Genomic DNA, 57,671 nt, shown 5'->3' with positions numbered 1-57,671 from the left:
CGTTCAACGAGGATGTCCTGATGCGCGGCGGCCAGGTGCTGACCAGGGGTCTCGTCGAGATCGACGACGACGGCATCGACGACGTGTCCCGCGGTCTCGGCGCCCTCGTCGGCGGCGCGTCGCAGCGGTTGCGGCAGGTGCAGACCGGCTTCGCGCGCTCGTATGCGTTGTCCATGCTCGGTGGCGCCGCCCTGGTGGTCGCCGCGATTCTGGCGGTGAGGGTCTGGTGAACGGCATGCCGTGGCTGACGATGCTGTGGGCAGTGCCGATGGTCGGTGCCGCCGTGGTGATCCTGTTGCCCGCTGCCGCACGGCATCTCGCGAAGTATCTGGCGCTGGTGCTGTCGCTGGTCGTCTTGGCGATCACGGTGCTGCTGGCCGTCACGTTCGACCCCGCGGGTGCCCAATATCAATTCGTCGAGGACCACGCCTGGATCCCGTCGTTCGGGACGGGGTACATCCTCGGTCTCGACGGCATCGCACTGGCACTGGTCGTGCTCACCGCCGTCCTGGTGCCGCTGCTCATCGTCGCCGGTTGGAACGACGCCGGTGACCACGGCAGGTCAGCGCACGCGTATCTGGCGCTGATCCTGGCCGTCGAAGGCATGGTCCTGATCTCGCTGACGGCGCTGGACGTGCTTCTGTTCTACGTGTTCTTCGAGGCGATGCTGATCCCGATGTACTTCCTCATCGGTGGCTTCGGGGGTGCGCACCGGTCGGCCGCGGCCGTGAAGTTCCTGCTGTACAACCTCTTCGGCGGTCTCATCATGCTCGCCGCGGTCATCGGGCTGTACGTGGTGACCGCCAAGAGCGACGCCTTCCCCACGGGCACGTTCGACTTCCGGGCGATCGTGGCGGCGGTGGCGAACGGGTCGCTGAACGTCGACCCTGCGGTGCTCAACGCCCTGTTCCTCGGGTTCATGTTCGCCTTCGCGGTCAAGGCGCCGCTGTGGCCGTTCCACCGGTGGCTACCCGATGCGGCCGTGGAGTCCACACCCGCGACGGCGGTCTTGATGATGGCCGTGGTCGACAAGGTCGGCACCTTCGGCATGCTTCGGTACTGCCTGCAACTGTTTCCCGACGCGTCGACGACGTTCCGGCCGTTCGTCATCACGCTCGCGGTGATCGGCATCGTCTACGGCGCCATCGTGGCGATCGGGCAGACCGACGTGATGCGGCTGATCTCCTACACGTCGATTTCGCACTTCGGTTTCATCATCCTTGGCATCTTCGTGATGACGACCCAGGGGCAAACCGGGTCGACGCTCTACATGGTCAACCACGGCATCTCGACGGCCGCGCTGTTCCTGATCGCCGGATTCCTGGTCTCCCGCAGGGGAAGTCGGGCCATCGCCGCCTTCGGAGGGGTGCAGAAGGTGGCACCCGTGCTGGCCGGCACGTTCCTCGTCGCCGGTTTGGCGACGCTGTCGCTGCCCGGGCTCGCACCGTTCATCAGTGAATTCCTGGTCCTGCTTGGCACGTTCACCACCTATCCCGCCCTAGCGGTCCTGGCGTCGTCGGCGCTGGTGCTGTCCGCGATCTACATCCTCTGGATGTATCAGCGCATGATGACCGGACCCGTCGCGGTGGACAACGAGACGCTGCGGGATCTGGTGCCGCGCGAGCTGCTGGTGGTGGCGCCGCTGATCGCTCTGCTGTTGGTGCTGGGCATCTACCCGAAGCCGGTCCTAGACGTCGTCGACCCCGCCGTCGGTCACACGCTGACGACCATCGGCCAGCAGGACCCGGCGCCCCGCGTCGCCGAAGGGAGACCCGACCAGTGACGATCACCCCACCCACCGTCGAGTACGGACTGGTCTCACCGATGCTGATCGTCCTGGGCGTCGCCGTGCTCGGCGTCCTGGCCGAGGCGTTCCTTCCCCGCGCCGCGCGGTATCCGGTACAGCTGGCGTTGGCGATCGGCGGTCAGGTCGCCGCATTGGTCGCCGTGGTCGTGCAGTGGATCGGGCTCGGGTCGTCGGTGGGCCGGACAGCGGTGATGGGTGCGGTCGCCGTGGACCAGCCCGCGCTCTTCCTCCAGGGGACGCTGCTGACGGTCGGCATTCTCGGCACGCTGCTGATCGCCGAGCGCCGCATCACCTCCGAGGTGGGCGTCGACGACGGGGCAGGCGGCCTGGACGCGTTCACCCCGATGGCGTCGACCGTGCCGGGCAGCGTCGCCGAGAAGCTCGCCAGCAAGGCCGGTGTGGCGCAGACCGAGATCTTTCCGCTGACGATGTTCGCCCTCGGCGGCATGATGCTGTTCGGCTCCTCCGACGATCTGTTGACCCTCTTCGTCGCGCTCGAGGTGTTCTCGTTGCCGCTCTACCTGATGTGCGGGCTGGCCCGGCGACGGCGTCTGCTATCCCAGGAGGCGGCGCTCAAGTACTTCCTGTTGGGTGCGTTCTCGTCGGCGTTCTTCCTGTACGGAATCGCGCTGTTGTACGGCTATTCCGGCTCTTTGAGCCTCAGCGGCATCCGGGAACAATCCTCCGCCGACACGAGCATGGCTTTGGTCGGTATCGGTCTGCTGTCGGTCGGCGTGCTGTTCAAAGTCGGTGCGGTGCCCTTTCATTCGTGGATTCCGGACGTCTACCAGGGTGCGCCGACACCCGTCACCGCCTTCATGGCAGCGGCCACCAAGATCGCCGCCTTCGGGGCCATGCTGCGCATCTTCTACGTCGCCTTGCCCGACTTCCGGGCCGACTGGCGCCCGTTGATGTGGGGTGTCGCGATCCTCACGATGGTGGTCGGCACGGTCACCGCGGTGTCCCAGAACGACGTCAAACGCATGCTGGCCTACTCGTCGGTCGCCCATGCGGGCTTCATTCTCACCGGCGTGATTGCGCTGACCGACAGTGGCGTCTCTGCGACGCTGTTCTATCTGTTCGCCTACGGCTTCAGCACTCTCGGCGCGTTCGCGGTGGTGAGCGTCGTCCGCAACGCCGCCGGAGAAGAGGAGACCAACATGCTCCGCTGGGCGGGGCTGGGCCGGTCCCATCCCCTTGTGGGCGTGGTGTTCTCACTGTTCCTGCTTGCCTTTGCGGGCATTCCGCTGACCAGTGGCTTCGTCAGCAAGTTCGCGGTGTTCAAGGCGGCCGCCGAGGGTGGCGCGACACCGCTGGTGATCGTCGGCGTCTGCGCGAGCGCCGTCGCGGCGTACTTCTACGTCCGCGTGATCGTACTGCTGTTCTTCACCGACCCACCCGAGGACGGCCCCACCGTGGTGGTGCCAAGTGCGCTCAGCATGGCCACCGTGACGCTCAGTGCCGCGATCACCCTGGCGCTGGGTGCGCTGCCTCAGCCGATCCTCGACCTGGTGAACTCCGCCCACCAATTCGTCGGCTAATTGAACCGGCCAGCCCGCCGGATCGTGTCAAGATCAATCGACCATCGAACAAGGACGTTCCCATGCCCGCCTTTCCCGCCCTGACCCACGTCGCCCTGACGGTGCGCGACCTCGGGGTCAGCGCACCCTGGCACCAAAAGCTGATCGGCACCGAACCACTGATCGAGGAGGACACCGACGCCGGCTTCCGGCACGTCGTGTGGGCGCTGCCGAACGACACCCTGCTCGGGATCCACCAACACACCACGGCCGCCCCGGACGAGCGGTTCAGCGAATTCCGGGTGGGCCTGGACCACGTGGCGTTCCTATGCGGCTCGCGAACCGAACTGCAGGAATGGGAGACGCGCCTCGACGAACTCGGCGTCGAGCACGGCGGCATCGTCGACGCACCGTACGGCTCGGGCTTGAGCTTCCGGGATCCCGACGGGTCCGCCCTGGAGTTCTTCGCTCCGCCCGCGGAGGCCTAGGGGCCCGCCGGCGAGTCGTCGTCGGACCCGGCCATCAACACGTTCCACGCCTCGCGCCGTTTGCGGTCCTGAACTTCCTTGCGCCACTGCGTGCCGCGCTGACTGAAGTGGCCCTCGGCCGCACGCTCGGCGATCTCGGTGATTCGGCGACCCAACACCAGCGCCTCGCCGATCGTCATCGTCAGCAGGACCCCGGCGCGGTCACCGTCCGGCCGACCCACGGGGTCGACCACTACCCGGGCCGTCTCCGCCCGACCGTCGGCGTCGTCGGTCCACGGCGGCGTGGAGTACACCTCAGGCACTCCGTCCTCGTCGTTCAGGGTCAGCTGCACGTACATGGGGTCAACGGTACTGCTTCGAGCTGACGGTCGACGGGCGTCGACTCACGGGGTCCGGGTCACCGCGACGAGTTCGACGGCGGCCGCGGTCACGGTGTCGCGAAGCCACCTGTGCCTCGCGTCGTCCTGCACGAGCGGATGCCAGGCCATCGAATAGTTCAGCGTCTCGACTTCGGTCGGCGCGTTCAGCACTCGCATGACGGCCCGGTCGACGCACGGGTCGACGAGCAAGGCGGGCACGGTCATCACGAGATCCGTGCCCGCGACCGCCTGCAGCCCGGCCGCATGGAACGGCACGACCAGGTCTGCTCGCCGGGCCAATCCGAGCGCGCCGAGCGCCAAGTCGACAGCGGGTTGGGTGCCGTCGACGATGTCGACGACCACGTGATGGCACTGCAGATAGGCGTCGAGGTCGAGGCCTGGTTCGTCGGCGAGCGGGTGCCCACGGTCGACCACGCACACGAACCGCTCGGTGAACAGCCGCGCCACGTCGACGCCGGGCGGCTCCGGCCCGCCGAAGAAGACCAGGTCGAGGTCCCCACTGCCAAGCTCCTCCAACACTCGCCGGTGCCAGGGACTGAACCGCAGCGTCGACTGCGCCGACGCGGCGCGCACCCGCCGGTACAGGAGCGGGGTCAGCACGCTGACGATGTAGTCACTTCCCGCCAGCCGTAGGTCGAGTGCCGCGTCACGGGGGTCGAAGCCGTCGGGGCTGAAGACGGCGTCGAGCTGCGGCACCACCGACGCCAGTTGAGCTCGCAGCCGGCGGGCTCGCGGTGTCAGCCGGTACTCCCCGTCGGTACGGACGAGGAGTTCGTCGTCGAGGACCCGGCGGAGCCGCTGCAGCGCCCGGCTCATGGCCGGCTGACTGAGACCGACCCGGCTGGCAGCGCGGGAGATCTGCTTCTCCTCGAGCAGTGCGACGAGGGGCGACAGGAGGTTGAGATCCACCCGGGCGAAGTTCTGCGAATGCACTCGGACAGCCTAGGCGTCATGCGTGTCGCGCATTCAAACCATGCGAAGTATGCACGTGACAACGTGGCTGGCAAGTCCGCACGATGGACGCAACCACGACGTGAGGAGTCTGCCGATGAAGATCAGCGGTAACACCATCTTCATTCCCGGGTCGACGAGCGGCATCGGCCTGGCGCTCGCGCTGGCCCTGCGCGACAAGGGAAACACCGTCATCGTCGGCGGCCGACGAGCCGAGCTGCTGGACCAGATCGCCGCCGAGCATCCAGACCTCGCGACAGTGCAGATCGACGTCTCCGATCCGGCGTCCATCTCGGCCGCCGCCGAGAAGGTCATCCGCTCGCACCCCGATCTCAACGTCCTGGGACCGATCCGGAAGCTTGCGGCATTCGTCGAACACCTGCAGACCCAACCCTCGGCCACCGTCATCACGGTCTCGTCGGGCCTTGCCTTCGCACCGCTGAAGGCCACGCCAAGCTACAACGCCTCCAAGGCGGCCGTGCACATGCTGACCGAATCACTGCGGCTTCAATATGCCGACACCGCAGTCGAATTCAAGGAGCTGGTGCCGCCGTCGGTGGCCACCGACCTCATTCCCGGTCAACGCGACAGTTCCTTCGCCATGCCACTGGACGAGTTCGTCGCCGAGGTCGTCGACGTCCTCGAACAGCACCCCGAGGCCGACGAAATCCTGGTCGAACGGGTGAAGTTCCTCCGCTACGGCGAGGCACGGGGCGACTACACCGACGTGGTCGCCACCTTGAACGCCTCCGACCCCGCGTCCTCGGGCGCCTAGGACTTCACGCCGTGTACGACGATCGCGGCGGTCTGTTCCACCCAGGAGTCGTCCAACGACCCGGCAGGATCCAGCAGTAGCCGCAAGAGGGTTGCGCCGCCGATGATTTCGATCAGTCGATCGGGGTCGACGTCCGCGTTCACCTCGCCGCGGTCGACGGCGTGCACCAGACGTTCGCGGACGACCCCGAAGAGTCCGACGAATCGACCCATCACGCGCGCGTTCAGCCCGGGATCGTCGGCCATGTCGGCGATGAGCCCCGGCAGCGCGGCCCGCACCGCCGGACTGGTGAACACGTCGCGTGCGGCGGCGACCATCGCGCGCACGTCGGCACTGATGTCACCCTCGGGTGCACCCAATGCCGTCGGCGCCACGGGAAAGGCTGCCTCGTGCACCAATTCGGCCTTGCTCGACCACCGCCGGTACAGAGCGGTCTTGGTGGTGCCGGCCCGCTCGGCCACCCCGGCCATCGTCAGGTTCGCGTAGCCGACGTCGACGAGCAGGCTCGCAGCCGCTTCCAGGATGGCGGCGTCGATGCGTGGGTCGCGCGGACGTCCCGCGTTGGGGGTCTCGACAACGCCACCGGGATCTGCTTTCATAACGCTACTTACCGTAGCGTAATTGCTCGAAGGGGTAAACCGTGGCCAACGAACCGGCTGTCAAAGACGTCAGCCGCCTCCAACACAGCTCGCGCGACAACAGCACCCTGCCCTCGGTGATGTCGCAGTGGCTCGCCACCGCCCTCCCCGGCGTGGCCGCCCCCGACATCACCGTCGAGAGCGGGATCGACGCGAACGGAATGTCCTCGGAGACAATCGTCTTGACGGGTCGATGGCAGCAGGACGGTCGGCCTACCGAGCAGAAGTGGGTCGCCCGCGTGGCACCCAGCGCCGCCGACGTGCCCGTCTTCCCGACCTATCGGCTCGACCATCAATTCGACGTCATGCGGTTGGTCGGCGAGCTGACCGACGTCCCCGTACCCCGCGTCCGGTGGATGGAACACACCGGCGAAGTGCTCGGCACGCCGTTCTTCCTGATGGACCACGTCGACGGCGTCGTGCCGCCCGACGTCATGCCGTACACCTTCGGCGGCAACTGGTTCGCCGACGCGCCCGTCGACCGGCAGCGCGAATTGCAAGATGCCACCGTCGGGGTGTTGGCCGCGCTGCACGGCATTCCGAACGCCGCAAGCACCTTCGGCTTCCTCGCCGACGTCGACCCGCCCGGCGACACCCCGCTGAGGCGCCACTTCGGCTGGTTGAAGGACTGGTACGCCTTTGCGGTCCCCGACATCGGACCCTCTCCCCTCGTCGAACGAGCCCTGGCCTGGTTGGAACGGAACTTCCCCGACGACGTCGCCGCAACCACACCGGTGTTGGCGTGGGGCGACTCCCGCATCGGCAACGTGCTCTACGAGGACTTCCGACCCGTCGCCGTCCTGGATTGGGAGATGGCCACCGTCGGCCCGCGAGAACTGGACGTCGCGTGGATCGTGTTCGCGCACATGGTCTTCCAAGAGCTAGCCGGACTTGCCGGCCTGCCCGGGCTACCCGGGGTGTTGCGTGAGGACGACGTGCGCGCGACGTACGAGGGCCTTACGGGGGTGACGCTGGGCTCGCTGGACTGGTTCTACGTGTACTCCGGCGTGATCTGGTGCTGCGTGTTCATGCGAACGAGTGCCCGCCGCGTGCACTTCGGCGAGATGGAGAAGCCCGAGGACGTCGAGTCGCAGTTCTATCATGCGTCGCTGCTGCGGCGGCTCATCGGAGAGGGCGAATGATGTTGGGCCCCCTGGATGAATTCCCCGTCCATCAGGTTCCCAAGCCGATTGCCTGGCCGGGACCGTCGGACCGCAACTTCTACGACCGATCCTATTTCAACGCCCATGACCGCACCGGCGAGATCTTCCTGATCACCGGCATCGGGTACTACCCGAACCTGGGGGTCAAGGACGCCTTCGTGCTGGTCGCCCGGGGCGGGAAGCAGACCGCGGTGCACCTCTCCGATGCAATCGACCAGGATCGGCTCAACCAGCGCGTGCTGGGATATCGGGTCGAGGTGCTCGAACCCCTGCGCCAACTGCGCATCGTCGTGGACGAGACCGAGGGGATGGCCCTCGACCTCACCTGGAATGGCCTGTTCGACGTCGTCCAAGAGCAACCGCACGTGATGCGCACGGGTAACCGCGTCACGCTCGACGCACAGCGCTTCGCCCAGTTGGGCTCGTGGAGTGGTCATCTCGTCGTCGACGGGGAGGAGATCACCGTCGACCCGTCGGCGTGGATCGGGTCCCGCGACCGGTCCTGGGGCATCCGTCCCATCGGTGAGGCCGAACCTGCTGGGCGACCGGCAGATCCGCCGTTCGAAGGCATGTGGTGGCTCTATGTTCCCATGGCCTTCGACGACTTCTCGGTCGTCCTCATCATCCAGGAGGACCCCAGCGGATTCCGCTCGCTCAACGACTGCACGCGCATCTGGAAGGACGGTCGCGTGGAGCAATTGGGCTGGCCGCGCGTCAAGGTCCACTACACCTCGGGGACCCGCATCCCGACGGGCGCCAGCATCGACGCCACCGCGCTCGACGGATCGCCCGTGCACCTCGAGGTCGAATCGAAACTGCCCGTGCCGATCCATGTCGGCGGCGGCTATGGCGGGGACTCCGATTGGATTCACGGTGTCTGGAAGGGCGAGAAGTTCACCGAGCGGTTGACCTACGACATGACCGATCCGGCGATCATCGGGCGGGCGGGGTTTGGAGTCATCGACCACGTGGGCCGGGCGCTGTGCACCGAGGGCGACGGCGCACCGGTGGAGGGATGGGGTCTGTTCGAGCACGGCGCCTTGGGCCGGCACGACCCGTCGGGCTTCACGGACTGGCTGACCGTGGCGGACTAGTCATTGGGCCTGCCGCGCTAGCACGCGGGTCTGACGTTTTTGGCCGCTTGGGCAGGGTTGTCCACAGACCGGCGTTCATCCACAGAACGCCTGTAGCAGAACGACTTTCGTCATACCGTCGCCGTAAACTGGGTTCATGTTCGACGATCTGGTGGACGCGACGACCGGCACCCGGGGTGCCGGGGCCCTGTCGTCGTGGGCACGGGTGGAGAACGCGGCCTGCGCCCACCGGGTCGCGACGATGGCCGCCATGCTCGACGAGGCACATGCCGCCTCCGGATCAGCCGATCGCGACCAATGGTGCCTGGACAACCTCGACGCCGTCGCCGCCCACATCGGCGCGGCCCAAAACATCACCCCCGGCACCGCCACCCATCAGCTGTTGGTCGCGGTCGCTCTGCACGACCGGTTCCCGAAGGTGGCCGCGGTGTTCGCCGAGGGACTCGTGACTTACGCCTTGGTGAAGACCGTGGTGCACCGCGGTGCGCTGCTCATCGACCCCGACGCCCTACGTGCGTTGGATGCTCTACTGGCGCAGGCGTTCGGGGAGTGGGAGCCGAGGTCGGTCGACAAGACCGAGAAGGCCATCGACTTCCTGGTGGCCCAGGTGGACCCGCACGCGCTGCGACGAAGCGAGACCAAGGCCCGAGGTCGGTCGGTTGAGGTGCGCATCGAGGAGGACGGCAGCGGCCTGGCCACGGTGTTGGCCACCCTGTTCGCCCACGACGCGAAGGCATTCGAGGCACGACTGAAGAACCTGGCCGCCACCGTCTGCCCAGCCGACCCCCGGACCGCCGACCAACTCCGCGCCGACGCCATCGGCGCCATCGGGACCGACCGGCTGGCGTGCCTGTGCGGCAACGACGACTGCGCCGCCGCCCAAGACCCACCCGCGACGGACGTGGTGGTCTACGTCATCGCCAGCGAAGAGACGCTGGCCGAACCGAAGGATGCGCCCGAGTCCGAGCCGCCTGCGCCCAAGCCCGAGACACCCGCACCGCCATCGGACACCCCGGTGGAAACCGACGAGTCCATCGCGGCGGCCGAGCGCGCTGCCATCGACGGGGAAGAGCCACGCCTGTTCGACAAGCTGCTACGCGACCTCACCCTCACCGAGGCCATGACACCCACCCCTGGCCGGCTGGCCAAGCTGCGGCCCGCGGCATTGATGGGTGGCCTATTCCTCCCCGGCGCGATTGCCTGCCGCGCCGCCATCGGGGCGACCATCACCCGCATCGTGCACCCAGGCCAAGCGCCACCGGAGAACCGGTACCGACCGTCGAAGAAGCTGGCCGACTTCATCCGCTGCCGCGACATGACCTGCCGCTTCCCTGGCTGCCGCAGGCCCGCCACCCAGACCGACATCGATCACACGATTCCGTGGCCACACGGCCCGACTACGGCATCCAACCTCAAATGCGTCTGCCGTCGACACCACCTGCTCAAGACGTTCTGGGGTGGTGAGAACGGTTGGCGCGACACGCAACTCAACGACGGCACCGTCATCTGGACCGCACCCGACGGCCGAGAGTTCGTCACCACCCCGGGCAGTCGACTGCTGTTCCCCGAACTGTCCAGACCCACCGCGACGGTCACGACGACCGGGAGGCCGCCACCGCACACCGCCGGGCTCACCATGCCACGACGCAAGACCACTCGCGCCCAAGACCGCGCCGCAAGGATCGCCGCCGAGCGCTCATTGAACGAGGATGACGGTCCGGGTCCGTAAGTGACGCTATGAGCCGTCGTGTTGGCGATTCAGCCCGAGGGCGGCGATGCTGCGCAGCAAACCTTGTCGGGTCCTGACGTCCCATCCGGTCAACTGCTGCCACCGCTCGACGCGATGGCGAACGGTGTTGGGGTGCAGGTGAAGAGCTCGACCGGTGGCACTGAACGAGAACCCGTTGTCGAGCAAGCCGCCGACGGCCACGGCGGCGTCGCCGTGCAAGCTGGAGGCACCTCGTTCGGGCCGCAACAGTGGCTCGAGCCGGGCTTCGCGCTGGAACAGCGTGATCGACAGCCAGTCGCGTTCGAACCGCACCACGCGATCACCGCCCCGCCACCGCCCGTAGGCCAGTGACTCCTCGGCGTCGGTCGCGCTGGCGGCCGCACCCGGCAGACCCATGCGCCAAAGCCCGACACCGATCGCGACGTCGAGGCAGTGCGCGTGAAGCACCGCTGCACGGACCGGCTGGTGTTCATCGAGGCGATCACCCACATGGACGACGTGCCCGATCTGCTGCGTCGTCTGGCCGAGGGCGTAAGCGTCCGCAACTCGCAGGCGTTGACCAACTTGAGAGCATCACGAAAGGAACGAGACATGACGGTCCACGGCAGTTACGACCCGCGATTCGCCGACCTGGTCAAGGCCCTCGACGACGAGCTGGTCAACGGTGACGAAGTGGGCGCCGCTTTGGCGGTCGACGTCGACGGCGTCAGCGTGCTCGACGTCTGGGGCGGGCACACCGACGCCACCAAGACCGTCGAGTGGTCACAGGACACCATCGTCAACGTGTGGTCCTGCACCAAGGCGTTGTGCGTCCTGGCGGCGCTGATCCTCGTCGACCGGGGATTGCTCGACCTCGACGCACCCGTGGCCCGCTACTGGCCGGAGTTCGCCGCCAACGGCAAGCAGGGGGTCTTGGTGCGCCACGTCCTGTCGCACACCTCCGGTGTCGCCGGCTGGGACGAACCCTTCACCCAGGAGGAGATGTACGACCGCGACGCCGCGGTCGAACGCCTTGCGCGCCAAGCCCCCTGGTGGACACCCGGCAACCAGGCGGGCTATCACGCTCAGAACTACGGACATCTGGTGGGAGAGATCGTCCGCCGCATCACCGGAACGAGCCTGACCGACTTCATCCGTCGCCAGATCGCCGAACCGCTGAACGCCGACGTCCAGATCGGCGCCAGGGCCGAGGACGACGCCCGAGTGGCCCCCTTGATCACGACCCCGCCGCCGGCGTTCCCGCCGCTGCCGCAGGACAGTCCCATGCGCAAGGTGTTCGCCGCTCCCCCGGCGTCGGCCGAGCCCGCCAACACCACGGCCTGGCGACGCGCCGAGGTGGGCGCGTGCAACGGGCACGCCAACGCGCGCGGCCTGGTGCGGGCACTGTCGTCGATCTCGTTGCGGGGCAGGGCCAACGGCGTCCGGTTGCTCGAACCGCAGACAGTCGAGCGCATCTTCGACGTCCACGCCTCGGGACCCGATCTCGTGCTGGGGTCACTGGTGACCTGGGGGCTGGGTCTTGCGCTGCCCACCGCGGACTTCCTGCCCTACCTCAAGACCGAACGCACCTGCTTCTGGGGCGGATGGGGTGGCTCGCTGGTCGTGATGGACCTACACCGCCGTCTGACCATCGCGTACACCATGAATCGCATGGCGCCCGACCTGGTCGGCTCCGACCGCACGCGCCGCTACGTCGAACTCGTCTACGACGCACTCGCCGCATGACGAAGGGGCACCCGGATCGCGGGTGCCCCTTCGTTGTCTAGCGGAGTGTCAGCGGCCGTTGCCGACGGTCGACGTGACCGAACCCACGGTGGCGCGCTGCTGAATGTCGTTGATCCACTGGTGATGATCGATGTCGGCGCTCGCGGGCGCGGCGAGCCCGAACAGGGCTGCGGCGAAACCGGAGGCGACGATGCTGGCGATGCTGAACTTCTTCATGCTGGTGTCAACGAGGCGCACCCGCGATTTCATTCCGCGGGGGCTTCGGCGCGGACTGCGCGGGCGCGCGCCCGAACACCATGGACTCTTCGATGCGGTCGAATCTGTGGTCGACGAGGTCCAGCACGTAGTTGTGCCGCACGTTCCACGGCCGGCGCACACCTGACTTGGGCAACGCGTGCGGGGCGCGCTTGACGTAGCCGGCCTCGAGGTCGAACGTCGGCTTCTCCTGCATCGGAACCGCACCCAGGTGCGGGTAGGCATGCGTGTATCCCCGAGAGTTCATGTACGCCAACAACTTCGCGACGGCCCGGGCGGTCATGTCGGCTCGCAACGTCCACGACGCGTTGGTGTACCCGATGCACCAGGCCATGTTGGGCACGTCCTCGAGCAGGTACTCCTTGTAGACGAATCGGTCGGTCGGCGCGATCTCCTCCCCGTCGACCGCGAGTGTGACCCCGCCAAGGGCCTGCAGCTGAAGCCCGGTTGCGGTCACGATCAGGTCGGCGTCCAGACGCGTGCCGGACCGCAGCACGATGCCGGTGGCGTCGACGTGGTCCACGTGGTCGGTGACCACCTCGGCACGGCCGTCGCCGATGAGGTCGAACAGGTCGTGGTCCAACACCAGGCACATCCGCTGGTCCCACGGGTCGTAGCGCGGCTTGAAGTGCACGTCGACGTCGTAGCCCTTGGGCAGCGCGGCGATGGTGCGGTTGCGCACCAGCCACCGGCCGAACTTGGGCGCCTTGCGGAACATGAAGTACGACAGCACCGAGAAGGCGGCGTTGCGGGCCCGCACCACGTTGTGAGCCAGTCTGCGCGGCAACACCTTTCGGATCGCCTGCACCATCGGGTCGACTCGCGCCATCGACATCATGTAGGTCGGCGAGCGCTGCAACATCGTGACGTGGGCGGCGGTCTTGGCCAGCGCTGGGACCAGGCTGATGGCCGTCGCCCCGCTGCCGATCACGACGACGCGCTTGCCTGCGTGATCCAGCGACTCCGGCCAGAACTGCGGATGGACCACCTCGCCCCCGAAGTCCTCCAGACCAGGAATCTCGGGTCGGTAGGGCTGGTCGTAGTCGTAGTAGCCGGTGCCGAAGAACACGAAGCGCCCGCGGTACAGCTTGGCCGAACCGTCGGATGTCTGCGTGCGCAGCGTCCAGGTGTCTGTGCCGGAATCCCATTCCGCCGACGTGACGTGGGTGCCGAACCGGATGTGGCGGTCCATGCCGTGATGGCGGGCGGCGTCGGTGAGGTAGTCCCGGATGTCACCGCCGTCGGCCACGTTCTCCGGCCTCGTCCACGGTTCGAAGGGCAGGCTGAGGGTGAAGATGTCGCTGTCGGAGCGGATGCCCGGGTACCGGAACAGGTCCCACGTGCCCCCGATGCGCTCGCGCCGCTCGAGAATCGTGTACTCGAGATGGGGATTGCGCTCGTGGATCCGATACGCGGCGCCCAGCCCCGAGATGCCTGCGCCGATGATCAGCACGTCCGAGTATTCCGCCTGGTCGTCCATCGAGAGCCTCCTTGGTCCTGCGCCGTACCAGCCCCCCACGATAGGGCGTCGGTCGCGACGAGCGTCGGCGATCCGGGTTTACGGCGCCGTCACCGTGAGAGTCTGGGCACGTGAGCACATCACCAGGTCTCGACGTCGTCGTCGTGGGTGCCGGGTTCGCCGGACTTATCGCGGCCCGCCGCCTCACCGCCGCGGGTCACCGGGTACGGGTGCTGGAGGGTCGGGACCGCGTCGGCGGGCGCTCGCACACCACGACAGTCGCCGGCGTTCCCGTCGACTTGGGCGCCACATTCGTCGGGCCGACGCAGACCGCGGTGCTCGAGCTGGCCGCCGAACTGGGCTGCGCGACGACGCCCACCTACGGCGCCGGCAAGAACCTCATCCGCTGGCGCGGTCGTGTCCGGTCCTACCGCAGCACCATTCCCAGGCTGTCGATCCTCGAACTCCTCGACGTCTCACGCATCCAGTGGCGCTTCGAGCGGCTCGGCAAGCAGGTGCCACGTGGTGCGCCGTGGACGGCCCCGACGGCCTACCGGCTCGACGACCTCACCGTCGAACGGTGGCTGCGATCGATGCACGCGGGCAAGAGCACCAGGGACCTGATGGCGATCATGTCGCGGGTGACGTGGGGGTGCGAGCTCGACGAGGTGTCGATGTTGCATGCCGTGCACTACATCAAGGCGGCCGGCGGCATCGGGCCGATGCTCGACGTCGAGGGTGGCGCACAGCAGGACCGCTTCCCAGGGGGCACCCAGCAGATCGCCATTCGCATGGCCGAGGAACTGGACGACCGCGTGAGCCTCGGCAGCGTGGTCGAGCGCATCGAACACACCACGTCCGGTGTCACCGTGCACACCTCCACCGAAGCGGTGTCGGCGCGCGCCGTCGTCGTCGCGATACCCCCGGCACACCGCGCCGGCATCACGTTCGACCCGCCCCTTCCCCCGGACGGCGCCGAGTTGGCCACGCACTGGCCGATGGGCAACCTCAGCAAGGCGTACGCCGCCTATGAGACGCCGTTCTGGCGCACCGCAGGCCAGTCGGGTGAGGCCCTGTCCGACGACGGCCCGGTGTTCATCACCTTCGACGTCAGCCCCGGTGACTCACCGTCCGGGCAAGGACCGGGGATCCTGCTCGGCTTCGCCGACGCTCGCACCTTCGACCCGCTGGAGCCCGACGCGCGCCGCGCCAGGGCGTTGCAGTGCTTCGTCGACCTGTTCGGCGAGCAGGCGAGGCATCCGGTCGACTACACCGACCACCGATGGAGCGCCGAGCCGTTCGCACCCGGCGGTCCGACCGCCGCCGTGCCGCCCGGGTCGTGGACGACGTACGGACACCGATTGCGCGAGCCGGTCGGCTCGATCTTTTGGGCGGGCACCGAGACCGCCGACCGGTGGACGGGCTTCCTCGACGGGGCGGTGCGATCGGGCGCGCGGGCTGCGACCGAGGTCGCCGCGCATCTCGCTAGGAGCTGATGCGGCGCTCCTGCGTAGTCGACTCGAGCAGGTGACGTAGCAGGCGGTTGACCTCGTCGGGCTGTTCCAGGGGGCCGCAGTGACCGCCGTCGAGCTCCACGATCGACGCGAGGTTGGGAGCGTCGGCAGCGATGCGGCGCGAGGATCCGATGGGCAGAAGGCGGTCGCCCTTACTGCCGATGACGAGGGTGGGGACGGTCAGGCTCTGCAGCGAGAGGTGCCGGGAACCGACGGAGTCGACGAGCACGCGGGCCCAGCCGCCGCGGCCGGCGGGCGGCGTCTGGGCGAACAGCTCGAAGACGAAGTCCGCGATCGCCGGATCGGCGTCACGGCCCACCGCGAGGGCGGCGACGAACCGGCGGTTCTGCGCGATCGTGCCGGGCAGTAGCGGCGTGGCGCCCAGCCTCTTGAGCAGCAGCCCGGCCGCACGTACCCGACCACCCGCGAAAGCCGGTGCGACGGGCAGGAAGTCGACGTTGCGTAGCAAATCGCCGGTGGACGTGTTGATCAGCGCGACGGCGTCGGCGCACTGCCGCACCCGGTGCGGGTAGCGCCGCGACCACGACGAGATGGCGATGCCCCCCATCGAATGCCCGGCGATCACCGCGCGCTCACCGGGGGCCAGGGTGGCGGCCAACACGGCGTCGAGGTCGGCGGCGAGGAAGTCGAGGCCGTAGTTGCTACGGCGTCCACGCAGCGGCGGCACATCGCTGCGGCCGTGGCCGCGGTGGTCGTAGGCGATGACCTTGTAGTCCGCGCTGAGGTCGACGATCTGGTTGGCCCACACCCGAATCGCACACGTGATGCCATGCGCCAAGACGATGGGACGACCGTCCCGTGGGCCGAAGACCTCGGTGTGAATCCTGGTGCCGTCCGCCGAGTGGACCTCCACGACCTGGCCAGGCGGCATCTGGTCGAGTATCGCCAGTCGCCTCGAGCTCGTCTTCACGTGCGCTCCGATCTCCGCGGCACCTTTGCCGACGGCGGCTCGAAGTGTAGCGATGCCACGTCAGCGCGGCATGGTGAGCACCGGTTTGATCGCCGTGCCCGCGACTGCAGCCGCCCAGGCGTCGCCAAAGTGCTCGAAGTCGAACCGCGTCACCAGCTTCTCCAGGGGCAACTCACCTCGGCGGGTGAGTTCGGCAAGGCGCGGGATGAACACGTGCGGGTCACTGTCGCCCTCGACGACGCCGCGGATCCGCAGTCCCTTGGCCATGATGAGCCCCACCGGCAGCTCGGCGGTCAAGGCACCGAGGCCGACGAGCGCCAGTGTGCCGCAGGTACGCAACGCGCCCAGCGCGGTGGCGATGACCGCGGGTAGGGCGGTGGTGTCGACGGCCACGGTGGGTCCGCCGCCGGTGAGGTCGACGAGGTGCGACGTGACGTCGCCCTCGGTCGGATCGAGCACCGCCGTGGCACCCAGTTCGGTTGCGACAGTTCGGCGTTCCGGGTTGGGGTCGACTGCGACGACGGCGCGGCAACCGGCGATGCGGGCGCCCATGACCGCGGAGAGGCCCACACCGCCGGCGCCGAACACGACGACCGTGTCGTCGGGCCCGGCGGCGACGGCGTTGAGGATCGTGCCGACACCGGTCTGCACGCTGCAGGCCAGCGGTGCTGCCAGCGCCGGGTCGAGCGGGTCGTCGAGGGCGACGGTGTTGGACGGCCCGGCCAGGAGGTGCGTGGCGAAGCTCGACTGCCCGAAGAAGCCGCCCCGCACCGGGATGCCTCCGAGTCGTAGCGCACTCGAGTCGTCGGCTCGGTCGCCCCGCAGGTTCAGCGTCGTCGAGTGATCGCAGTAGGCGGGTCTGGCGGCGGCACAACTCGGGCACCGACCGCAGCTGGCGAAGGTGAGAACCACCTGACGCCCCGGCTCGACGCGGGCCGACGGCCCCGCCTCGACGACGGTGCCCACGCCCTCGTGCCCGAAGACCATCGGCAGCTTGCGCGCGGGCCACCGTGCGGCGACGCTGACGTCGGTGTGACAGATGCCGACGGCGTCGACGCGCACCAGCACCTCGTCGGTGACCGGAGCCCGGACCTCGACGTCGACCAGCTGGGGTTGGGAATCCTCGGTGAGCAGTACCGCCGCTCGTGCGTTCGTCACCGGGCGATGTTAAATGGTGACGATGCGCGCCATTCAGATCCCGCGGCTCGACGGACCCCACGCTGCAGAACTGGTCGAACTCGACGAACCCGACGCCGGCGACGGCGTCCTCGTCGACGTGTACGCCGCGGGCGTCGCGTTTCCCGACGCCCTGCAGACCCGCGGGCTCTACCAGCACCGCCCCGAATTGCCCTACGTGCCGGGTGCCGAACTCGCCGGAGTCGTGCGCAGCGCACCCGCGGGAGCCCACGTCACCGCGGGCGATCGCGTGGCCGCGCTGACGATGCTCACCGGCGCGATGGCGGAAGTCGTTGCGGTGCCGGCAGATCAGGTCTTCAAGCTCCCCGACGCGGTGTCGTTCGAGGCGGGCGCCGGACTGCTCTTCAACGATCTGACGGTGCACTGTGCGCTGCGCACCCGCGGTCGGCTGGTGCCCGGTGAGTCGGTGCTGGTGCACGGCGCCGCGGGCGGCATCGGCACCTCGACGCTGCGGCTGGCCTCGGCGTGGGGTGCGTCGCGCACGATTGCCGTCGTCAGCACCGCCGACAAGGCCGACGTCGCGCGCGCGGCGGGCGCCACCGACGTCGTGCTCGCCGACGGTTTCAAGGACGCGGTCAAGGAACTCACCGACGGCCGTGGCGTCGACGTCGTCGTCGACCCCGTCGGCGGCGACCGCTTCACCGATTCGCTTCGGTCTCTGGCGGCCGGTGGACGACTGCTGGTGATCGGCTTCACCGGCGGTGACATTCCGACGGTGAAGGTGAACCGCCTGCTGCTCAACAACGTCGACGCCGTCGGGGTCGGATGGGGCGCCTGGGCTGCCACCCACCCCGGTTACCTCGCCGAGCAGTGGGCCGAATTGGAGCCGCTGCTGGCCTCCGGCGCCGTGACGGCACCCGAACCCGTGGTGTATCCGCTGGAGCGCGCCGCCGAGGCCATCGCGTCGCTTGAGGACCGCACCGCTCGGGGCAAGGTGGTGGTCACGCTTCGGCGGTGACGACGCCCGCGGGGCGCGCCGGTGATGAACGCGATGATCGTAATGTTGGCGCGCACTGGCCCGGTGCGCGATGATGCCGCCCATGCGCAATGTGTCGAGTGTGGTGTCCGTGCTGGCCCTGGTCGGTCTGGCGGCAGCCACCGCCTGTGCCCCCGCCGACGAGTCAGCGTCGGGCAGCTCGACTGCGGCCGCGTCGCCGGCGCAGTGCACCAAGGATGAACTGCCCACCCTGAAGAAGGGGACGATCACCTTCGGCACCGATCAACCGGCGTACCCGCCGTGGTTCGTCGACGACGACCCGGCCAACGGCAAGGGCTTCGAGTCCGCCGTCGCCTACGCCGTCGCAGGCAAGCTGGGGTACGCCCCGGCCGACGTGACGTGGGTGCGGGTGCCGTTCAACGCGGCCATCGCCCCGGGACCAAAGACGTTCGACGCGAACCTCAACGAGTTCTCCATCACCGACGAACGCAAGCAGGCCGTCGACTTTTCCTCGCCGTACTTCAACGTGACGCAGGCAGTGGTCGCGCTGAAGTCCTCCCCCGCCGCGGGGGTGAAGGACGTCGCCGGGCTCAAGGGGCTCAAGCTGGGCGCCCAGGTCGGCACGACCAGCTACACCGCCGCCAAGGCCGTTGACCCAAACGTCGCGGTGTTCAACAACAATGACGACGCCAAGGCGGCGTTGTCCAACGGTCAGATCGACGCACTGGTGCTCGACTTGCCGACGGCCTTCCAGGTCCAGGCCGAGATGACCGACGGCGTCATCGTCGGCCAGCTGCCCTCCGGTGAGGAGAAGGCCGAGCAGTTCGGCATCGTGCTCGACAAGGGCAGCCCGCTGACGGCCTGCGTGTCGAAGGCGGTCGACGACCTGGGCAGCGACGGCGAGCTGTTCAAACTGCAGAAGGTCTGGCTCACCAGCGCGGGCAACGCTCCGGTCCTGTCGTGACCACGGCCGCCCTGGATCGGGTGGCCTACCGGCAGTCCCGAGCCCGGCGGTCCACCGTGATCGCCCTGGTGTCCACCGTCGTGTTCGCGGCGGTTCTGCTGCTGGCGGTGACGTCCTCGCCGGGCTGGCCCCGCGTGCGGGAGTCGTTCTTCAACCTGCGGATCGGGTGGGAGAGCCTGCCCGCGCTGCTGGAGGGCCTCTGGCTCAACGTACGCGTGTTGATCGTCTGCCAGGCGCTGATCCTGATCTTCGGTCTCGGGCTGGCCGCGGTGCGCACTCTGCGCGGACCGGTCTGGTTTCCGTTGCGCGCGTTGGCAACCGGTTACGTCGACCTCTTCCGGGGCCTGCCGTTGCTGATCTGTCTCTACCTGGTGGGGTTCGGCCTGCCCGGGCTGCGGCTCTCGGGGCTGCCGAGCGATCCCGTGCTCCTTGGCGGCCTGGCCTTGGTGCTGATCTACTCCGCCTACGTGGCCGAGGTATTCCGGGCGGGCATCGAGTCGGTGCACCCGTCACAGCTGGCGGCCGCCAAGTCCCTGGGGCTCAACCACCGTCGCACCATGCAGCTCGTGGTGTTGCCGCAGGCGACGCGCCGCGTGACGCCCGCGCTGCTCAACGACTTCGTGGCATTGCAGAAGGACTGCGGCCTGATCTCCGTCCTCGGTGCGGTCGACGCCGTTCGGGCGGCGCAGATCCAGGCGGCCACCACCTACAACTTCACGCCGTATGTGGTGGCCGGTCTGTTGTTCGTCGCGTTGGCGATCCCGTCGGCGCGGTTGGCGGACTGGGCGGCCCGGCGCGTGGCGACACGGCAGGGCGCGTTGTGAGCGCCCCCCAGCCGGTGTTGTCGGTCCGCGGGGTGACCAAGGCCTATCACGACCGTCCGGTGCTCGAAGGCGTCGACCTCGACGTCGCCGAACATCAGGTCGTCGTGCTGATCGGCGCCTCCGGATCCGGTAAGTCGACGCTGCTGAGGTGCGTCGACCTGCTCGAGGACGTCGACGAGGGTCAGATCCTGCTCGACGGGCGCGACATCAGCGATCCGCGGATCGACGCCGACGAGGCACGCCAGGCCATGGGCATGGTGTTCCAGTCGTTCAACCTCTTTCCCCACATGACCGCACTGGCCAACGTGGCGCTGGCGCCGCGGGTGGTGCACGGGTCCAGCCGCCGCGACGCCGAGGACCGGGGCCGAGAACTGTTGAGCCGGGTCGCATTGTCGTCGCACGCCGACTCCTATCCCGACAAGCTGTCCGGCGGCCAGCAGCAGCGCGTCGCGATTGCCAGAGCGCTGGCCTACGAGCCTCGACTGCTGCTGCTCGACGAGATCACCAGCGCGCTCGACCCCGAATTGGTGGGCGAGGTCTTGACGCTCGTCGGCGAGCTGGCCGCCGCCGGCCGCACCATCGTGATGGCTACGCACGAGATGGCCTTCGCCCGTGAGGTGGCCGACACCGTGTGCTTCCTCGACGGAGGACGCATCGTCGAGTCCGGGCCGGCCGCGGAAGTGCTGACCACGCCCAGGGAGGATCGGACGCGGCAATTCCTGCAGCGTTTCACGGCTGGCCGCTGAGCCGAACGCGCACGTTCGCACACGCCTCGTGCATCGATCGGTTAGATTACGTTCGTCGTTGTGCGATTCCGTTCGAGAAAGGTGGGCGTCCTCGATGCTGGCCGCTGAACGGCAGGACGCGATCCTGCGGGCCGTGCAGGCGAGGGGCTCCGTGCGGGTGGCCGACCTCGCCCACGAACTCGACGTGTCGGAGATGACGGTGCGCCGCGACCTCGACACCCTCGACGCCCGGCAATCGCTGCGCAAGGTCCACGGCGGCGCGGTCTCGCGACACCATCGCGGGGAGGAGCCGCGCTCGGCGCAGAAGGCCGGTCAGCAGCGCGAGCAGAAGGCGGCCATCGCCGCCGCGGCCGCCACCACCATCGCCGACGGCATGACGATCGCGATCGGTGCCGGCACCACCACCACCGAATTGGCTCGTCACCTACGGGCCCGCCCGTCGATCACCGTGGTCACGAACTCCGTCAACGTGTTTCGCGAGCTCACCGACCCCCTGACCGAGGGAGCCGACGGCTCCGACACTCCCCTGGTCTACCTCAGCGGCGGGGTGCGCACACCGTCGGACGCACTGGTGGGACCGGTCGCCGACACTGCCATCGCGTCCTTTCGGGTGGACGCCACCTACCTCGGCGTGCACGGCGTGGACCCCGACGCCGGACTGACCTCACCGAATGTGGCCGAGGCGCAGACCAATCGGACGCTCATCGAAATCGGTGGACGTCTCGTGGTGCTCGCCGACCACACCAAGTACCGCGAGGTCGGCGCCTGCGTGTTCGCCCGGCTCACCGACGTCGACGCGCTGATCTCCGACGACGGCCTCACCGCCGAGGACAGGGAGCTGCTCGACGCCCGAGTGGGCGACCTGATGATCGCACCGGTGGCCCGGCGATGACCGGCGCCGTTCCCCATCGCCTGCCGTGGCCGCTGGCCGACGGCCGGGAGATCCTGTTCTTCTCCCTGCCCGGTCACCGGCCGGCTCCGGTCACCGACCGGCGACCGCTGCCCGCGCGCGGCGACGACCGTTCCCAGGTCCGATTCGACCGCCAGACCGGGCAGTGGGTCGCCATCGCCGCCCTGCGCCAAGATCGCACGTACCTGCCCAGCGCCGACCAGTGCCCGCTGTGCCCGAGCCCGTCGGGGGCCACCAGCGAGGTGCCCGCATCCGATTACGACGTCGTCGTCTTCGAGAATCGCTTCCCCAGCCTGTCGGGCGCCGACGGCCGGGCGTTCACCCTGCCCGACGGCGGCGTCGACGACTTCGTCGACGCGGTGGGACACGGTCGCTGCGAGGTGATTTCGTTCTCCAGCAGTCACCACACGTCCTTCGCCGAGCTCACGGTACCGCACGCACGCCTGGTCGTGGACGCGTGGCGTCACCGCACCGCCGATCTGATGAGCCGGCCCGGAATCGAGCAGGTGTTCTGCTTCGAGAACCGTGGTGAGGAGATCGGCGTGACGCTCAACCATCCCCACGGTCAGATCTACGGCTACCCCTACCTCACGCCGCGTACCGCCCACATGCTCGCCGAAGCGCGCGCGCACCGAGTGCGTCACGGCACCAACCTGTTCGCCGACATCCTGGCTCGCGAAATCGCCGCCGGGGTAAGGGTGGTGGCGCGAAACGACCTCTTCACCGCATTCGTGCCGTTCGCCGCACGCTGGCCGGTGGAGGTCCACCTGTATCCGAATCGCAAGGTGGGCAATCTCTGCGAGCTCTCAGATGCCGAGCTGGACGCGTTCGCCGCCATCTACCGCGACGTGCTGACACGTTTCGACCGAATGTATTCGGCTCCCCTGCCCTACATCTCAGCCTTGCATCAGTACCGCGACACCGAGAGCCAACGCGAGGGCTACTTCCACGTCGAGCTGATGTCGTTGCGGCGCAGCGCCACCAAGCTCAAATACCTCGCCGGCTCCGAATCCGCCATGGACGCCTTCATCGGCGACGTGCTGCCCGAGACCGTGGCCCGACGACTTCGGGAGCTCGCCCCGTGACCGATCACATCCGCTTCTCCGCACCCGGGCGCGTCAACCTGATCGGCGAACACACCGACTACAACCAGGGTTTCGCACTCCCGATCGCCCTACCCGACCGCACCACGGTGACGTTGCGGCCCGACGACGGTGACACGCTGGTCGTCACCAGCGACCGCGAAGAGGGCGAGGTCGCCGTCGCGCTGCACACCGCACCGGGTGACGTCACGGGCTGGGCGGCCTACGTCGCCGGAGTGGTGTGGGCGCTGCGCAGCTCCGGTCACCGCGTGCGTGGCGGCACGATGCACGTCACCAGCAGGGTCGACGTGGGGTCGGGCCTGTCGTCGTCGGCGGCGCTGGAGTGCGCGGTCCTCGGCGCCTTGGCCACCGCGGCCGACCTGCACGTCGACCGCACCGATCTGGCCCGCATCGCCCAGCGCGCCGAGAACGACTACGTCGGCGCCCCAACGGGTTTGATGGACCAGCTCGCATCGCTGTGCGGCGAGCCGTCGCACGCGCTGCTCATCGACTTCCACGACGACGGCGTCGAGCTGGTGCCGTTCGACCCCGCCGCGGCGGGCGTGGCACTGCTGCTGATCAATTCGCACGCGCCGCACCGGCACGCAGGCGGCGAGTACGCCGCGCGCCGAGCCTCGTGCGAGCGGGCGGCCGCGGCGCTGGGCGTGGGATCTCTGCGCCAGGTGCAGGAGCACGGGGTGACGGTGCTCGACGGCGTCCCCGATCCGGTCGACGCCCGCCGCGCCAAGCACATTCTGACCGAGAACGACCGCGTCGCCGACGCGGTCTCGGCGCTCGGCCGCGGCGACTTCGTAGCCGTCGGCAGGCTATTCGACGCATCGCACGCGTCGATGCGCGACGACTTCGAGATCACCACCGACCACATCGACCTCATCGCCGACACCGCGGTCGCCGCGGGCGCGCTGGGGGCACGGATGACCGGTGGCGGCTTCGGCGGGTGCGTCATCGCCCTGGTCGAGGTCGACCGGTGCGACGCCGTCGCCGACACCGTCCGGCAGACGGTGCTGCGGGCGGGATACCACCCCGCCACCGTCACGCTCACCCACGCCGGAGCGGGTGCGCGTCTGGAGCAACCGCTTCGCTAGGAGCCCTGACCGCGGGCACCGACGGGCACATCGGTGCCCGGCATCACGAGCCCGTCGACTGCCTGACGGACCTGGGGGTCCACGTCGGGCGCGAGCCACACACTCCAGGTCTCGCAGGGAGTCGTCTCGCTGAGTCGCTCGAGGACCAGACCCTGCCGCTGCGCGCTGCGGTAGATCTCGCTCACCATCTCCGACCACCGCTCGGTGAACTTGGTGACTCCGCGCTGACGCTCAGGCGTGCAGTCGGCGAGGCTCACCGGATCAGGCGGTAGTCCGTGCAGGGCAAGCACATTGGGCCGGAATTCGTCGAGCCGGCTGGCGAGCGCCGAACCCTGCGTTGCCGCGATGGCGCGGTCGTTGTGACCGTAGGTGTCCAGTGCCGCACCGCTGACCGCCAACGGAATGAGCCCGGCCTCGGTCGTGGCGATGCGCACCCGCGAGGTGTCGACTGCACCGAGGGCGGCGGACACCGACGTCTGGAAGGGGCTCTCGAAGTAACTGCCCGCGGGAAGATGGAAGGGCACGACACCGATGCATGCGAGTGCGGCCAGCACCATCTTCGGCACGGCGCGTCCGCGGACGGGATGCTCGGCCGTCACCCGTGGGGTGCGGGCCCAGGCGTCGACGACGTGGCTCGCGGCGAGCGCAGCCAACACCGGGACCAGCGGCCACTGCATGCGTCCCCACCAATTCAAGGTGGTGCCGATGACGATCCACGACGTCGAGAACAACACCAGCGCAACGGGAAACAGCCACGAGCGGTCTCGTCGACCCACGACGGCCAGCGCCACCACCACGGGGACGAACACGACCACCGTCGCGACATTGGCGATCGTGGGCGCGACGCTCACACCGATCTTGTCCCAAAAGTAGTCGGGCAAGGCGGCATTCACCCACAGCAGCGGTGTCGCCAGCACCACGCCAGCCACCCACCAGTTGCGATCGCGGCCGCGGCCCAAGGCCACGGCGATCAGGGCGCCAATCACCGGAAGCAGCAGCGAGCCGTAGAACTGCAACGAGAACAGGATGTTCTCCGGGTGCAGCGACCCCGACTTCATCACCGCCGACGTCGGCAACAGCTGCCCGAAGTACCCGATCCGAAAGCCAATCCATCCCGCGACGAAGGCGGCGAACGGCACCACGACGCAGCCCACCAGCGGCAGGGTGAACACACGCCGACGGGCGCCCGCGGTGAGCAGCATGCCGAAGATCACCACCAGCGGTCCGAACGCGAACGCCTCGGGGCGCCACCATCCGGCGAGCCCCGCCACTGCGCCGGCCGCCACGAGCCCGACGGTGGCACCACGGGCAGTGGCTGCCAAGGGCGCGAGGGCGGCCAGCGTGAACGCCCCGAGCAAGAGCAGACCCAGCACGGGCGGGGAGAAGCCGCTGAGGACGTATCGGTCCACCGGCCCGCCGCCGACCAGGGCGGCGAGCGCGATCGGCAGCGCTCGCGAGCGCCGCCACAACCGGGCGTTGAGCACGCCGAACGTGGCTCCGATGCCGAAGACGGCGGCGAGGTTCACCACGACCGCCGCGGCCGCCGTTGACAAGCCAAGCAGGGTGAGCGGTGCGAGCAGCAGCACGAACCCGAGGTCGGTCGCCCCGTCGGTGACACCAGGAGCCTGCCCGGCGTTCCACGCGATGCCCCATCCGGCGGCGAGGTTGTCGGCGTACCGGAACAGCATCGCGGCATCCTCGAACGGGGCAGGGATGCCGAGCCGCGTGCTCTCGAGCACGGTCCAGACCAGGCAGGTCACCAGCGCAGCCGCCCCCGGCCAAAGGACCGCTGCCCAATGGCCGCGCCGACCGCGAGGCGTCTCCGCGCTCGGGGCGGCGCTCAGATCCAGGCCGCCGTCGGCATCGGTTGCCGTCACACCGGTTGAGGTCACGCAGGCGATCTTCGCACATCGTCGTCGTTTTGCTGAAACGAGCGTGGCAATGTGGCGAAATCGACAGTGTGCACATCAACACTCTTTTCCGAGCTGCGCCGCTACTTTCGTTGACTTTGACACCGCGTCGCCGAACAGAATGTCGGAACGCCTATCATCATTGCCATGAGCGACGCCGGATCTCCTGGGCCCTACCCACCGGGATGGGTCCCGAGCGGACCGTCGACGCCGGCACCCAACACTCGGGCACGGTGGATCGCGACGATCGTCGCGACGGTCGTGGTGGTCGTCGTCGGCGCCGCGGTCGTCCTCACGGCGCGCGGGACCGGCGACGCCGCCGGATCCACCAGTGCGCTGCCGTCGGCGGCGACGCCGAATCCGGTGGCGCCCGACTCTCGGCCGACGACCGTCGCCAGCGCCGCCGACACCGGCCCGCTCGCCCTGCTCACCACCGACGTGACGTGCGGACCATGGGACAACGTCCAGACCGCGGTCGGAGTGGCTCAGCGACGAGGCTGGTCCCAACGCGACCCGTCGGTGCCTGCGTCGGCGTGGAGCCCTGACGTCCGCGCGCAGTACCAAGCGGTCGGCGACGCGCTGCGTAGTGGCACGGCCACCGCCGTCACCCTGGCCGCCCAGACGCCGAGCCGCGCGATGCGCGAGCTGTACGACACGTTCGTCGTCTACGGTCGCCTGTACGCCGACGCGCTGCCGACCTACGAGGCGCCGGACGACGCCCTCGCGACGACCAGCATGGCCGCGCTCGACGCGATCACCGACGTGTGCGCCGCCAACAGGTCGATCAGCGCCATGCCTCAACTCCCCGACGTCGAGCCCGCCCCCGCGCCGACGGCGCTTCCGGACGTCGGCGACCCGGCGGCACCGGCCCGATTCCTCCCTCGGGGCCAGCCCAACCCGTCGTGCGGACCGTGGGTGGCGGCCACCGCGGACCTGCGCACCCAGATCGAGCCGTGGTCGACCGTCGACCCGGGAGTGGGCGTGGGCCAGTGGACGTCCCAGCAGCGCGCCATCCAGGACGGCGCCGCAAGGATCTTCGCCGCCCACGCCGACGTCATGCAGGCCGCCGGCCGCGGGAGCGGGAACGCCGTCTTCGAGGATCTCGCCACCTTCGGCGCGACGTACCTGCGCGCGTTCGTCGCCGAGGAGCCGCTGTACTGGTCGGGCGTTCACGACCTCGCCGAGGTCGGCTTGTCGGTCGACGGCCTGCTCGCGGCGGCGTGTCAGTCCGCCGCGAGCTGACCGCCGTCAAGAGCGCGTGACCGTGGTCCTCTCCTTGATCGCGGCGACACCGACGTCGACGAGTAGGAATGCGAGCAGGCTGAGGCCGAACAAGGGCAGCAACCACCCGACGCCGACGGCGACGGCAAGCACCACAAGCATTGTGGCCGGCGAAGATTGGCGCAGCGCGCCTCGCAACGGCGGTCGGCCCGTCGCCCACGAACGTCCGCGGGTGGGCCGGCGCTGCCACCACATGCGATACCCCAACACGATGCCGAAGATCAGCCCGATCGCGACGAGCGCCAGCACCGCTTGGTTGACCACGCCGAACAGCACGCCCATGTGCGCGTCGATCGCCCAGTTGGTCATCTTGGCCAGGACCGGCCAGTCGGCGAAGTCGACCCGGTCGACGATGCGGCCCGTGTCGGGGTCGACCGTGATCGCGTCGTAGCGTGTCGGCCAGTCACGCTTCTTCTCGGTGACCTTCCATCCTTGATCGGCCCCGGCCGGTGGGTACATCCACATGGGTCCGGACAGCCCGGCCTTCTGGGCAGCGGCCAGCGCGACGTCCGCGCCCCGAAGAGTCTTGTCGCCCATGGCCATTGCCGCGTCGTGATGATGCTCGGCGGGCATCGGGTCGGCTCCCGGCGCAGCCGCCAACGCGGTGTCCACCGTGGGGGCGGTCATGTTCAGGTGGGCCCGGATCTGGTCGACCGATTGACCGCCGTAACGCGACCAGGTGATGCCCGTGAGCGACAACCCGAGCAGTGCCACCAGGATCCAGACCCCGACCGCCCCGTGCCAGGACATCGTCCTGCGTCGGCCGGTCGCGGCCCGGTCGGGTGTGGCAAGACGTCGTAGCCTGCCGGTGCGCGCGCGCCGCCCGACCCAGAGCACCAATCCCGACAGCGCGATCACCCACAGCCAACTCGCGGCGATCTCGCTGTAGTTGCGCCCGACGGCACCCAGGTGCAGGTTGCGGTGCAGCTCGTCGAACCACGCCCGCAACGGCATCCACTGGCCGTAGGTGGTCAACGCACCCCGGACCTCACCGGTGTACGGGTCGACGAAGACGGTGCGGGAATAGTCCGGCGGTACGTCGTCGACGGCGAGGGCGAACTGGGTCGTCTCGTTCGCCTCCGCGGGTGGACGGATGCTCTCGACGGCGCCCTCGGGATGCACCGCACGGACCGCGCTCAACTGGGCGGCCAGCGGCAGCTGCGTCTCGCCGACGCGGTCGACGGTGAGCTCGTGCCGGAACACCATGTCGTCGACCTGCGGGATGAGGGCGTACAACAGGCCCGTGACGGCGGCGATCAGAATGAACGGGCCGATGAAGACCCCGGCGTAGAAGTGCAGTCTCAGCAGTAGGGGTCGAATATCGGGACGGTTGGGCCCATGGGGCGGCGTCGGGGCCGTCGGCGGGCTGTTCGATGGGTCGGTGCGGTCGTCTGGTGTCGTGGTCACGACGAATGGCTTCCTTCGTGCGGGCAGGATCGCCCGCCATGGTGGGGGCACCGTCCGCCCACGGGGCGGCACGGCGATGGTCGGTGACGGGGCGCTAAGCGCCGAGCGGTGACCATGCCGGCGGCGCGCGCATTCCCAGACCGGAACGCCACCACCTGACGGGCGGGACGCCGACGTCGACGGGTTGCCACGCTTGCGTGACCCGGGCCGGCGACCGGTCGACGACGACGAGCCGCAGCCAGGTCGACACCGACGACGCGAGAACGTAGAGCCACTCCGAGAAGTTGATGAGCACGGCCAGGACGATCGCGGCACCGGCGTGCGCGGCGAGCATGGAACCCGACGTGTTCACGGCGCCATGGTGACCGCCGTCGACGATCAGCGCGACGTGCCCGAGAAGCTGCGCCCCGCCCAGTGCCGCGACGAGCGCCGCGACGTCCGCGTGGCGACCGATCCTCGGTACGCGAGATGCGAAGGCGCCCACGGTGGCGCACACCAGCAGCAGCGTCGGCACCGCCGCCCCCGCCGGCAGATCGCCGCCGCCCACGGTGTGGGCGAATGCGGTCAGCAGCGCCGAGCACCCCCCGACCAGCACACCGCGAAGCAGCTTGGCGCGGGTGGCGGGCGAGCTCACCCACCGCACCCTACCTACGACGACGGCGGATCGTCAGTCGCGGTGCTTGGGTCCCTTGCCCTTGCCAGGCGGCGGGCCAGGCGGCGGGGCTGGCTCTTCGATCTGTGCGACGGTGGTCGACGGCACCGGTGGCGGACTCGACGACACCGGCGGCGGTGACGACGACGTCGTCGTGCTGGCCGGGGCCGGGGAGTTCTGCGACGTGGGCGACAACGCCAACGCCAACGCGGTGACGATGACGGCGGCCAGCACCCCAACCGCCGCCAGCGCGGTCCGGCGGCGCGTCCAGCGACTCCGCGTCACCGGCACGGGGCGTGGATGGGCGTTCGACACGACCGGGGCGAACGGGGCGGTGTACACCCGTGTGCCCGGTCGCGGCCCCGCCAGAGCGGCCCGCATCTCGTCGGCACTGGCGAATCGGGCCCGTGGGTCGTGTGCGAGCGCCCGATCGATCACCGCTGAGAGCACCGGGTCGACGCCGTCGACCACCGCAGCGAGCGGCGGATGGGACCCGTTCATGATCGCGAACGCCAGCGCCGCCGGGTCGTTCTGCGGGAACGGCGATCGCCGGGCGGCGAGCTCGTAGCCGACGACACCCACCGCGTACAGGTCGTCGGCCACCGACGAGGGAGCCCCGGCGAGGCGTTCGGGGCTCGTGTAGGCCATCGTCCCCACCAGTTGCCCGGTCTTGGTGTGCCCGCCGTCGTCGGTCTTGGCGATGCCGAAGTCGGCCACCTTCACGGTGCCGCCCGGCCCGGCGGTCAACACGTTGGCCGGTTTGATGTCGCGGTGCACGACACCGGCGGCGTGCGCGACCGACAACGCGGCGAGCATCTCGTCGAGGATGGCGCGCACCCGCATGGACGGCAGTGGGCCACGGCCGATCTCGTCGTGCAGGGTGGTGCCGGGCAGTCTTTCCATCACGATGTATGGCGTGCCGCCGTGGTGACCGTAGTCGTGGACGGCGACGATGTTCGGGTGGGACAGGCGCGCCGCCGAACGCGCCTCCTCCTCGAAACGTGCCCGGGCGTCGGGTCTGACACCGAGCGCCGGGTGAAGCAGTTTCACCGCGACGGGACGGCCCAATCTGGTGTCCCAGCCGTCGCGCACCTCGGCCATCCCGCCGACGCCGAGCACACCACGCAGCTCGTAGCGCCCCCCGAGGACGTGTGGCCCCGGGCTCAGCGGCCCGGCACCCATTGCAGAGCCTTGACGAAGGGCGGCATGACCTTTGCCCACACTTTCGGCGGAAGCCCGCGTGGCCCACCAAGATTCAGGACGCGGGTGGTGGCGATGGTCTGCGGTTCGGTGTACTTGACCAGGCCCTCGGGCCCGTGCCGACGCCCCATGCCGGAGACTCCCATCCCGCCCATCGGGGCCGCCGTACTGCCCCAGGTCGGCGCATACCCCTCGTCGACGTTGACGGTACCGGCGTGGATCCGGGCGGCGATCTCCTCGCCTTGGCGTTTGGTGGCGGCCCAGACGCTGGCGTTCAAGCCGTACTCGGTGTCGTTGGCCTGGGCGACGGCCTCGTCGACGCTCGCGACCGGATAGATCGACACCAGAGGCCCGAAGGTCTCGTCGCGACGGCATTCGGCATCCTCGGGGACGTCGGTCAGCACGGTCGGCTCGAAGAACAGCGGCCCCAGGTCGGGTCGGGCCTTGCCGCCCGCCACCACGGTGGCACCCTTCACGACCGCGTCGTCGACGTGGGCGGAGACGGCCTTCACCTGCTCCTCGGAGATCAAGCTGCCCATCTCGACGCCGAATTCGTAACCGCCGCGCAGCGTCATCTTGCGCACCCGCTCGCCGAACACGCGGATGAACTCCTCGGCGATCGACTGCTCGACGTAGATGCGCTCGATGGAGATGCAGAGCTGCCCGGAGTTGGCGAAGCACGCCCGCACCGCGGCGTCGGCGACCTCGCGCAGGTTGGCGCCGGCGGTGACGATCATCGGGTTCTTGCCCCCGAGTTCGGCCGAGAAGCCGATCAACCGTCGACCTGCCTGCTCGGCCAACAGCTGCCCGGTGGCGGTCGAGCCGGTGAACATCAGGTACTCGGTGTTCTCCACCAGGGCGGTGCCCACCACCGAGCCCGGACCGGGCACCACCGCGAAAAGATCGCGCGGCAGGCCAGCCTCGTAGAGGAGCTCCACGCACGCGAGCGCGCAGTACGGCGTCTGGCTGTCGGGCTTGAGCACCACCGCGTTGCCGGCCAGCAGCGCGGCGATCGCATCGGAGACGGCCAGGGTCATCGGGTAGTTCCACGGCGCGATGACGCCGACGACACCCTTGGGCTGGTATCGCACCACGGTCTTGGTGAGGCCGGGCAACATGCCCGTCACCCGCTGCGGGCGCAGCAACTTCGGGGCGACGCGCGCGTAGTGCCGCGCGGTCATCGCGATGTCGAGGATCTCCTCCTGCGCGGCGTTGCGCGACTTGCCGGTCTCGGCCTGGGCCATGTCCATCAGCGGGTCGAGGTTCTTCAGCACCAGGTCGCGGTAGCGGTGGAAGACCGCGGCCCGCTCGCCGACCGGTCGCGCCGCCCACTGTTGCTGCGCAACCCGGGCTCGGGCGATCGCACCGACGGCATCCTGCGCGGTGCCGACCGCAATGGTGGCCAGTTCCCGGCCGGTGAACACCTCGACCACCGAGCGGGTCGGGCGCTCGGCGGCAGCGGGGATGGCGACCAGGCCGGCCAGCCGTTGGAACGTGGCGGCAGAGGGTGCTGGCATGGTGGCTCCTCGGATCGGGGTGATCGACGGTCCCCGCAGTTGTACCCGATTCGCCGGGTGGGCAACGACGCGGCGATTCATCTTCGTTGGATTGGTCGTCGTACCATTCGATGGCCCGGCGACCGCCACGGCAACCGTCGAACAGGTAGCCCATGACCACCCCTGCGCGTTTGTCCGACCGCTACGAACTCGGGGAGATCCTCGGGTTTGGTGGCATGTCGGAGGTTCACCTTGCACGTGACATGCGGTTACACCGCGACGTCGCGGTCAAGGTGCTGCGCGCGGACCTGGCGAGGGATCCCACCTTCTTCCTGCGTTTCAGCCGGGAGGCACGCAACGCGGCAGGACTGAACCATCCCGCGATCGTCGCGGTCTACGACAGCGCCGAGGCCGACACCCCCGACGGACCGCTGCCCTACATCGTCATGGAGTACGTCGACGGCGTCACCCTGCGAGACGTCGTGCGCAACGACGGCCCGATCGACCCGCGCCGGGCCATCGAGATCATCGCCGACGCCTGCCAGGCCCTGAATTACAGCCACCAGCGCGGCATCGTGCACCGCGACGTGAAGCCCGCCAACATCATGATCGACCACTCGGGCGCGGTGAAGGTCATGGACTTCGGCATCGCCCGTGCCCTGCACGACGACGGCGCCAAGTTGACCCAGACCTCCGCGGTCATCGGCACGGCGCAGTACCTGTCCCCCGAGCAAGCCAGCGGGGAGACCGTCGACGCGCGGTCCGACGTGTATTCGCTGGGGTGTGTGTTCTACGAATTGCTCACCGGCGAACCGCCGTTCATCGGAGACACCCCGGTCTCGGTGGCCTATCAACACGTCCGCAAGGACCCACCGCCACCCTCTCGGCGCAATCCGGCACTGTCCCCCGACCTCGATGCGGTGGTCCTCAAGTCGCTCGCGAAGAATCCCGACGACCGCTATCAGAGCGCCGCCGAGATGCGTGCCGACCTGATTCGCGTCCACGACGGTCAGGCCCCCACCGCTCCGAAGGTCGTCACCGAGGGCAAGGCCGCCTCGACCGGCCATCGCAAGGCCGCCAGTGGCGGCTCCGGCCGGCGGTGGTTCGCCGTGGCGGCGGTGCTGGCCGTCGTCGCCATCGTGGCCACCATTGCCCTGTTCGTGTATTCCGGGGACCGACAGAACGTCCCGGACGTTCGCGGGCAGGGGCAGGCCGACGCCCAGGTGACCCTCCAGAACATGGGCTTCAAGACCATCGTCAACCCTCAGGCGAGCTCGACGGTGCAACGCGGACTGGTGATCAGCACCGAACCCGGCGCCGACGCGACAGCCCGCACCGGCGACACCATCGCCGTCAACGTCTCCAGCGGGCCCGTACAGCGGCCGGTGCCCGACGTCGCCGGCCTGAGCCCGGCCGACGCCGCCACCAAACTGAAGACGGCGGGATTCGCCGACGTCGGGCGCACCACGGCGGCCTCGCCCACGGTGCCCGAGGGCGCGGTGACCGGAACCAGCCCGGCGGCCAACACGTCGACTCCGATCACCGACGAGATCACGATCCTGGTCAGCACGGGACCGGGCTCGGTTCCGCTGCCCGACGTGGTCACCCAGCAGACCGACGTGGCGACGAAGAACCTCACGATCGCGGGGTTCACGAAGATCTTGACCGCGCCGGTGGACAGCCTCCTGCCCGCGGGACAGGTCGTGGCCACCGACCCACCGGCCATCACCGAGCTGCCCGTCGACACGCCGGTCACCCTGAAGTACTCCAAGGGCAACCAGGTCTTGATGCCCGACCTGAGCGGCCTCTTCCACGACGCCGTGGTGCAGAAGCTGGCGCAACTCGGCTTCACCGTGCCAGTCACCGTGGGACCCGCCGTCGACGCCGGTGCCACCGGCCACTTCAAGGTCGTCCAGCAGGATCCCCCGCCCAACACGCCCGTCAATCGCGACGCGACGATCACCGTCGACTACGGATCGTGACAACGCGACGAAGCATGCCGGCCCGCCAGAGCGGATGCACCGGTGGCCATTGACGTGCACACCCGCCGCAGGATGTCGCACGCCACCAAGGCCACCGTCGACGAGGCCTTGCGCATCACCGAGGACCTGTCGAAGGTGCAGCAGAGAGGCTGCGGTCAGTCGTCAACCTCGGGCTGGGCTAGCTGACGCTCGGCGCGGACACCCCGGCGCTGTCGGGCGGAGAAGCCCAAAGCTCAAGCCGGCAACCGAACTCGGCCGCAAGCAATCACGCGATGTTCGTCTTGGACGAGCCCAGCGTCGGACTGCGGGCACTACCTCGCCGCAGCGGCCAGCATGCAGTAGTCGCCGTCGCGGCGCGGTGAGAATTTCAGTAGTCGCCGTGGCGGCGCGGTGGGAACCTCAGTAGTCGCCGTCGCGGCGCGGTTCAAACTTCAGTAGTGCGTTACCGCACCGAACCGGGCCGTCGTACCCCACAATCGGCGGGCGGCGATCGACCGCCTTGACGATGGGTGCGCATGAATCACGCGAGAAGAACCGAACGGGTGCCGTCGGGCGACGGACGATGCTGAGCTGGTTGGCGGTAGCGGTGCTCGTCACCGTGGTCACCGTCGCCGTAGTGGTGAAGTTGCTGGCTCGTAGGCGCGCCCCCGACCCCGGCTGGTTCATCGACAGCACCCGTGCCGCCGGGGCGCTCACCGTCATCGGCACCATGTTCGCGGTGCTTCTGGCCTTCACGATCTTCTACGCCCTGCAGAACTATCAGCGTGCTCGCGACGGCGCCAGCATGGAGGCCATCTCGGTCACCGAGTTGCACAACGTGGCCGACGTGTTGGAGGGGCACTCCGGAACCGTGCTGCACGGCGACCTCATCTGCTATTCACGAGCGGTGGTAGCCCAAGAATGGCCCGCCATGGAACACGACGAATCGGCTCCGGCAGTACAACACTGGGTCGACACGACGGTGACCCACTTCGAGGCGACCAATCCGACCAACGCCAAGCAGGAAGCGGCCTACTCGCAATGGTTCGACCAGCAGGCGCAACGCCGCGACGGTCGGCGCGCCCGCGCCACCGAGGCGGCGCCGTCGGTGCCACCGCCGTTGTGGATTGTCCTCGGCATCGGGGCGACGGCGATCCTGAGCTACATGTGCGTGCAGGCCGACCGCCGCGAGAGCGCCGTCATCCAGGCCGTGCCCATTGCGTTCGTCTCAGCGCTGATCACCTCGGCGCTGCTGGTCGTGGCGTTCCTCGACCACCCCTATGACGATTGGGCGGGCAGCATTAAGCCCGATCAGATGCGCGTGACGCTGCACCTGATCGACGACGGGCACCCCGCGCCCTGCGACACGCGGGGTGATCCCACCCAATGACCGACGGCGAATCCCGAACCCATCTGCGGTTGAGAGGGATCGGGCCTCGCAGAGTCAGCGGGTGAGTTCCTCGAGGGTCACGGCAAGGAACACGTCCAGCGGGTCCAGCGCGCCGGTTGCTCGGCTGCGCGCCACGGCGCCTTCGAAACCGTCCACCAGCGCCGCGGCGACGTCGGCCGGGGCTCGATCGGTGGACAACTCCCCGGCGTCACGGGCGCGGACGAGCACGGCGGTCAGCACGTCGATCCACTGCCCGAAACTCGTACGAACGGCCTCCCGAAGATCCGGGTAGGCCTCGGTGGCGCTGTTGCTGAACGTACCCAGCAGACAACCGAATTCCATCCGACCGTCCCGGCGCAGGGCGACTAGTCGAGCGAAGTGCTCGCGCACGGCGTCGACGAAGGGGCCGGGGGCGTCCGCCAGCGACTCGAGCGCCAGGGTGGGCACGTAGCGGTTAACGTGCTCGACGGCGAACCGTTCCTTGCTCGAGAAGTGGTTGTAGAAGGAGCCTTTGGGGACGCCCGCCGCGGCGACGAGGTCGTTGACGCTCGCACCTTCGAAGCCGCGCTCGATCCACACGCCCAACGTGCGGCCCACCAACTGTTCCTTGACGCTGGGCCTACCCATGCCATTCCTCCCACAGCGTACGACGCGCTGGTGACAATTCAAGACGACCGGTCATATAGTCACTATATGGCAATCCAGACAGCGGCACCATCGACGTATCTCTCCACGTGGTCGCAGGGCCCAGCCCAGTGGTTCACACGCGCCGACGGCAGCCGGCTGCGTTACGTCGCCACCGGTGACGGACCACCGCTGGTCCTCATGCACACCGTGCGCACCCAACTCGACTACTTTCAGCGGGTCATCCCCCTGCTAACCGGACGCCACCGCGTCTACGCCGTGGACTTCCCCGGCATGGGATGGTCCGACATCGAACCGGGCGCGCGCTACGACCACGCCGATCTGCAGGGCGCCATCGTGGAATTCGTCCGCCGCCTCGATCTGGTCGACGTCACCCTCGCTGGCGAGTCGATGGGCGCGACCATCGCGCTGACCGCCTCCGTCGAGCTCGGAGAACGGGTAAGCCGCGTGGTGGCCTCCAACGCCTACGACTACCCGCAGGGACTGGAGCGAGCCAATCCGTTGGCACGTGTCATCGTGCCCTCGGTGCGGGCGCCACTCGTGGGCTCCACCTTCGCCCGCCTGGAGAACAAGGCCATCCTCAAGGGCATCATGAGCGGCGGTTACGCCGACCCGACCCGGTTACCGGCCCCGTTCCTCGACGAACTCACGCGAGTTGGCAAGCGCCCCGGCTATTCACGCGTCGCCCGCGAGGTGTACCGCAACATGCCCACCCTGATCGCCGCACGCAGCGGCTACCCCGCGATCACCGTGCCCGTGACGCTGCTCTACAGCAGCCAGGACTGGTCGAGAACCCGCGACCGGCAGAGGACGGCGGCGGCCATCCCCACCGCGACGGTTCAGACGATCGAGAATGCAGGCCACTTCTGCGCGATGGAACGTCCGCACTCATTCGCCGACGCCGTCCTAAACCATCAATCTTGAACCACCGCAACCGTTCTCAAGGAGACAGCACGATGACCTCGGATCGCCTCTTCCTCATCACCGGAGCCACGGGAAACACAGCCGCCCCGGCCGTGAAGATCCTTCTCGACGCGGGGCACCGAGTTCGCGCGTTCGTCCACACCGTCGACGAACGCTCCAACGCCCTCGCCGCACTCGGTGCCGACGTCGTCGTCGGTGACCTACTCGACTTTCACGCGCTCAGTTCCGCGATGGCCGGAGTCGACGCCGCCTACTTCTGCTACCCGATCTCGACCGACGGGCTGCTGGCAAGCACGGCCATGTTCGCCCAGGCGGCGAGCGAAGCCGGTGTGGGCGCCGTGGTGAACATGTCGCAGATCTCGGCCCGCCGTGACGCCACGAGTCATGCCGCTCAGGAGCATTGGCTCGCCGAACGCCTCCTCGACCGCTCGGCGTTCGTCACCACGCATCTGCGACCGACGTTCTTCGCCGAGTGGCTCACGTGGGCCTGGCGCCGCGACGAGCAGGAGGCCGTGGTCCAACTCCCCTTCGGCACGGGTAGACACGCTCCCATCTCAGCACGCGATCAAGCGAGGGTCATCGCCGCCGTGCTGCAGAATCCAGGGCCCCACGACCGGCAGATCTACCCCCTCGTGGGCGCGAAGGAACTCGACCACTACGCGATCGTCGACGAGATCGACTCGGCGCTGGGACTACCGGTCCGGTACGAGCCGGTCGACATCCCTTCCTTCGCAGCGCTGTTGACGTCCAAGGGAACCACGCAGCACTTCGTCCAGCACATCAGCAGCGTCGCCCAGGACTATCAGGAGGGCGTGTTCGCCGGCGAGAACAACCTCGTGGAGGTCATCACCGGACACCCACCGATGACGGTGCGGGAGTTCGTCACCGCCAACCTCGCCGCCTTCGACCACGACGGCCCCTTCGCGCCGCGTTGAGCCACCGTCAACCACCGGACCCCGAGGAGCACTCGTGGCCACGGTGATCGCCGCGGTCGCGCAGAACGCCCCCAACGGCTTGATGATCTTCTCGAGTCTGGACGACACGGACGCGCAATGGGATTGGAAGCCGACTTCGACACGAGCACCGACTGACCACGATCACCGGCTTCGACCTCAATCACTGGCTACTGCAACGGAATTGGAACGTCATGACGAATACCCACACACGTCCCATCCTCATCACGGGAGCGGCGGGTGAGGTCGGCTCGGTCAGCACCACGATGGTTCGCATGCTTCTCGACGCCGGTTGGCCGGTGCGCGCCTTCGTCCGCGTCGACGACGGCCGCGCGGAGGCACTCCGCAGGGCTGGCGCCGACGTGTTCGTCGGAGACCTGCTCAACGTCGCCGACGTCGCGGCAGCGCTGAACGGATGCCGTCGGGTGTACTTCAGCATGGGGCTGTCGCCCTACTACGTGGACGCCAACCTGCTGATGGTCGCCGTGGCCCGCGCGCAGGGTGATCTCGAGGTCTTCGTCAACATCTCCGAATCCGAGCAGACCCTGCTGACCTTCGACCGGATGACGGCCCCTGAGGGAATCCGGTTGTCGTGGTTGGGCGGAACCGTCTCCCAGTGGTCGCCGCAACAGCGGGCACACTGGATCGGCGAACAGGTCCTGGACTGGTCCGGCCTTCCCGTCGTCCACGTGCGCGCCAGCATCTTCGTCGAAAACCCCATCTTCGCCTGGTTCCCCATCCCCGATCTGCTGGCAACCGGCGAACTTCGCTTGCCGTTGGGCGAGGCCAAGGTGGCACCCATCGCGGGATACGACGTGGCTGAGCTGTGCGCCTCCATTCTCGAGAAGCCGGCCGGCCACGTCGGAAGGACGTACACGTTGATCGGGCCCGAACTGAAGAGCATGTCCGAGTTCGCCGACGACTACGCCGCCGTGCTCGACCGGCCGGTGACCTACGTACCCCAGGACCTGGAGTCCTGGAACACCGATTACGTCGACCGCGCCCTGGCAGCCGACAAACCGCACAACGCCGAGCACCTCAAGACGCTGACCCGCCTGATGGCCAGCGGCCGCTACTTCGACGTGCAGACCGACGACCTCGCCGCCCTGCTCGGCCGTGAACCCAAGACGCTGCGTTTCGCGCTGCAGAACTCCACCCGCATCCGCGCCGACCTGGCCGCCTCGACCGGCTAATCACCCACCGGCACGCCGACGTCGATGGCCGGCATCGCACCCCTGGGTATAGTCTTGTGAAGTCAGAGTGCGGGACGAGGTCCGACGAGGAGGCATACGTGGCGGCACCGAGCCGGGCGCTCTCCACGAGGCCGGCCGCGACGGTCGCCGTCGTGTCCACGGCCGCCTTCCTGGCGAGCCTGGATCTCTTCATCGTCAACATCGCCTTCCCCGACATCCGGACGGCCTTCGGGCACGCCGACCTCGCGGCCATGTCCTGGATCCTCAACGGATACACCGTCGTCTTCGCGGCGTTCCTCAACCCCGCCGGACGACTCGGCGATCGTTACGGCCACCGACGAATGTTCCTGTGGGGTCTGGTCGTGTTCACCCTCGCATCGGCAGCGTGCGGGCTGTCGCCGTCGTTCACGATGCTCGTCTCCGCCCGGGTGGTACAGGCCGTCGGCGCGGCAATGCTGATGCCGAGCTCGCTTGCACTTCTCATGGCCGCTGTCCCCGCGTCCCGGCGTGCCGTCGCGGTCAGCACCTGGTCGGCCGTGGGCGCCATGGCCGCCGCCCTGGGTCCGCCGGTGGGCGGCTTGCTGGTCGAGGTGTCCTGGCGGTGGATCTTCTTCGTCAACGTGCCCTTGGGCGTGGCGGCCTTCCTGGCCGGGACCTGGGTTCTCGCGTGGACGCCGGCGACCGGCGTCGGCGTACCCGACCTGGTGGGCGCCGTCATGCTCGTCCTGGGCATCGGAGCCCTGGTGTGGGCGCTGGTCGAACTTCCCACGGCCGGCTGGACCTCGACCGAGGTCGTCACCGCCGCACTCGTCGCGACCGGCTTCATGGCGGGGGCGGTCTGGCGGTCCGTCCGGCACCCGTTGCCCGCGCTCGATCTGGCGGTAGTGCGAGTCGTCCCCATGTGGTCGAGTTGCCTTGCGCTGCTGGTCTTCTCGGCAGCGTTTGCGGCAATGCTCCTGGGCGGCGTCATGTTCTTGACCGGCGTGTGGCACTTGCCGCCGTCCGTGGCAGGTCTGTGCTTGTCGCCCGGCCCCTTCGTCGTGGTCGTCGTGTCCCTGACGGTGGCCGGCAAACTCGTCGGCCGGCTTGGAATCGGCGCCGTCGCCGCGACGGGTGCGACGCTCTACGTCGCCGGCGTCGTCTTCTGGTTGTGCCGGGCACACCTGGAGCCAAACTACTTCGCGGACTTCCTTCCCGGTCAGATCCTGACCGGAGCGGGCGTCGGGTTGGTCATGCCGAGCCTGTCGGCCGTCAGTGGCCTTGCGCTGCAATCGCATCAGTGGGGCGCCGGGTCGGCGCTGACCAACACCGCCCGTCAACTGGGAACGGTGCTGGGCACGGCAATCCTGACGATGATCTACCACGCCGGCGTCGACCTGGACACCGTTCGGCGAGGGTGGGTCTTCGTCGTCTCGGCGGCGAGCGCCGCGGTGCTGATCGCGATCGGAATGGCGGTCTGGTGGCGAACCGACGCCACGCGCGCACCGGGCCCAGACGGAGCCAGGTGCTCGACACCCGTCGCGCGCTGAGTGCCACCCAACCTGCGTAAGCTCCCCGTCCGGGCCCCGTGTGGCCGAGCAGGCCGCGTCGCCGACGATATGAGTCTGCTCATAGCCCGCCGCGGTTGCACGACGATGTCCGATGCGCCGTCTACCATTCCTGCGGCACGCACATGACCGATGGAAGGGGCGCGCAGTGAGCTACACCGCCGCTGACATCACCGAGCTCGACGACGTCCAGCACACCCGCCTGCGGCCAGCGGTGAACCTGGGACTGGACGTGCTCAACACCGCGCTGCGTGAACTGGTGGACAACGCGATCGAAGAGGTTGCCGACCCCGCCCACGGCGGCTCGACGGTCACCATCACCCTGCACGAGGACGGATCGGTCAGCGTCGCCGACGACGGCCGCGGACTTCCCGTCGACTCCGATCCGGTGAACGGCAAGAACGGCATCGTCAAGACCCTGGGCACCGCCCGGGCCGGCGGCAAGTTCTCCGTGCACGCCGACGCCGCGAGCACGGGCGCCGGCCTCAACGGAATCGGAGCAGCAGCAGCTGTCTTCATCTCCGCGCGCACCGACGTGACGGTGCACCGCGCGAGCAAGACCTACGTCCAAAGCTTCGGCGCGGGCTACCCCGGGACGTTCGAGGGACGGGAGTTCGACCCCGCCGCAGCCTTCACCCGCGGCGACACCCAGAAGCTACGTGGCACCGGCAACCGCAAACCCGACCTCCACGGCACCGAGGTGCGCATCCTGTTCGACGCCGCCGTGGTGCCCGACTCCAGCATCGACGTCAACGAGGTCCTGCTGCGCGCACACGCGGCGGCTCGGATGTCGCCCGGAGTGCACCTGACCGTCGTCGACGAGGGCTGGCCGGGCGAGGCGATCCGGCCCGAACTGCTCGAACCGTTCAGCGGCCCGTGGGGCACCGAGACCCTGCTCGACCTCATGTGCACGGCCGCCGGCACGCCGGTGCCCGGGGTACGCGCGGTGGTCGAGGGCCGCGGCGAGTACACCACCGGCCGCGGGCCGACCCCGTTCCGCTGGTCGTTGACGGCGGGTCCCTCCGAACCGGCCACCGTCGCCGCGTTCTGCAACACAGTGCGCACCCCGGGCGGCGGCTCGCACCTGACCGCGGCGGTCAAGGGCCTGTCCGAGGCACTGGCCGACCGTGCGTCGCGCATCCGCGACCTCGGCCTGGCCAAGGGCGAGGACGGCCCGGAGGCACAGGACTTCGCCGCGGTGACCGCGCTCGCAGTCGACACCCGTGCGCCCGACGTGGCATGGGACTCCCAGGCCAAGACGGCGGTGTCGTCGCGCTCGCTGAACGTCGCCATGGCACCGGACGTGGCGCGCAGCGTCACCATCTGGGCCGCCAACCCTGGCAACGGCGACACGGTGTCGCTGTGGACCGCGCTGGCACTGGAGGCGGCCCGGGCCCGGCGCAGTGCCGAGGGTGCCAAGGCCCGGTCGCGTGCGGCGTCGAAGGCCAAGGGCCTCGGCACCAACCTGTCGCTGCCACCAAAGCTGTTGCCCAGCCGGGAGACTGGCCGCGGATCCGGCGCGGAGCTGTTCCTGTGCGAGGGCGATTCGGCGTTGGGCACCATCAAGGCTGCCCGCGACGCCACGTTCCAGGCGGCGTTCCCGCTGAAGGGCAAGCCGCCCAACGTGTACGGATTCACCATCAACAAGGCGCGCGTCAAGGACGAGTTCGATTCGATCGAGCGGATCCTGGGCTGCGGCGTGCGTGACAACTGCGATCCGGAGTCCTGCCGGTACGACAGGATCCTGTTCGCCTCCGACGCCGACCCCGACGGCGGCAACATCAACTCCAGCCTCATCTCGATGTTCTTGGACTTCTACCGGCCGCTCGTCAAGGCCGGGATGGTCTACGTGACGTTGCCGCCGCTGTTCGTGGTCAAGGCCGGCGACGAGCGGGTCTACTGCCAGGACGAGTCCGAACGCGACGCCGCGGTGGCGCAGATGCAGGCCACCTCCAAGCGCAGGGTCGAGGTGCAGCGCAACAAGGGCCTCGGCGAGATGGATGCCGACGACTTCTGGAACACCGTGTTGGATCCGCAGCGGCGCACCGTCATTCGCGTTCATCTCGACGACGGGGACCCGAAGCTGCACCACACGCTCTTTGGTGGTCCACCCGAGGGTCGACGCACGTGGATGGCCGACGTCGCCTCCCGCGTCGACACCGCCGCTCTCGACCTCGACTAGGAAGACTTCGCCGTGCCCGCCACCCTGGACGTTCCCGAGCAGAATCCGGATCTGGTGCTCGACCAGAGCGCCGACGACTACTGGAACCACTACCAGCTGACGTTTGCGCTCTACAGCGTCAGCGACCGTGCCATCCCGTCCGCCTTCGACGGGCTCAAGCCCGGGCAGCGCCGCCTGCTGTACCAGATGTACGACTCCCGGCTGCTCCCCGGCAACAAACCGCAGAAGTCCTCGAAGGTCTGCTCGGCGGTCACCGGCAACCTGCACCCGCACGGTGGCGCCTCGATGTACGGCGCCGCGGCGTTGATGGCCGCGGAGTTTCAGCGGGTGAAGGTGATCGACGGGCAGGGCGCCTTCCCCCGCATCCAGGGCGACATTCCCGCCGCCGACCGCTACACCGAGATGCGGTTGTCGGCGCCGGGTGCGGCCCTGACCGCTGAGCTCGCCGACCACGCGGTGCCCATGGTCTCGACGTTCGACGGTGAATGGGTCGAGCCGACGGTGCTGCCCGCGCGGTGGCCGGCTCTGCTGTGCAACGGCGCCGTCGGCATCGCCGAGGGGTGGGCCACCAAGGTCCCCGCGCACAATCCGCGGGAGATCATGGCGGCCTGCCGGGCGCTGCTCAAGACGCCGAACATGACCGACGACAGATTGGTCAAACTAATTCCCGGTCCCGACTGGGGGTGCGGTGCCACCGTGGTCGGCACGGCGGGCCTGCGCGAGTACATCACCACCGGGCGGGGTCAGTTCACCGTGCGCGGCACTGTGTCGGTGGACGGCAAGAACGTCGTCGTCACCGAGCTGCCGCCTGGGGTGGCGAGCAACACCGTGCAGGAACGCATTCGGGCCCTTGTCGAGTCGGGTGAGCTGCCGGGCGTGGCCGACATGTCGGATCTGACCGACCGCCGTAACGGGCTCCGCATCGTGGTCACCGCCAAGCGTGGTCACAGTGCCGAGCAGATCCGCGAGCAACTGCTCGCCCTGACCCCGCTGGAGTCGACGTTCGCGGCCAGTCTGGTCGCGCTCGACGAGGACCGGGTGCCGCGCTGGTGGTCGGTGCGCGAACTCATCTCGGCGTTCCTGCACCTGCGCGACTCGGTGGTGTTGCGCCGCAGTGAGTATCGGCTGGAGAAGGTTGCGGCGCGGCGGCATCTGGTCGCCGGTCTGATGACCATTCACCTCGACATCGACGCCGCGGTCGCAGTGATCCGCGGATCCGACACCGTCGACGACGCCCGCCAAGGCCTGCAGGACAGGTTCGACATCGACGGCGAACAGGCCGATTACGTTCTGGGACTTCAGCTTCGACGCCTCACCAAGCTCGACGTCATCGAGTTGCAGGCCGAGGCGGAGAAGTTGGACGCGGAATTCCTGGAACTGACGGAGCTGGTGGAGAACCCCGACGCACGGCGCGTCGTGATCGACCACGAGCTCGTAGAGACCGCGAAGTTGTTCAAGGGTCCCGAATTCGACCGTCGCACGGTGCTGGACTACGAGGCCACGCCGACGGTGACGAGCTCCGACGAGGACGGCGCCCGCGAGCGCAAGGTCAACACGGCGTGGCGACTCGACGACCGCGGTGTCTTCTCCGACAGCCACGGCGATCTCCTGAGCGCGGGCCTGGGCTGGGCGGTGTGGACCGACGGCCGGGTCAAGTTCACCAACGGCAACGGCCTGCCGTACAAGATCCGCGACATCCCGGTGGCACCGGACATCACCGGCCTGCTGCGCTCCGGGGTCCTGCCACCCGGCTCGCACCTGGCGTTGGTGACGCGCCGCGGCAAGGTGCTGCGCATCGACCCGGCCGCGGTGAACCCGCAGGGCGCGGCGGGCAACGGCGTCGCGGGGGTCAAACTGGCCGCCGATGACGACGAGGTCATCGCGGCGCTGCCGCTGACTTGCCAAAACGGCGAGGCCATCCTGTCGATCTCCGAACGGGCCTGGAAGGTCACCGAGGTCGCCGACATCCCGGTGAAGGGTCGCGGCGGTGCCGGGGTGGGCTTCCACCCGTTCACCACGGGCGAGAACGCCCTGATGGCCGCCGCGGTGTCGGCAACCGGATTCGTGCGCGGCACCAGGACCGTCCGCGCCGAGAAGCGCGCCAAGGCGGCGATCAAGGGGTCCGGGGCCGACGTCACCCCGGCGGGCTGACGACGGACTGGACGCTCGCCTTCATCCCGGGCGGCTAGCCTTTCTAGAACGGATCGACCGTCGTTCGAAGGGTACGCCATGACAACCAACGACTATGCGTTCGAAGGCAAGACCGTACTGGTGACGGGCGGAGGGACCGGCATCGGGCGGGCGATAGCCGAGGCCTTCCTGCTCAACGGCGCAAACGTCGCCATCAGCGGACGCCGACGCCACGTCCTCGAGGACACCCTTCGCGGGCAGCCCGAGGCGCGGGTGCTCGCGGTGGAGGCCGACGTCGCCGACGACGACTCGGCGCGATCGATGGTTCAGGCCGTCGTGGACCGCTTCGGAGCCCTCGACGTGTTGGTCAACAATGCGGCGGACTACACCAGCGGACCCTTCGACGAACTGACGCTCGACCGCTGGGAAGCCATCCGGTCCACGAACGTCGACGGCTTCGTCCACGTCGTCCGCCACGCCCTCGGGGAACTCGAGAAGACCGGGGGCAACGTGGTGGTCGTCGGATCGGTCTCCGGTCTGCGCGGCGACTGGGGCCAATCTGCCTACAACGCAACCAAGGCCGCGATCATGAACTTCGTCCAATCGCTGGCACTGGACTACGGGCCGCGCGGCGTCCGCCTGAACGCCGTCGCCCCCGCCCTCACCATCACCGACATCACCAAGGACGTCGAGGACGACGAGACCGCCCTCGCGGCGGCGGTCAACCGCATCGCCCTTGGCCGGCCCGGGCAACCGGCGGACATCGCTCCCGCCGTGCTGTTCCTCGCCAGCCCCGACGCCGCCTACATCACCGGCGCGTGGCTGCCCGTCGACGGCGGCACGTCGGCCAGTACCGGACAGGCCCACTAAAGGCGGTCCATCAGGTCGGGCCCTTCTGCTCCAGCACGGCGATCCGTCAGAGATTTGATATCAACGAGTCGACCTCGGCGTCGCCCGAGCGTTATCGTACCGACGTTCACGTGTGGTACGTCACCACGCTTTCAGGTCGACCTTCGCGTCCGACGCCAAGTCCGAAGTGCGGCAACCACCTTGACGAAGCGAGCACACGCGCTCACCCGAGCCCCACAGATGAGGAGCCCTGCCGTGACAGACGTATGCGGACATGCGAGCGACGTGCAATTCGACAACGTTGCCGTCTCCGTGACCGATCTCGACCAATCCATCGCGTTCTATGAGCGAGTCTTCGGTTTTACGGTCTCCTACCGCACGTACTCCGAGGCCGTCGAAGCGCATTTCGTTCTGCTGGAAATACCAGGAATGCGCATCGAGCTGCTGTCGCGACCGGGCATCGAACTGTCACCTGCCATGACTCCGGGACCGCATTTGGCCACCAGCGGCCTCAAGGCGATCGTCTTTCGAACGCATGATCTCGAGGCCGTGACACGCCGCTTCGAGAGCCTTGGCTTAGCGCTCGTGTGGAGGCTGAAGAGTGTCTCGGCAGACGGCCTGCGAGCCACGATGATTCGCGACCCGGACGGAAATCTCATCAACGTGTTGAGCTACCCGAAGCCGTCCTGAGCGGTCGAGCTAGCCCGTCGACGACGGGTCTAGACGGCCCGTTCCATGATGGAGCGGGTCGGCTCGACGTCGGTGAAGTTGGCGATGTCGTCCATCACATTCGTCGGCGGCCAGGGCCGCGTCGATCTCGTCGCGATTGGCGAAGTGACACAGGCAGATTGCGATCGGCACGTTGGTCGCCTCACCACCATCCCAGAAATACGCCTCGACGCCCCGGAGACCGTGTGGGTCCCAGGTACGCGAGACGAGCGGCAGATGGTGATTCGTGTAATAGGCCCTGTCGAACCGGGAACTGGTATCACCGATGTAGGTGACGAGAAGGGTCGCCATCTCAGAGCGGATCGTAGACACTGCGCATCACGACCGACGTGTCGGTGAAGTTCTTCACGTCGGCCATGACGCGCTCCGCCGTCCCCAGCACTCCATTGCCAACGCAAAGTGCTTCGTGGCGTAACACTCTCGGTCGAACCAGGTGTCGCCGTCCCCGGCACACACGACGATCATCTTGGTCATGGAGGTCACCCGTGCCTATTGCGCTGCCGCGGTGAGCTTCTCGACCTCGTCGGAGGACAATGTCACTCCGGCTGCGGCGAGATTCTCCTCCAGATGCGCCACCTTGGACGTGCCCGGAATGGGCAACATGACCGGTGAAACTTGCAGCAGCCACGCAATGGCTACCTGCGCGGGCGTGGCCCCATGCTGGCGGGCGACTTCGGCGAGCGCCTCGTGAGCCTTGTCGAGACCACCCTGCGCGACGGGGGCCCACGGGATGAAGCCAATGCCGTCCCGGTTGCACACGTCCAAGACGTCCTGCGCGCTGCGGTCGATGACGTTGTACCTGCTCTGCACCGTGACGACGTCGACGATCTGACGGGCCTCGGCGAGTTGATCCGGGGTGATCTGCGACAGTCCGATCGACACGATCTTGCCCTCGTCCTGCAGCGCCTTGAGCTCGCCCACCTGGTCGGCCAGCGGCACCTTCTCGTCGATGCGATGCAGCTGGAACAGATCGATCTGGTCTAGCTTGAGCCGGCGCAAACTCATCAAAGCACCCTGACGCAGGTACTCCGGCCGCCCGACCGGGGGCCAAGCCGCCGGACCGAGACGCTTGGGGCCCTCGGCGGTGTCGACGACGTCGGGACCGTTGCGAGTCAGGCCCGCCTTCGTCGCGATGACGACGTCGTCGGGATACGGATGGAGCGCCTCGCTGATGATTTCCTCGGCGACGAAGGGTCCGTACGAGTCAGCGGTGTCGATGAACTGGACGCCGAGTTCGACGGCGCGCCGAACCACGGCGATGCACTCGTCGCGATCCGTGGGCTCACCCCAGATCCCCCGCCCCGTGAGGCGCATGGACCCGAATCCGAGGCGTGTCACCGACTTGCCGGCGATGTCGAAGGTGCCGGCGTCGGCGATCGTCGATGTCATGGGTGATTCTCCTGTGCAATGTGGTTGACGGGGATGGTGTCGTCCATCTCGAATCCCAAGTTATCGCTTCGATTCCGGCTCTGAGTGGGTGTGCTGCACCCCCTCACCGAGTGGCTCGAGAACCTAACCTCGAAGCCGACGATGGCCGGCCACCCGAGGGACCACGGAGAGCAATGAGACGCGAGAACCGGTTCTGGGAACGGGGAGCGATCCGGCGGTCGCGACGTGGAGACTTCTGGCTCGCCGGAGAACGCGTCACGGTCGGAGGCGAGGAATACCAGCACGGCGCGATGTTCGTGCAATGGGAGGCCCCGGCGGATTCCACCAAGCCCTTCCCTGTGGTTCTCGTTCACGGCGGCGCGGTGCAGGGCACCGAGTGGCTCGACACTCCCGACGGCAGACCCGGTTGGGCGCAGCGGTTCGTCGAGGCGGGCTAACCGGCGTTCGTGGTGGACCGCCCGACCCAGGGACGCTCGCCGTATCACCCCGCGGTGAGCGGACCGATGGGGCCGCCCTTCTCCTACGCCGAGGGCCGCACCGTGTTCTTCCCATCAGACCTGTCGCACGGGCACACGCAATGGCCGTTCGACATCGACGACGACGCAGCTCTCGACGCGTTCGGCGTCCGGCCCCGCGGGCTGGCTGGTCGCAGACCGGCGGATCCTGACCGGTGGGGCGTCGCCGTTCGCACCGGCTGGTCGTTCCACCGTCGAGTGGTTGCAGTCGGCGGGGGCCGCGGCCGAGTTGTTGCACCTGCCGGATTTCGGCGTACACGGAAACGGCCATGGGCTCATCTATGAACGCAACTCCGACGAGGCGTTGGTGCCGGTGCTGAATTGGCTTGCCACGAAGCTTCCTTGAGGTGCTCATCGAAGATCGATCCCCTTGGTCTCCGGACTCAACGCAGTGGTGACGAGACCGATGGTGACCAATACGACGGCGTACAGGGCGAATATCCATTCCTGGTGATGGCTGGCCAGCCAGGTCGCAATGTAAGGGGCCGTCCCGCCGAAGATGGCGACGGTGAACGAATAGGGCACACCGATGCCCGAAGCGCGCACGTGGGTGGGGAACAGTTCGGCGAAGTAGGCGGGCATGATGCCGATGAAGGCACCAAGGAAGAACAGCGCCACCGACGTGACCACGAACAAGCGCATCGGCGACTCGTCGATGGCGGCCAGGAGTGGAAACGTCAGGATCATGAACGCGACCGAGTAGGTGGCGAAGACGGGCTTGCGCCCGATGCGGTCGGATAGCTTGCCCCACAACGGAAGTGTGACCATGAAGACCAGGTTGGCTCCGACGACGGCCCACAAGGCGCTGCCCGCGGGGACGCCGCGCGAGCTGATGGCGAACCCTGAGATGCCGATGGCCCACGTGTAGTAGACCACGGTGGCCGCCATGCTGAACCCGATCATCCGGGCGAGGTTGACCTTGTTTTGCGCGAGGCCGTGCAGCAATTCCCGCATGGTGGTCGGCTGCGCAGGTTGCTCGAACGTCGCCGAATTCGACTCCGCCAGGAAGGCTTCCGTCTCCGGCAGAGTGCGCCGCAGGTAGAGCCCGACGAGTCCGAGCAGCCCGCCCAGCAGGAAGGGAATCCGCCACGCCCAGTCGCGAAGGGCGTCAGCGCCGACGATGCTGGTGGCGCCCGCACCGATGAGTGACGCCAAGACGACACCCGCGGTCACCGAGATGTAGAGGCTCGTCGACCAGAGGCCGCGTCTGGCGGGCGGGGCGACCTCGGCAATGTAGGTGTAGGACGCCGCAATCTCGCCGCCGTGGGCCAGTCCCTGTCCCAGCCGCGCGGTGATCAGGATGATCGCCGCCCAGACGCCGACCTGGTTGGCCACCGGTGTCACCCCGATCACCAGGCTGCCCGCCGCCATGAGCAACATCGACGTCGTCATCGAGAACCGTCTGCCCCGCCGGTCCGCGAGCCAGCCGAACAGGAAACCACCGATGGGTCGCATGAGGAAGCCCACCGCGAAGACGGCCAGGGTGGACAACAGCGCGCCGGTGGCACCGTCGTCGACGAAGAACTGGGCGGCGAAGAACGGCGCGAAGATTGCGTAGACGCTCCAGTCGTACCATTCCAGCGTGTTCCCGATGCCGGCCCCGAGCAGCGTCCGGAACGGACGCCTCGGCGTCGTGTCCCCGGGTGCCGCCGTCTGAGCCGGGCGCTGGTTCGCAAACGTCATGAATCCTCCTCGGGCCAGGGTGAATCGACACCGCGGCGAAGGGCGCCCGGTGCAGGTCTGAACTCGTCAGCGGGGTGGCTGACCAATCATCTCGACGGCGCGCTTCACGGCTCGTACCGCGTTGGTGTATCCGGTGCATCGACATAGGTTGCCGCTCAGGGCATCTCGAACGGCCTCGGTCGACGGATCGGGGTTGCGCTTAAGCAAATCGGTCGACGCCAGCAACATGCCTGGCAGGCAAAAGCCACACTGAAAGGCGTACTGCTCCATGAACGCTCGTTGCACCGGGCTTAGCACACCGTCGTCGTCGGCCAGACCCGCGATCGTGTCGACGCGGCCGCCGTCGACGCGAGCCGCCAGCATCAGGCATGTCTTGACGCACCGGTCGTCCACCATGGCGGTGCAGGTTCCGCAGTCCCCGTTTCGGCAGCCCGCGCGGACCGCCGTCAGCCCGAGTTCTTCGCGCAGGACGTCGAGCAGGGTGAGGTCGGCGTCGACTGTGACATGAACGGGACGCCCGTCGACCACCAGGTCGACGGTGACCTCATCGGTACCCACGGAGTCGTCAATCATGGCCCACCTCTCGAAATGCCATGGACACGGCCCGCACCGCCACCTCGGGGGCCACCCGCCGCCGGTAATCCCAGTCGGCGCGCAGATCCGACCACCGCTGTGGCGGCGCAATCCGGTCCAGGTGCTCGGCGACCACGCCGCGGACCGCGTCAACCCGCAGATCCGGCAGCGGGATTCGCTGCGGTACGTCGGCGACGCCGCCGATGACGACGTGTCCGGATGCCGCCGCGGCGGTGAGAACCGGCCAGGACGATTCGGCGAACTTCACCTTGACGTACCCCGAATCGGAGTTCTGGAACGGTATGTGGATCGCCGTGACGAACTCATCCGGCCCGAGGTCGGGATCCTCGGCGCCGCGCATGAATTCGGATGCGCCGACGACGCGGGATCCCCCGCTCGAGCGGACGACGACGTCCGCGCCGAGAGCGACGAGGGCGGCGGGGCCGTCGGACTGCGGCCGCGCCGCACACAATGCCCCGACGAGGGTGCCCTGGTTGCGAATTTGAATGCCGCCGGTGATTCCCGAGCAGAGACGATGAAGTAGCGGAAGTCGAGTCCGGACACCCTCGCAGTCGAGCAGCTGCTGGTAGCACACCAGGGCACCGATGCGGATCGCGTCCGGCTGCACCTCGATGCGGTCCATTCCGGCCCTGCCGAGGTCGACGACGAGCGAGGGACGTACGTCACCGCGGACGAGCGCCGGGACGGTCAACGTGCCCCCGCCTATCAGCAGGACGTCGTCGGCGCGGGCCAGCACGCCGGCGACGTCGTCCTGGCTCTTGGGCACCACGGTGCGGAAGGTGCTCACGGGGCGCCCCGGGAGTCGGCGGTCAGTGCCAGCACCGCAGGCGGGGTCAACGGAATCGACGTCACCGGCGCCACGGCGTCCCCATTGCGTTGCAACGCGTCGTCGACGGCATTGGCGACCGCGGCGAGCGCGCCACCGACGCCGGCTTCACCCGCCCCCTTCGCTCCCAGCAGGGTGTACGGCGCGGGTGTCTCGTAGTGGCCAATGATGAAGTCGGGCAGGTCGTTTGCCCGTGGAATGAGGTACTCCTTGAACGTGCGGGTGGCCGACGCTCCCCCGCCGTCGAACCGGCTCTGCTCGAATAGGGCAAGCCCCACCCCCATGGCCATCGCGCCCTGGAGCTGACCCTCGACGAGCACGGGTTCCAGCACCCGCCCGCAGTCGTGCACCGCGGTCAGCTTCAGCACCCGGACGATGCCGGTGTCGCGGTCGACCTCGACCTCGGCGACGTAGGCGCCACTGGAGAAGTACGGATAGCTGTCCCGAAACGTCGGATCCTCCGGCGGCGTGGGACGGTAACCGTGGGTGGACTCCAGCCAGTCAGCCCCGCTCGACCGCAACGCCAGCCTGCAGACGTCCGCCAGCACCACCGGTGCGCCGCCGGCGACTCGGACGGCCCCGTCGACGAACGTGACGTCGGCCGGTGCGCCACCGAATTCGCTTGCCGCGACTTTGCGTAGTTGGTCGGCCAGCTGCCGGGCGGCGAGCACCACCGCGGCCCCACCGACTGCGGCGCCGCGACTGCTCGCGTTGCCCGTGCCCGGCGGGCAGAGATCGGTGTCTCCCTGGATTACGGTGACGCGGTCGGGGGTGGTCCCCAGCTCGGTTGCCGCGAGCCGGGCCAGCGCGGTGTCGTTGCCGCCCCCGGGATTGGTGACGCCGCTGAGCACGGTGACGTGGCCGTTCCGGTCGACGCGCACGGTGGCGTTCTCGGAGGCGGCGACCGTTGGAATTACGCCGGGGCCCATCTTGCCCGCCGCGTGGCCGCCGCCCTCCGGGGTGATCTCGAAGGCCACCCCGACGCCACGACGACGCGGCCCGCTCTTCGCCACGACGGCCGTCTTTGCGGCCGGATAATCGGCAAGGTCGAGGACCTTGTCGAGAACCGCCTCGAAGTCACCGCTGTCGATCTGATAACCCGAAGGCATTCGGTGCGGAAAGGCGCTCGTCTGCAGAAGGTTCCGGCGACGCACATCGACTGGGTCCAACCGGAGCCGACGCGCGACGAGATCCATCACCCGCTCCATCACGAAGGTGGGCGCCTCCTTGCCGAACCCGCGGCACGCGTGCCATGGCGGCAGATTGGTCTCCAGCACCCGGGAGCGGGCGTCGACGTGAGGGACGTCGTAGGCCGTGGGCAGGCTCGCCGCACTGACGTAGGCCTGCCGCCAGCCTGGTGACACCGATCGTGCCCCCACGGGCACGACCATGTCGTCGAGGAGGGTGGTGACCCGGCCGTCCTCGCCGAAGCCGACGCGTACGCGGTGCACCTGTTCGCGCGCGCCGCCCAGCATGGTCTCGGAACGCGTCTCGATCCATTTCACCGGCCGGCGGCACAGCATGCTCATCAGGCACACCAGGGGCTCCTCCACCTGCCCGGTCATCTTCAACCCGAATGATCCGCCGACGTTGGCCACCACCACGCGAATCGCGGTCGGTGACATGCCCAGAACCTCGGCCAGTTCGGTGCGTAGTTGGAACGGTTGCTGGTGCGAGGCGTGCACGGTCAGCCGCCCCGACTCCTCGTCCCAGTCCGCGAGATAACCGCGCGTCTCCAAGGGTGCGGCTCCACTGCGGCCCACCGAGAACGTGGCGTCGAGGACGTGCGGCGCCCTCTGAAGTGCGCCCTCGGGTTCCCCGCTGCGAAAGTGGTTCTCGGCGATCAGGCGGACGGCATCCGCGGCGTTCAGGTGTTCGACACCGAGGAGATGCCGCACGTCGAACAAGGCCGGCAAATCGTCGTACCGCACCGTCACCGCCGCCGCAGCGGCGCGGGCGGCGCGGGGGTTCTCGGCGGCCACGACGGCGATCGGCTCCCCGACGTAGCGCACCACATCGGTGGGAAGCGCCGTCAATGGCCGGCTTTCGGCACCCAGCAGTTCGGGAACGCCGAACTGGTAGGGCAGTGTCGCGAGCGTCGCCGACGCCTCCCGACCTTCGAGCACCCGGACGACCCCTGAACGGGACGCCGCCCGCGTCGCGTCCACGGCCAGCAATCGGGCGTGCGCCCGCGTGCTACGCACGACGGCCATGTGCAGCATCCCCGGGACGCGCAGATCGTCGACGAACTCTGCCCGACCGACGACGAAGTCCTGGGCGTTGCGCTTGGGCCACGTGGCCTGGGTGCTGGTGCTCATCACTCTCCTCGTTGAGATCGACGACCGACGATGGACGACTGCGCGGCGATGCCGACTCGCCCTAACCCTTCATCCGGGCGAGGCCCTCCAGCGCCAGTCCGTATCCGAGCAGCCCGTGCATCCTCTGGCGCAGGTCTTCGGTCAGGATCGTGCGGCTGTATCGGCGGACCAGGCGCGGCTGTTCCATCAGCAGGGCCGCCAACTCGCGGGCCCGGGGCAGCAGATCCGTCTTCGGCAGCACCTCGTTGACGAGACCGATGTCGAGCGCCTCCGCCGCCGAGATCCGTTGTCCGGTCAGGAGGAAATAGCGTCCCCGCGTGGGTCCCATCAACAACGGCATGACGATGTGCATGCCGTCACCGGGCACCATTCCGCCGGCGAAGTGTGCGGTGTCTTGGAAGTAGGTGTCATCACTGGCGAGCACGATGTCGGACACCAGCGGGATCTCGGCATGCCGGACGGCGGGGCCGTTGATCGCGGCGATCACGGGCGCCTCGATCGACAGCAGGTTGGGCAGCAGGTGCTTGCCCTCCCACTGGATGGGGTCGTAGATCTCGGGCGTCATCGTCCGGCGGTTCGGATGTTGCCCCGGTGCGATCGCCGGTCCGCTGAACTCGTCACCGGTACCCGTCATGATCACCACGTCGTTCTCGCGGTCGCGGCCGATCTCGAGGAACGCGTCCTCGAGTTCGTTGTGCGCCAATAGACTCCACCGCAGCGGCCCCCCGTCGGAGTGCAGGTGCAGTTCGAGGACACCGTCGTTGCGCTGCAAGCGAATCGTCTGGTACCGGTCTCGGTAGTTCTCGAAGGTGGTGGGTGTGCGGTCGAGGTGAGTCATGGTGGCCTGGGCGGCCGTCTCGCGAATGTCGGTCATCGGGGAGCTCCGTTCTCGGTGTCGTCGTCGAACATGGCCACGGCGCGGGTCCAGCCCGCCGATGCGGCGTGGATCTTCACGGGAAAGCAGGCAACGGTGAAGCCCTGTGCGGGAAGCTCTTCGAGATGCCGAAGCTTCTCGATCTGGCAGTACTCGGTGTGGCGACCGGCCTTGTGTCCCTCCCAGATGATGGAGGCGTCGTGATCACGGGCGTAGCGCTCGACGACGTAGTCATACGGCGCATCCCAACTCCAGGCGTCGGTCCCCACCACCCGCACGCCGCGGTCGCACAGCCACAGGGTCGCCTCCCGGCCGAAGCCGCAGCCGCTCTGCGCATACTCGGGTGTGCCGAAGTTGGTTCCCGCAGAGGTGTTCACGAGCACGATGTCCAACGGCTCGAGGTGGTAGCCGATGCGGTCGAGCTCGTGCTCGACGTCGGCAGCAGTGGCGACGTAGCCGTCCTCGAAGTGCCGAAAGTCGAGCTTTACGCCGGGCCGGTGAAACCAGTCCAACGGCATCTCGTCGATGGTGCGCGGGCGAGTCCCGTCCTCCATCATCGACGAGTAGTGCCATGGCGCGTCGACGTGAGTGCCGTTGTGAGTCGAGAGGTGCACCGTCTCCAGCGCGAACGCCTCGGAGTTGGGCAGGTCTTCGGGCTCCAGGCCGTCGTAGCGGCTCTGCAACATCGGCAGCGTGTCCTGATGGCTTCGGTATTCGATGGAGAATTCGTATCCCGGCGGGTCGGCGGGGACGTCGTTCTGCAGGGACATCGAGATGTCAACGAATCGGGTCACCTGGTGACTCCCTTCTCGTCGGCTGTGACGACGCTCGTTCGTGGTTCCTACTGTGACGTGCGCCCGAGGATTGGGTCAAACGTTTGATATCAAGGTGCAGCCTCATCCCTCGATCGCCTCGGCCGTGCCGCTGTCGGCCTGACGATGCCCAGGGCGTCTGTGCGGCAATGGTATTCGTGACTAGACCTGCGCGGTCGACTCGCGACGGACGACATGCGGTTCGTCGGGTACGACGACGCGGCGCGGCCGACCCCCGTTGACCAACGTCAAGGCGAGGTCGACGGCCTCGGCTCCCAGCCTTTCGGCCGGAAGCCACACGGCGGTCATGGGCGGCACCAGGAAGTTGGCGAGATCGTCGTCGTGCAGCGAGACCACCGACATCTCCCTTGGTACCGCGATTCCCCGCTGGTGCAGGGCAGCGAGGACGCCGACGGCCATCGGGAACGTCGCCGCCACGATGGCCGTGGGTGTCGGCCGACGTTCCAGCGCGCGCATCGTGCCGTCGAATCCGGCGGTGCGGTCCCGATCAGGCAGCTCGACGACGGACGCATCCACGCCCAACGCCGCGCACTCCCTGACGAAGCCGCGCCGACGGCGAACCATCGTGTCCAAGGTCTGGGGGCCCATTACCGCGCAGATCCGCCGATGGCCCAGCTGCGCCAGGTGTCGCACCGCCACCGCCGAGGCATCGGCGTCTCGGAGCACGACGCTGGCCGCCACCCCACGCACCTGCCGGTTGACCAGGACGACCGATTGCGGCACGCGTGTGACCAGCTGGCGCAACGACTCGTCCTCGATGCGACCCGACGAGACGAGCAGCGCGTCGACGCTGCCGTGCATCAGCATCGAGGAAATGGTCTCGTGCGGGTCCCCCGCGGCATGGGTGCCGAGCACCAGGCCGTAGCCATGCTCGTTGGCGCGCTCTTCAACACCGTGGGCGATCGCGGAGTACACCGGGCTGGTGAACCCCGGCAGCAGCAGACCCAACGTCATCGTCCGGTCGTTGCGCAATCCGCGCGCCGCGGCATTGGCCCGATAGCCGATCTCCTCGGCGGCGGCTCGAATGCGCTCGCGGGTCTCCGCCGAGGCAAACCCTCGCGGGTCGTCGCGCAGCACTCGCGACACCAGGCTCGGGTCGACGTTGGCCATGCGCGCGACGTCGGCGAGGGTCGGCCGCCGGTAACCACGTTCGCCCGTCACTGCCCTCCGCGGATTGCCGGATAGTCGGCTCGAGGGTACGTCGGAGCGGGCTCGAGCACTGGGGGAATCGCGTCGATCACGGTTGGTGAGCGGCGCGCCACCGGTCCATCAGCTCGGTCATGGGCGCGGACGTCTGAGCGCTGGGCCCAAAGTGAATGGTCACCTCGTCGGCGCCCGCCGTCTCGTAGCCGTGCAGGAGGTCGAGCAGTTCCGCGACGCTCTTGCAGCTGTCGTCCCGCGAGAGCATGATGCCCGCCGAGATTCGGCGCGGCGCCGACAGCCGATCCAAATCCGCACGGCGGGTGGAGAACTCGTCCGGAGTGAGACCGAAGGCCTGCCAGCGATCGGCGACGCGCGCCGCCCGACGGAACGCAGGCCCGGTCATCCCGCCGACCATCACGCTAACCGGCGCGGTCGGCCGGGGTTCGAAGACACCGGTGGCCGACCCGAAGAAGTGGTTCGGCCGCGGAGTCTCGCCCCGGTGCAGGGCACCGATCAGATCGATCGCCTCGTCGGTTCGTGCGCCGCGCTCGGAGAAGGGCACACCGACGGCAGCGAACTCGTCCGAATCCCAGCCGACGCCGACGCCGAACACGACTCGTCCGGGCGCCAGACGCTCCAGGGTGGCCAGCTGTTTGGCCAGCAGCACCGGCTCTCGCAGGGGCACGATGATCACCGTCGTCCCCAGTGTGACCCGCTCGGTCACCGCGGCCACGTGCGACAGCAGCATCAGGGCCTCGTACACGCCACCGTAGACATCGCCGTAGGGCCCCGGTGGTAGCAGATGATCGGGCACCCATACGCCGGCGTAGCCCAAGTCCTCGGCCAGGCGCG

At 68.5% G+C, this 57,671-nt stretch carries 54 protein-coding genes (2 of these 54 only partly in view); 30 read left to right on the top strand and 24 right to left on the bottom strand.

All coding sequences use genetic code 11. The features are described from left to right. The 4 genes from nuoL to H7K45_RS16725 all read left to right on the top strand — a co-directional run. Nucleotides 1–230: the final stretch of an NADH-quinone oxidoreductase subunit L gene (nuoL, locus tag H7K45_RS16740; protein ID WP_263996915.1), read on the top strand. The gene continues 1,657 nt to the left of window position 1, outside the view; the window shows 230 of its 1,887 coding nt (coding positions 1,658–1,887); its start codon lies off the left edge, out of view; its stop codon occupies nt 228–230. A gap of 5 nt (nt 231–235) precedes the next feature. Then, nucleotides 236–1,783: an NADH-quinone oxidoreductase subunit M gene (locus tag H7K45_RS16735; protein ID WP_276070193.1), complete on the top strand. Its 1,548-nt coding sequence runs from the start codon at nt 236–238 to the stop codon at nt 1,781–1,783. A gap of 41 nt (nt 1,784–1,824) precedes the next feature. Further along, nucleotides 1,825–3,348, top strand: coding sequence for an NADH-quinone oxidoreductase subunit NuoN (gene nuoN, locus H7K45_RS16730; RefSeq protein ID WP_276070192.1), 1,524 nt, complete (start codon nt 1,825–1,827; stop codon nt 3,346–3,348). A gap of 62 nt (nt 3,349–3,410) precedes the next feature. Next, nucleotides 3,411–3,815: a VOC family protein gene (locus H7K45_RS16725; RefSeq protein ID WP_263996912.1), complete on the top strand. Its 405-nt coding sequence runs from the start codon at nt 3,411–3,413 to the stop codon at nt 3,813–3,815. On the opposite strand, the gene H7K45_RS16720 is transcribed toward H7K45_RS16725, so the two are convergent. Both H7K45_RS16720 and H7K45_RS16715 read right to left on the bottom strand, forming a co-directional pair. After that, a complete protein-coding gene (locus H7K45_RS16720; RefSeq protein ID WP_263996911.1) occupies nt 3,812–4,153 on the bottom strand; it encodes a hypothetical protein in 342 nt (113 codons plus the stop codon). The genes H7K45_RS16725 and H7K45_RS16720 overlap by 4 nt on opposite strands. 45 nt (nt 4,154–4,198) lie before the next feature. Continuing rightward, complete coding sequence (locus H7K45_RS16715; RefSeq protein ID WP_263996910.1) at nt 4,199–5,128, bottom strand: LysR family transcriptional regulator; 930 nt, start codon at nt 5,126–5,128, stop codon at nt 4,199–4,201. Between the two features lie 115 nt (nt 5,129–5,243). Between H7K45_RS16715 and H7K45_RS16710 the strand changes: the two genes are divergently transcribed. Next, nucleotides 5,244–5,921, top strand: coding sequence for an SDR family oxidoreductase (locus H7K45_RS16710; protein ID WP_263996909.1), 678 nt, complete (start codon nt 5,244–5,246; stop codon nt 5,919–5,921). Here H7K45_RS16710 and H7K45_RS16705 read toward each other — a convergent pair. Next, nucleotides 5,918–6,520 (bottom strand): TetR/AcrR family transcriptional regulator, encoded by a 603-nt coding sequence (locus H7K45_RS16705; protein ID WP_263996908.1) that lies wholly within the window; start codon nt 6,518–6,520, stop codon nt 5,918–5,920. The genes H7K45_RS16710 and H7K45_RS16705 overlap by 4 nt on opposite strands. A gap of 41 nt (nt 6,521–6,561) precedes the next feature. Here H7K45_RS16705 and H7K45_RS16700 point away from each other — a divergent pair, with 41 nt between their 5' ends. From H7K45_RS16700 to H7K45_RS16690, 3 genes are all read left to right on the top strand, one after another. Next, nucleotides 6,562–7,701: a phosphotransferase family protein gene (locus tag H7K45_RS16700; protein WP_263996907.1), complete on the top strand. Its 1,140-nt coding sequence runs from the start codon at nt 6,562–6,564 to the stop codon at nt 7,699–7,701. Continuing rightward, nucleotides 7,701–8,816, top strand: a complete 1,116-nt coding sequence (locus H7K45_RS16695; RefSeq protein WP_263997047.1) for an Rv3169 family protein — start codon at nt 7,701–7,703, stop codon at nt 8,814–8,816. Before H7K45_RS16700 ends, H7K45_RS16695 begins: the two co-directional genes overlap by 1 nt. 136 nt (nt 8,817–8,952) lie before the next feature. Continuing rightward, nucleotides 8,953–10,545 (top strand): HNH endonuclease signature motif containing protein, encoded by a 1,593-nt coding sequence (locus tag H7K45_RS16690; protein WP_263996906.1) that lies wholly within the window; start codon nt 8,953–8,955, stop codon nt 10,543–10,545. A gap of 6 nt (nt 10,546–10,551) precedes the next feature. On the opposite strand, the gene H7K45_RS16685 is transcribed toward H7K45_RS16690, so the two are convergent. Beyond that, on the bottom strand, nt 10,552–10,992 hold the full coding sequence (locus H7K45_RS16685) for a helix-turn-helix domain-containing protein (protein WP_263996905.1): 441 nt from the start codon (nt 10,990–10,992) through the stop codon (nt 10,552–10,554). Here H7K45_RS16685 and H7K45_RS16680 point away from each other — a divergent pair. Next, the gene (locus H7K45_RS16680; RefSeq protein WP_308206413.1) at nt 10,984–12,270 is read left to right on the top strand and encodes a serine hydrolase domain-containing protein; all 1,287 of its coding nucleotides are present in this window, start codon (nt 10,984–10,986) and stop codon (nt 12,268–12,270) included. The genes H7K45_RS16685 and H7K45_RS16680 overlap by 9 nt on opposite strands. A gap of 48 nt (nt 12,271–12,318) precedes the next feature. Here H7K45_RS16680 and H7K45_RS16675 read toward each other — a convergent pair whose 3' ends face one another. Further along, entirely contained in the window at nt 12,319–12,507 is a 189-nt protein-coding gene (locus H7K45_RS16675) for a hypothetical protein (protein WP_263997049.1), read from the bottom strand. Next, a complete protein-coding gene (locus H7K45_RS16670) occupies nt 12,494–14,005 on the bottom strand; it encodes a flavin-containing monooxygenase (RefSeq protein ID WP_263996904.1) in 1,512 nt (503 codons plus the stop codon). Before H7K45_RS16670 ends, H7K45_RS16675 begins: the two co-directional genes overlap by 14 nt. A 110-nt stretch (nt 14,006–14,115) precedes the next feature. Between H7K45_RS16670 and H7K45_RS16665 the strand changes: the two genes are divergently transcribed. Further along, nucleotides 14,116–15,480, top strand: coding sequence for a flavin monoamine oxidase family protein (locus H7K45_RS16665; RefSeq protein ID WP_263996903.1), 1,365 nt, complete (start codon nt 14,116–14,118; stop codon nt 15,478–15,480). Here H7K45_RS16665 and H7K45_RS16660 read toward each other — a convergent pair. Together H7K45_RS16660 and H7K45_RS16655 are read right to left on the bottom strand one after the other, a co-directional pair. Beyond that, complete coding sequence (locus H7K45_RS16660; RefSeq protein WP_263997045.1) at nt 15,470–16,390, bottom strand: alpha/beta fold hydrolase; 921 nt, start codon at nt 16,388–16,390, stop codon at nt 15,470–15,472. The genes H7K45_RS16665 and H7K45_RS16660 overlap by 11 nt on opposite strands. Before the next feature lie 99 nt (nt 16,391–16,489). Beyond that, nucleotides 16,490–17,587, bottom strand: coding sequence for an NAD(P)-dependent alcohol dehydrogenase (locus H7K45_RS16655; protein ID WP_263996902.1), 1,098 nt, complete (start codon nt 17,585–17,587; stop codon nt 16,490–16,492). A 22-nt stretch (nt 17,588–17,609) separates the two neighbouring features. Between H7K45_RS16655 and H7K45_RS16650 the strand changes: the two genes are divergently transcribed. The 7 genes from H7K45_RS16650 (at nt 17,610) to H7K45_RS16620 (ending at nt 24,195) form a co-directional block, all read left to right on the top strand. Further along, nucleotides 17,610–18,584 carry an NADPH:quinone oxidoreductase family protein gene (locus H7K45_RS16650; RefSeq protein WP_263996901.1) on the top strand — a complete coding sequence of 325 codons (975 nt, stop codon included), beginning with the start codon at nt 17,610–17,612 and terminating at the stop codon, nt 18,582–18,584. Between the two features lie 82 nt (nt 18,585–18,666). Then, entirely contained in the window at nt 18,667–19,527 is an 861-nt protein-coding gene (locus tag H7K45_RS16645) for an ABC transporter substrate-binding protein (RefSeq protein ID WP_263996900.1), read from the top strand. Further along, nucleotides 19,524–20,351, top strand: a complete 828-nt coding sequence (locus tag H7K45_RS16640; protein ID WP_263996899.1) for an amino acid ABC transporter permease — start codon at nt 19,524–19,526, stop codon at nt 20,349–20,351. Before H7K45_RS16645 ends, H7K45_RS16640 begins: the two co-directional genes overlap by 4 nt. Further along, nucleotides 20,348–21,097, top strand: coding sequence for an amino acid ABC transporter ATP-binding protein (locus tag H7K45_RS16635; RefSeq protein WP_308206412.1), 750 nt, complete (start codon nt 20,348–20,350; stop codon nt 21,095–21,097). The genes H7K45_RS16640 and H7K45_RS16635 overlap by 4 nt, the downstream gene beginning before the upstream one ends. A gap of 94 nt (nt 21,098–21,191) precedes the next feature. Continuing rightward, the gene (locus H7K45_RS16630; protein WP_263996898.1) at nt 21,192–21,989 is read left to right on the top strand and encodes a DeoR/GlpR family DNA-binding transcription regulator; all 798 of its coding nucleotides are present in this window, start codon (nt 21,192–21,194) and stop codon (nt 21,987–21,989) included. Then, nucleotides 21,986–23,092 (top strand): galactose-1-phosphate uridylyltransferase, encoded by a 1,107-nt coding sequence (gene galT, locus H7K45_RS16625; protein ID WP_263996897.1) that lies wholly within the window; start codon nt 21,986–21,988, stop codon nt 23,090–23,092. The genes H7K45_RS16630 and galT overlap by 4 nt, the downstream gene beginning before the upstream one ends. Next, nucleotides 23,089–24,195 carry a galactokinase gene (locus H7K45_RS16620; RefSeq protein ID WP_263996896.1) on the top strand — a complete coding sequence of 369 codons (1,107 nt, stop codon included), beginning with the start codon at nt 23,089–23,091 and terminating at the stop codon, nt 24,193–24,195. Before galT ends, H7K45_RS16620 begins: the two co-directional genes overlap by 4 nt. Here H7K45_RS16620 and H7K45_RS16615 read toward each other — a convergent pair. Further along, nucleotides 24,192–26,087 carry a hypothetical protein gene (locus H7K45_RS16615; protein ID WP_263996895.1) on the bottom strand — a complete coding sequence of 632 codons (1,896 nt, stop codon included), beginning with the start codon at nt 26,085–26,087 and terminating at the stop codon, nt 24,192–24,194. The genes H7K45_RS16620 and H7K45_RS16615 overlap by 4 nt on opposite strands. 165 nt (nt 26,088–26,252) lie before the next feature. Here H7K45_RS16615 and H7K45_RS16610 point away from each other — a divergent pair, with 165 nt between their 5' ends. Then, nucleotides 26,253–27,347, top strand: coding sequence for an ESX-1 system-associated protein (locus H7K45_RS16610; protein WP_263996894.1), 1,095 nt, complete (start codon nt 26,253–26,255; stop codon nt 27,345–27,347). A 6-nt stretch (nt 27,348–27,353) separates the two neighbouring features. On the opposite strand, the gene H7K45_RS16605 is transcribed toward H7K45_RS16610, so the two are convergent. The 4 genes from H7K45_RS16605 to H7K45_RS16590 form a co-directional block, all read right to left on the bottom strand. Further along, on the bottom strand, nt 27,354–28,793 hold the full coding sequence (locus tag H7K45_RS16605; RefSeq protein WP_263996893.1) for a PepSY-associated TM helix domain-containing protein: 1,440 nt from the start codon (nt 28,791–28,793) through the stop codon (nt 27,354–27,356). A gap of 94 nt (nt 28,794–28,887) precedes the next feature. Beyond that, nucleotides 28,888–29,427: a hypothetical protein gene (locus H7K45_RS16600; RefSeq protein WP_263996892.1), complete on the bottom strand. Its 540-nt coding sequence runs from the start codon at nt 29,425–29,427 to the stop codon at nt 28,888–28,890. Nucleotides 29,428–29,460: 33 nt separating this feature from the next. Next, entirely contained in the window at nt 29,461–30,627 is a 1,167-nt protein-coding gene (locus tag H7K45_RS16595) for a serine/threonine-protein kinase (RefSeq protein ID WP_263996891.1), read from the bottom strand. Further along, nucleotides 30,609–32,162: a succinic semialdehyde dehydrogenase gene (locus H7K45_RS16590; protein WP_263996890.1), complete on the bottom strand. Its 1,554-nt coding sequence runs from the start codon at nt 32,160–32,162 to the stop codon at nt 30,609–30,611. Before H7K45_RS16590 ends, H7K45_RS16595 begins: the two co-directional genes overlap by 19 nt. A 152-nt stretch (nt 32,163–32,314) precedes the next feature. Here H7K45_RS16590 and pknB point away from each other — a divergent pair, with 152 nt between their 5' ends. The 3 genes from pknB (at nt 32,315) to H7K45_RS16575 (ending at nt 35,492) form a co-directional block, all read left to right on the top strand. Then, nucleotides 32,315–34,123, top strand: coding sequence for a Stk1 family PASTA domain-containing Ser/Thr kinase (pknB, locus tag H7K45_RS16585; RefSeq protein WP_263996889.1), 1,809 nt, complete (start codon nt 32,315–32,317; stop codon nt 34,121–34,123). 42 nt (nt 34,124–34,165) lie between these two features. Further along, the gene (locus H7K45_RS16580) at nt 34,166–34,309 is read left to right on the top strand and encodes a hypothetical protein (RefSeq protein ID WP_263996888.1); all 144 of its coding nucleotides are present in this window, start codon (nt 34,166–34,168) and stop codon (nt 34,307–34,309) included. Nucleotides 34,310–34,685: 376 nt separating this feature from the next. Beyond that, entirely contained in the window at nt 34,686–35,492 is an 807-nt protein-coding gene (locus H7K45_RS16575; RefSeq protein ID WP_263996887.1) for a bestrophin-like domain, read from the top strand. Between the two features lie 54 nt (nt 35,493–35,546). On the opposite strand, the gene H7K45_RS16570 is transcribed toward H7K45_RS16575, so the two are convergent. Further along, a complete protein-coding gene (locus tag H7K45_RS16570) occupies nt 35,547–36,119 on the bottom strand; it encodes a TetR family transcriptional regulator C-terminal domain-containing protein (RefSeq protein ID WP_263996886.1) in 573 nt (190 codons plus the stop codon). A gap of 66 nt (nt 36,120–36,185) precedes the next feature. On the opposite strand from H7K45_RS16570, the gene H7K45_RS16565 reads away from it, so the two are divergent. From H7K45_RS16565 to H7K45_RS16530, 8 genes are all read left to right on the top strand, one after another. After that, nucleotides 36,186–37,061, top strand: coding sequence for an alpha/beta fold hydrolase (locus H7K45_RS16565; protein ID WP_263996885.1), 876 nt, complete (start codon nt 36,186–36,188; stop codon nt 37,059–37,061). Nucleotides 37,062–37,093: 32 nt separating this feature from the next. Then, the gene (locus H7K45_RS16560; protein ID WP_263996884.1) at nt 37,094–37,996 is read left to right on the top strand and encodes an NAD(P)H-binding protein; all 903 of its coding nucleotides are present in this window, start codon (nt 37,094–37,096) and stop codon (nt 37,994–37,996) included. Between the two features lie 212 nt (nt 37,997–38,208). Next, nucleotides 38,209–39,207 (top strand): NmrA family NAD(P)-binding protein, encoded by a 999-nt coding sequence (locus H7K45_RS16555; protein ID WP_263996883.1) that lies wholly within the window; start codon nt 38,209–38,211, stop codon nt 39,205–39,207. A 98-nt stretch (nt 39,208–39,305) separates the two neighbouring features. Beyond that, the gene (locus H7K45_RS16550; RefSeq protein ID WP_263996882.1) at nt 39,306–40,736 is read left to right on the top strand and encodes an MFS transporter; all 1,431 of its coding nucleotides are present in this window, start codon (nt 39,306–39,308) and stop codon (nt 40,734–40,736) included. A 166-nt stretch (nt 40,737–40,902) separates the two neighbouring features. Further along, nucleotides 40,903–42,936 (top strand): toprim domain-containing protein, encoded by a 2,034-nt coding sequence (locus tag H7K45_RS16545; protein ID WP_263996881.1) that lies wholly within the window; start codon nt 40,903–40,905, stop codon nt 42,934–42,936. A 12-nt stretch (nt 42,937–42,948) separates the two neighbouring features. Continuing rightward, the gene (locus H7K45_RS16540) at nt 42,949–45,087 is read left to right on the top strand and encodes a DNA gyrase subunit A (protein ID WP_263996880.1); all 2,139 of its coding nucleotides are present in this window, start codon (nt 42,949–42,951) and stop codon (nt 45,085–45,087) included. 78 nt (nt 45,088–45,165) lie between these two features. After that, nucleotides 45,166–45,936 carry a meso-2,3-butanediol dehydrogenase gene (gene budC / locus H7K45_RS16535; protein WP_263996879.1) on the top strand — a complete coding sequence of 257 codons (771 nt, stop codon included), beginning with the start codon at nt 45,166–45,168 and terminating at the stop codon, nt 45,934–45,936. 219 nt (nt 45,937–46,155) lie between these two features. Continuing rightward, nucleotides 46,156–46,605: a VOC family protein gene (locus H7K45_RS16530; RefSeq protein ID WP_263996878.1), complete on the top strand. Its 450-nt coding sequence runs from the start codon at nt 46,156–46,158 to the stop codon at nt 46,603–46,605. A 9-nt stretch (nt 46,606–46,614) separates the two neighbouring features. Here H7K45_RS16530 and H7K45_RS16525 read toward each other — a convergent pair whose 3' ends face one another. Together H7K45_RS16525 and H7K45_RS16520 are read right to left on the bottom strand one after the other, a co-directional pair. Further along, complete coding sequence (locus H7K45_RS16525; protein WP_263996877.1) at nt 46,615–46,935, bottom strand: EthD family reductase; 321 nt, start codon at nt 46,933–46,935, stop codon at nt 46,615–46,617. 198 nt (nt 46,936–47,133) lie between these two features. Continuing rightward, the gene (locus H7K45_RS16520) at nt 47,134–48,033 is read right to left on the bottom strand and encodes an aldo/keto reductase (RefSeq protein ID WP_263996876.1); all 900 of its coding nucleotides are present in this window, start codon (nt 48,031–48,033) and stop codon (nt 47,134–47,136) included. Nucleotides 48,034–48,206: 173 nt separating this feature from the next. Between H7K45_RS16520 and H7K45_RS16515 the strand changes: the two genes are divergently transcribed. Then, a complete protein-coding gene (locus tag H7K45_RS16515) occupies nt 48,207–48,470 on the top strand; it encodes an alpha/beta hydrolase family protein (RefSeq protein ID WP_263996875.1) in 264 nt (87 codons plus the stop codon). Between the two features lie 429 nt (nt 48,471–48,899). On the opposite strand, the gene H7K45_RS16510 is transcribed toward H7K45_RS16515, so the two are convergent. The 8 genes from H7K45_RS16510 to H7K45_RS16475 form a co-directional block, all read right to left on the bottom strand. Further along, nucleotides 48,900–50,231 (bottom strand): MFS transporter, encoded by a 1,332-nt coding sequence (locus tag H7K45_RS16510; RefSeq protein ID WP_263996874.1) that lies wholly within the window; start codon nt 50,229–50,231, stop codon nt 48,900–48,902. A gap of 66 nt (nt 50,232–50,297) precedes the next feature. Then, a complete protein-coding gene (locus tag H7K45_RS16505; protein WP_263996873.1) occupies nt 50,298–50,804 on the bottom strand; it encodes a (2Fe-2S)-binding protein in 507 nt (168 codons plus the stop codon). After that, the gene (locus tag H7K45_RS16500; protein WP_263996872.1) at nt 50,797–51,612 is read right to left on the bottom strand and encodes an FAD binding domain-containing protein; all 816 of its coding nucleotides are present in this window, start codon (nt 51,610–51,612) and stop codon (nt 50,797–50,799) included. The genes H7K45_RS16505 and H7K45_RS16500 overlap by 8 nt, the downstream gene beginning before the upstream one ends. Continuing rightward, nucleotides 51,609–53,969: a xanthine dehydrogenase family protein molybdopterin-binding subunit gene (locus H7K45_RS16495; RefSeq protein ID WP_263996871.1), complete on the bottom strand. Its 2,361-nt coding sequence runs from the start codon at nt 53,967–53,969 to the stop codon at nt 51,609–51,611. Before H7K45_RS16495 ends, H7K45_RS16500 begins: the two co-directional genes overlap by 4 nt. Before the next feature lie 61 nt (nt 53,970–54,030). Further along, a complete protein-coding gene (locus H7K45_RS16490; RefSeq protein WP_263996870.1) occupies nt 54,031–54,843 on the bottom strand; it encodes an enoyl-CoA hydratase/isomerase family protein in 813 nt (270 codons plus the stop codon). Then, nucleotides 54,840–55,637 (bottom strand): cyclase family protein, encoded by a 798-nt coding sequence (locus tag H7K45_RS16485; RefSeq protein ID WP_263996869.1) that lies wholly within the window; start codon nt 55,635–55,637, stop codon nt 54,840–54,842. Before H7K45_RS16485 ends, H7K45_RS16490 begins: the two co-directional genes overlap by 4 nt. A gap of 180 nt (nt 55,638–55,817) precedes the next feature. Then, nucleotides 55,818–56,837, bottom strand: a complete 1,020-nt coding sequence (locus H7K45_RS16480; protein WP_263996868.1) for a LacI family DNA-binding transcriptional regulator — start codon at nt 56,835–56,837, stop codon at nt 55,818–55,820. A gap of 76 nt (nt 56,838–56,913) precedes the next feature. Further along, on the bottom strand, nt 56,914–57,671 hold the 3' portion of the coding sequence (locus H7K45_RS16475; RefSeq protein WP_263996866.1) for a TIGR03619 family F420-dependent LLM class oxidoreductase. The gene runs 67 nt beyond the window's last position; the window shows 758 of its 825 coding nt (coding positions 68–825); its start codon lies beyond the right edge, outside the window; its stop codon occupies nt 56,914–56,916.

It is taken from the genome of Mycobacterium yunnanensis (assembly GCF_025823185.1).
Taxonomy (GTDB): domain Bacteria; phylum Actinomycetota; class Actinomycetes; order Mycobacteriales; family Mycobacteriaceae; genus Mycobacterium; species Mycobacterium yunnanensis.
This window is presented reverse-complemented; position numbering and strand designations above follow the sequence as displayed.

Coding starts and splice junctions, on each gene's coding strand:
- H7K45_RS16735 (WP_276070193.1), top strand. CDS start 236: ATGCCGTGGCTGACGATGCTGTGGGCAGTGCCGATGGTCGGTGCCGCC.
- nuoN (WP_276070192.1), top strand. CDS start 1,825: ATGCTGATCGTCCTGGGCGTCGCCGTGCTCGGCGTCCTGGCCGAGGCG.
- H7K45_RS16725 (WP_263996912.1), top strand. CDS start 3,411: ATGCCCGCCTTTCCCGCCCTGACCCACGTCGCCCTGACGGTGCGCGAC.
- H7K45_RS16720 (WP_263996911.1), bottom strand. CDS start 4,153: ATGTACGTGCAGCTGACCCTGAACGACGAGGACGGAGTGCCTGAGGTG.
- H7K45_RS16710 (WP_263996909.1), top strand. CDS start 5,244: ATGAAGATCAGCGGTAACACCATCTTCATTCCCGGGTCGACGAGCGGC.
- H7K45_RS16705 (WP_263996908.1), bottom strand. CDS start 6,520: ATGAAAGCAGATCCCGGTGGCGTTGTCGAGACCCCCAACGCGGGACGT.
- H7K45_RS16695 (WP_263997047.1), top strand. CDS start 7,701: ATGTTGGGCCCCCTGGATGAATTCCCCGTCCATCAGGTTCCCAAGCCG.
- H7K45_RS16690 (WP_263996906.1), top strand. CDS start 8,953: ATGTTCGACGATCTGGTGGACGCGACGACCGGCACCCGGGGTGCCGGG.
- H7K45_RS16670 (WP_263996904.1), bottom strand. CDS start 14,005: ATGGACGACCAGGCGGAATACTCGGACGTGCTGATCATCGGCGCAGGC.
- H7K45_RS16660 (WP_263997045.1), bottom strand. CDS start 16,390: ATGCCGCCTGGCCAGGTCGTGGAGGTCCACTCGGCGGACGGCACCAGG.
- H7K45_RS16650 (WP_263996901.1), top strand. CDS start 17,610: ATGCGCGCCATTCAGATCCCGCGGCTCGACGGACCCCACGCTGCAGAA.
- H7K45_RS16645 (WP_263996900.1), top strand. CDS start 18,667: ATGCGCAATGTGTCGAGTGTGGTGTCCGTGCTGGCCCTGGTCGGTCTG.
- H7K45_RS16630 (WP_263996898.1), top strand. CDS start 21,192: ATGCTGGCCGCTGAACGGCAGGACGCGATCCTGCGGGCCGTGCAGGCG.
- galT (WP_263996897.1), top strand. CDS start 21,986: ATGACCGGCGCCGTTCCCCATCGCCTGCCGTGGCCGCTGGCCGACGGC.
- H7K45_RS16610 (WP_263996894.1), top strand. CDS start 26,253: ATGAGCGACGCCGGATCTCCTGGGCCCTACCCACCGGGATGGGTCCCG.
- H7K45_RS16595 (WP_263996891.1), bottom strand. CDS start 30,627: ATGGGTGCCGGGCCGCTGAGCCCGGGGCCACACGTCCTCGGGGGGCGC.
- H7K45_RS16590 (WP_263996890.1), bottom strand. CDS start 32,162: ATGCCAGCACCCTCTGCCGCCACGTTCCAACGGCTGGCCGGCCTGGTC.
- pknB (WP_263996889.1), top strand. CDS start 32,315: ATGACCACCCCTGCGCGTTTGTCCGACCGCTACGAACTCGGGGAGATC.
- H7K45_RS16575 (WP_263996887.1), top strand. CDS start 34,686: ATGCTGAGCTGGTTGGCGGTAGCGGTGCTCGTCACCGTGGTCACCGTC.
- H7K45_RS16570 (WP_263996886.1), bottom strand. CDS start 36,119: ATGGGTAGGCCCAGCGTCAAGGAACAGTTGGTGGGCCGCACGTTGGGC.
- H7K45_RS16565 (WP_263996885.1), top strand. CDS start 36,186: ATGGCAATCCAGACAGCGGCACCATCGACGTATCTCTCCACGTGGTCG.
- H7K45_RS16560 (WP_263996884.1), top strand. CDS start 37,094: ATGACCTCGGATCGCCTCTTCCTCATCACCGGAGCCACGGGAAACACA.
- H7K45_RS16555 (WP_263996883.1), top strand. CDS start 38,209: ATGACGAATACCCACACACGTCCCATCCTCATCACGGGAGCGGCGGGT.
- budC (WP_263996879.1), top strand. CDS start 45,166: ATGACAACCAACGACTATGCGTTCGAAGGCAAGACCGTACTGGTGACG.
- H7K45_RS16530 (WP_263996878.1), top strand. CDS start 46,156: ATGAGGAGCCCTGCCGTGACAGACGTATGCGGACATGCGAGCGACGTG.
- H7K45_RS16525 (WP_263996877.1), bottom strand. CDS start 46,935: ATGGCGACCCTTCTCGTCACCTACATCGGTGATACCAGTTCCCGGTTC.
- H7K45_RS16520 (WP_263996876.1), bottom strand. CDS start 48,033: ATGACATCGACGATCGCCGACGCCGGCACCTTCGACATCGCCGGCAAG.
- H7K45_RS16515 (WP_263996875.1), top strand. CDS start 48,207: ATGAGACGCGAGAACCGGTTCTGGGAACGGGGAGCGATCCGGCGGTCG.
- H7K45_RS16510 (WP_263996874.1), bottom strand. CDS start 50,231: ATGACGTTTGCGAACCAGCGCCCGGCTCAGACGGCGGCACCCGGGGAC.
- H7K45_RS16505 (WP_263996873.1), bottom strand. CDS start 50,804: ATGATTGACGACTCCGTGGGTACCGATGAGGTCACCGTCGACCTGGTG.
- H7K45_RS16495 (WP_263996871.1), bottom strand. CDS start 53,969: ATGAGCACCAGCACCCAGGCCACGTGGCCCAAGCGCAACGCCCAGGAC.
- H7K45_RS16490 (WP_263996870.1), bottom strand. CDS start 54,843: ATGACCGACATTCGCGAGACGGCCGCCCAGGCCACCATGACTCACCTC.